This window comes from Pseudomonas sp. FW300-N1A1 (assembly GCF_058789115.1).
Genome location: NZ_JBYTBK010000015.1, coordinates 55,498 through 112,670 on the forward strand (window position 1 = coordinate 55,498; position 57,173 = coordinate 112,670).

General features: G+C 59.9%; 51 protein-coding genes and 2 pseudogenes (2 of these 53 only partly in view). 30 read left to right on the forward strand and 23 right to left on the reverse strand.

The window, feature by feature from the left end; translation table 11 throughout:
• The 9 genes from AC3WQN_RS12895 to yaaA all read right to left on the reverse strand — a co-directional run.
• Positions 1–751 carry the 5' portion of a mannuronate-specific alginate lyase gene (locus tag AC3WQN_RS12895; RefSeq protein WP_103399866.1) on the reverse strand. Its footprint begins 371 nt before the window's first position, so 751 of the gene's 1,122 nt are visible here — the first part of the coding sequence; it begins with the start codon at positions 749–751; the stop codon falls past the left edge of the window.
• An 8-nt stretch (positions 752–759) separates the two neighbouring features.
• Complete coding sequence (locus tag AC3WQN_RS12900) at positions 760–2,208, reverse strand: alginate O-acetyltransferase (protein ID WP_103399865.1); 1,449 nt, start codon at positions 2,206–2,208, stop codon at positions 760–762.
• An 11-nt stretch (positions 2,209–2,219) separates the two neighbouring features.
• On the reverse strand, positions 2,220–3,839 hold the full coding sequence (algG, locus tag AC3WQN_RS12905; protein WP_103399864.1) for a mannuronan 5-epimerase AlgG: 1,620 nt from the start codon (positions 3,837–3,839) through the stop codon (positions 2,220–2,222).
• On the reverse strand, positions 3,839–5,299 hold the full coding sequence (locus AC3WQN_RS12910) for an alginate export family protein (RefSeq protein WP_256587255.1): 1,461 nt from the start codon (positions 5,297–5,299) through the stop codon (positions 3,839–3,841). Before AC3WQN_RS12910 ends, algG begins: the two co-directional genes overlap by 1 nt.
• Positions 5,300–5,466: 167 nt before the next feature.
• The gene (algK, locus tag AC3WQN_RS12915) at positions 5,467–6,873 is read right to left on the reverse strand and encodes an alginate biosynthesis TPR repeat lipoprotein AlgK (RefSeq protein ID WP_103399862.1); all 1,407 of its coding nucleotides are present in this window, start codon (positions 6,871–6,873) and stop codon (positions 5,467–5,469) included.
• Positions 6,874–6,882: 9 nt separating this feature from the next.
• Positions 6,883–8,052, reverse strand: coding sequence for an alginate biosynthesis protein Alg44 (locus tag AC3WQN_RS12920; protein WP_103399861.1), 1,170 nt, complete (start codon positions 8,050–8,052; stop codon positions 6,883–6,885).
• Between the two features lie 34 nt (positions 8,053–8,086).
• Entirely contained in the window at positions 8,087–9,568 is a 1,482-nt protein-coding gene (gene alg8, locus AC3WQN_RS12925) for a mannuronan synthase (RefSeq protein ID WP_371918495.1), read from the reverse strand.
• A gap of 102 nt (positions 9,569–9,670) precedes the next feature.
• The gene (locus tag AC3WQN_RS12930; protein WP_103399859.1) at positions 9,671–10,987 is read right to left on the reverse strand and encodes a nucleotide sugar dehydrogenase; all 1,317 of its coding nucleotides are present in this window, start codon (positions 10,985–10,987) and stop codon (positions 9,671–9,673) included.
• 813 nt (positions 10,988–11,800) lie between these two features.
• On the reverse strand, positions 11,801–12,580 hold the full coding sequence (gene yaaA, locus AC3WQN_RS12935) for a peroxide stress protein YaaA (protein ID WP_103399858.1): 780 nt from the start codon (positions 12,578–12,580) through the stop codon (positions 11,801–11,803).
• A gap of 246 nt (positions 12,581–12,826) precedes the next feature.
• On the opposite strand from yaaA, the gene AC3WQN_RS12940 reads away from it, so the two are divergent.
• The 6 genes from AC3WQN_RS12940 (at position 12,827) to AC3WQN_RS12965 (ending at position 18,080) form a co-directional block, all read left to right on the forward strand.
• On the forward strand, positions 12,827–13,951 hold the full coding sequence (locus tag AC3WQN_RS12940; protein WP_103399857.1) for a polysaccharide deacetylase family protein: 1,125 nt from the start codon (positions 12,827–12,829) through the stop codon (positions 13,949–13,951).
• A 338-nt stretch (positions 13,952–14,289) separates the two neighbouring features.
• Positions 14,290–15,684: a PhoH family protein gene (locus AC3WQN_RS12945; RefSeq protein ID WP_095077673.1), complete on the forward strand. Its 1,395-nt coding sequence runs from the start codon at positions 14,290–14,292 to the stop codon at positions 15,682–15,684.
• Between the two features lie 232 nt (positions 15,685–15,916).
• Positions 15,917–16,390: a cyclic pyranopterin monophosphate synthase MoaC gene (gene moaC, locus AC3WQN_RS12950; protein WP_095077671.1), complete on the forward strand. Its 474-nt coding sequence runs from the start codon at positions 15,917–15,919 to the stop codon at positions 16,388–16,390.
• Entirely contained in the window at positions 16,387–16,629 is a 243-nt protein-coding gene (locus tag AC3WQN_RS12955; protein ID WP_095077670.1) for a MoaD/ThiS family protein, read from the forward strand. The genes moaC and AC3WQN_RS12955 overlap by 4 nt, the downstream gene beginning before the upstream one ends.
• Before the next feature lie 3 nt (positions 16,630–16,632).
• Positions 16,633–17,082, forward strand: a complete 450-nt coding sequence (gene moaE, locus AC3WQN_RS12960) for a molybdopterin synthase catalytic subunit MoaE (protein WP_095149012.1) — start codon at positions 16,633–16,635, stop codon at positions 17,080–17,082.
• Between the two features lie 221 nt (positions 17,083–17,303).
• On the forward strand, positions 17,304–18,080 hold the full coding sequence (locus AC3WQN_RS12965; protein WP_103399856.1) for an ABC transporter substrate-binding protein: 777 nt from the start codon (positions 17,304–17,306) through the stop codon (positions 18,078–18,080).
• 45 nt (positions 18,081–18,125) lie between these two features.
• On the opposite strand, the gene AC3WQN_RS12970 is transcribed toward AC3WQN_RS12965, so the two are convergent.
• A complete protein-coding gene (locus AC3WQN_RS12970) occupies positions 18,126–18,752 on the reverse strand; it encodes a helix-turn-helix transcriptional regulator (RefSeq protein ID WP_103399855.1) in 627 nt (208 codons plus the stop codon).
• A gap of 88 nt (positions 18,753–18,840) precedes the next feature.
• A complete protein-coding gene (locus AC3WQN_RS12975; RefSeq protein ID WP_103399854.1) occupies positions 18,841–19,968 on the reverse strand; it encodes an NAD(P)/FAD-dependent oxidoreductase in 1,128 nt (375 codons plus the stop codon).
• Between the two features lie 67 nt (positions 19,969–20,035).
• Here AC3WQN_RS12975 and AC3WQN_RS12980 point away from each other — a divergent pair.
• Positions 20,036–20,113, forward strand: a pseudogene (locus AC3WQN_RS12980) (outer membrane lipoprotein carrier protein LolA); the annotation flags it as partial.
• A gap of 13 nt (positions 20,114–20,126) precedes the next feature.
• On the opposite strand, the gene AC3WQN_RS12985 reads toward AC3WQN_RS12980, so the two are convergent.
• The 3 genes from AC3WQN_RS12985 to AC3WQN_RS12995 all read right to left on the reverse strand — a co-directional run bounded on the left by AC3WQN_RS12985 (position 20,127) and on the right by AC3WQN_RS12995 (position 23,434).
• Entirely contained in the window at positions 20,127–21,077 is a 951-nt protein-coding gene (locus tag AC3WQN_RS12985) for an ornithine cyclodeaminase family protein (RefSeq protein ID WP_103399853.1), read from the reverse strand.
• Positions 21,078–21,205: 128 nt separating this feature from the next.
• The gene (gene rhlB, locus AC3WQN_RS12990; protein WP_103399852.1) at positions 21,206–22,681 is read right to left on the reverse strand and encodes an ATP-dependent RNA helicase RhlB; all 1,476 of its coding nucleotides are present in this window, start codon (positions 22,679–22,681) and stop codon (positions 21,206–21,208) included.
• Positions 22,682–22,777: 96 nt separating this feature from the next.
• The gene (locus AC3WQN_RS12995) at positions 22,778–23,434 is read right to left on the reverse strand and encodes an alpha/beta hydrolase (protein ID WP_103399851.1); all 657 of its coding nucleotides are present in this window, start codon (positions 23,432–23,434) and stop codon (positions 22,778–22,780) included.
• A gap of 468 nt (positions 23,435–23,902) precedes the next feature.
• Here AC3WQN_RS12995 and AC3WQN_RS13000 point away from each other — a divergent pair, with 468 nt between their 5' ends.
• The 12 genes and pseudogenes from AC3WQN_RS13000 (at position 23,903) to AC3WQN_RS13055 (ending at position 33,968) form a co-directional block, all read left to right on the forward strand.
• Entirely contained in the window at positions 23,903–24,934 is a 1,032-nt protein-coding gene (locus AC3WQN_RS13000; protein ID WP_103399850.1) for an amino acid ABC transporter substrate-binding protein, read from the forward strand.
• Positions 24,935–24,999: 65 nt separating this feature from the next.
• The gene (locus AC3WQN_RS13005; RefSeq protein ID WP_103399849.1) at positions 25,000–26,181 is read left to right on the forward strand and encodes an amino acid ABC transporter permease; all 1,182 of its coding nucleotides are present in this window, start codon (positions 25,000–25,002) and stop codon (positions 26,179–26,181) included.
• Positions 26,182–26,191: 10 nt separating this feature from the next.
• Positions 26,192–27,289 carry an amino acid ABC transporter permease gene (locus tag AC3WQN_RS13010; RefSeq protein WP_103399848.1) on the forward strand — a complete coding sequence of 366 codons (1,098 nt, stop codon included), beginning with the start codon at positions 26,192–26,194 and terminating at the stop codon, positions 27,287–27,289.
• An 11-nt stretch (positions 27,290–27,300) separates the two neighbouring features.
• Entirely contained in the window at positions 27,301–28,065 is a 765-nt protein-coding gene (locus tag AC3WQN_RS13015; protein ID WP_095077659.1) for an amino acid ABC transporter ATP-binding protein, read from the forward strand.
• 154 nt (positions 28,066–28,219) lie between these two features.
• On the forward strand, positions 28,220–28,879 hold the full coding sequence (locus AC3WQN_RS13020; protein ID WP_103399847.1) for a FadR/GntR family transcriptional regulator: 660 nt from the start codon (positions 28,220–28,222) through the stop codon (positions 28,877–28,879).
• Entirely contained in the window at positions 28,869–30,185 is a 1,317-nt protein-coding gene (locus tag AC3WQN_RS13025) for a CynX/NimT family MFS transporter (protein WP_103399846.1), read from the forward strand. The genes AC3WQN_RS13020 and AC3WQN_RS13025 overlap by 11 nt, the downstream gene beginning before the upstream one ends.
• Before the next feature lie 99 nt (positions 30,186–30,284).
• Entirely contained in the window at positions 30,285–30,755 is a 471-nt protein-coding gene (locus AC3WQN_RS13030; protein WP_103399845.1) for a nuclear transport factor 2 family protein, read from the forward strand.
• A gap of 41 nt (positions 30,756–30,796) precedes the next feature.
• Entirely contained in the window at positions 30,797–31,117 is a 321-nt protein-coding gene (locus AC3WQN_RS13035) for a GIY-YIG nuclease family protein (RefSeq protein ID WP_103399844.1), read from the forward strand.
• Between the two features lie 357 nt (positions 31,118–31,474).
• Entirely contained in the window at positions 31,475–31,882 is a 408-nt protein-coding gene (locus AC3WQN_RS13040; protein WP_103399843.1) for an MbcA/ParS/Xre antitoxin family protein, read from the forward strand.
• Positions 31,882–32,559, forward strand: coding sequence for an RES family NAD+ phosphorylase (locus AC3WQN_RS13045; protein WP_103399842.1), 678 nt, complete (start codon positions 31,882–31,884; stop codon positions 32,557–32,559). Before AC3WQN_RS13040 ends, AC3WQN_RS13045 begins: the two co-directional genes overlap by 1 nt.
• A 163-nt stretch (positions 32,560–32,722) precedes the next feature.
• A pseudogene (locus AC3WQN_RS13050) lies at positions 32,723–32,980 on the forward strand (tyrosine-type recombinase/integrase); the annotation flags it as partial.
• A gap of 52 nt (positions 32,981–33,032) precedes the next feature.
• Complete coding sequence (locus AC3WQN_RS13055; RefSeq protein WP_103399841.1) at positions 33,033–33,968, forward strand: glutathione S-transferase family protein; 936 nt, start codon at positions 33,033–33,035, stop codon at positions 33,966–33,968.
• 218 nt (positions 33,969–34,186) lie between these two features.
• Here AC3WQN_RS13055 and AC3WQN_RS13060 read toward each other — a convergent pair whose 3' ends face one another.
• A complete protein-coding gene (locus AC3WQN_RS13060) occupies positions 34,187–34,537 on the reverse strand; it encodes a glutaredoxin family protein (RefSeq protein ID WP_103399840.1) in 351 nt (116 codons plus the stop codon).
• Positions 34,537–35,541, reverse strand: a complete 1,005-nt coding sequence (gene yejK / locus AC3WQN_RS13065; RefSeq protein ID WP_103399839.1) for a nucleoid-associated protein YejK — start codon at positions 35,539–35,541, stop codon at positions 34,537–34,539. Before yejK ends, AC3WQN_RS13060 begins: the two co-directional genes overlap by 1 nt.
• Before the next feature lie 396 nt (positions 35,542–35,937).
• Here yejK and AC3WQN_RS13070 point away from each other — a divergent pair, with 396 nt between their 5' ends.
• On the forward strand, positions 35,938–36,219 hold the full coding sequence (locus AC3WQN_RS13070) for an HU family DNA-binding protein (RefSeq protein ID WP_007905514.1): 282 nt from the start codon (positions 35,938–35,940) through the stop codon (positions 36,217–36,219).
• A gap of 99 nt (positions 36,220–36,318) precedes the next feature.
• Here AC3WQN_RS13070 and rlmF read toward each other — a convergent pair whose 3' ends face one another.
• From rlmF to AC3WQN_RS13085, 3 genes are all read right to left on the reverse strand, one after another.
• A complete protein-coding gene (gene rlmF / locus AC3WQN_RS13075; RefSeq protein WP_103399838.1) occupies positions 36,319–37,350 on the reverse strand; it encodes a 23S rRNA (adenine(1618)-N(6))-methyltransferase RlmF in 1,032 nt (343 codons plus the stop codon).
• 241 nt (positions 37,351–37,591) lie between these two features.
• The gene (locus tag AC3WQN_RS13080) at positions 37,592–38,071 is read right to left on the reverse strand and encodes a hypothetical protein (RefSeq protein WP_103399837.1); all 480 of its coding nucleotides are present in this window, start codon (positions 38,069–38,071) and stop codon (positions 37,592–37,594) included.
• 176 nt (positions 38,072–38,247) lie between these two features.
• Positions 38,248–41,094: a valine--tRNA ligase gene (locus tag AC3WQN_RS13085; protein WP_103399836.1), complete on the reverse strand. Its 2,847-nt coding sequence runs from the start codon at positions 41,092–41,094 to the stop codon at positions 38,248–38,250.
• Between the two features lie 372 nt (positions 41,095–41,466).
• Between AC3WQN_RS13085 and AC3WQN_RS13090 the strand changes: the two genes are divergently transcribed.
• Positions 41,467–41,904, forward strand: a complete 438-nt coding sequence (locus AC3WQN_RS13090; protein WP_103399835.1) for a DUF3757 domain-containing protein — start codon at positions 41,467–41,469, stop codon at positions 41,902–41,904.
• 191 nt (positions 41,905–42,095) lie between these two features.
• On the opposite strand, the gene AC3WQN_RS13095 is transcribed toward AC3WQN_RS13090, so the two are convergent.
• Genes AC3WQN_RS13095 through AC3WQN_RS13105 form a run of 3 tightly spaced genes read right to left on the reverse strand, consistent with a single transcriptional unit; the run spans position 42,096 to position 44,499 of the window.
• The gene (locus AC3WQN_RS13095; RefSeq protein WP_103399834.1) at positions 42,096–42,512 is read right to left on the reverse strand and encodes a DNA polymerase III subunit chi; all 417 of its coding nucleotides are present in this window, start codon (positions 42,510–42,512) and stop codon (positions 42,096–42,098) included.
• Positions 42,513–42,519: 7 nt separating this feature from the next.
• A complete protein-coding gene (locus AC3WQN_RS13100; protein ID WP_103399833.1) occupies positions 42,520–42,948 on the reverse strand; it encodes a DNA polymerase III subunit chi in 429 nt (142 codons plus the stop codon).
• Positions 42,949–43,008: 60 nt separating this feature from the next.
• A complete protein-coding gene (locus AC3WQN_RS13105) occupies positions 43,009–44,499 on the reverse strand; it encodes a leucyl aminopeptidase (protein WP_103399832.1) in 1,491 nt (496 codons plus the stop codon).
• A gap of 301 nt (positions 44,500–44,800) precedes the next feature.
• Here AC3WQN_RS13105 and lptF point away from each other — a divergent pair, with 301 nt between their 5' ends.
• The 8 genes from lptF to pdxJ all read left to right on the forward strand — a co-directional run bounded on the left by lptF (position 44,801) and on the right by pdxJ (position 53,301).
• Entirely contained in the window at positions 44,801–45,919 is a 1,119-nt protein-coding gene (gene lptF / locus AC3WQN_RS13110; RefSeq protein ID WP_103399831.1) for an LPS export ABC transporter permease LptF, read from the forward strand.
• Positions 45,912–46,973, forward strand: a complete 1,062-nt coding sequence (gene lptG, locus AC3WQN_RS13115; protein ID WP_095077632.1) for an LPS export ABC transporter permease LptG — start codon at positions 45,912–45,914, stop codon at positions 46,971–46,973. Before lptF ends, lptG begins: the two co-directional genes overlap by 8 nt.
• A 172-nt stretch (positions 46,974–47,145) precedes the next feature.
• Positions 47,146–48,945: a translation elongation factor 4 gene (gene lepA / locus AC3WQN_RS13120; RefSeq protein WP_103399830.1), complete on the forward strand. Its 1,800-nt coding sequence runs from the start codon at positions 47,146–47,148 to the stop codon at positions 48,943–48,945.
• A 5-nt stretch (positions 48,946–48,950) separates the two neighbouring features.
• Positions 48,951–49,805 (forward strand): signal peptidase I, encoded by an 855-nt coding sequence (gene lepB / locus AC3WQN_RS13125; protein ID WP_095077629.1) that lies wholly within the window; start codon positions 48,951–48,953, stop codon positions 49,803–49,805.
• A gap of 177 nt (positions 49,806–49,982) precedes the next feature.
• Positions 49,983–50,672: a ribonuclease III gene (gene rnc / locus AC3WQN_RS13130; protein ID WP_095077627.1), complete on the forward strand. Its 690-nt coding sequence runs from the start codon at positions 49,983–49,985 to the stop codon at positions 50,670–50,672.
• Positions 50,665–51,567, forward strand: a complete 903-nt coding sequence (era, locus tag AC3WQN_RS13135) for a GTPase Era (RefSeq protein ID WP_095077626.1) — start codon at positions 50,665–50,667, stop codon at positions 51,565–51,567. The genes rnc and era overlap by 8 nt, the downstream gene beginning before the upstream one ends.
• Positions 51,568–51,767: 200 nt before the next feature.
• The gene (gene recO / locus AC3WQN_RS13140) at positions 51,768–52,457 is read left to right on the forward strand and encodes a DNA repair protein RecO (RefSeq protein ID WP_103399829.1); all 690 of its coding nucleotides are present in this window, start codon (positions 51,768–51,770) and stop codon (positions 52,455–52,457) included.
• 97 nt (positions 52,458–52,554) lie between these two features.
• The gene (gene pdxJ / locus AC3WQN_RS13145; protein WP_103399828.1) at positions 52,555–53,301 is read left to right on the forward strand and encodes a pyridoxine 5'-phosphate synthase; all 747 of its coding nucleotides are present in this window, start codon (positions 52,555–52,557) and stop codon (positions 53,299–53,301) included.
• A gap of 120 nt (positions 53,302–53,421) precedes the next feature.
• On the opposite strand, the gene mltF is transcribed toward pdxJ, so the two are convergent.
• Positions 53,422–54,882: a membrane-bound lytic murein transglycosylase MltF gene (gene mltF, locus AC3WQN_RS13150; RefSeq protein WP_103399827.1), complete on the reverse strand. Its 1,461-nt coding sequence runs from the start codon at positions 54,880–54,882 to the stop codon at positions 53,422–53,424.
• A gap of 286 nt (positions 54,883–55,168) precedes the next feature.
• Here mltF and purL point away from each other — a divergent pair, with 286 nt between their 5' ends.
• Positions 55,169–57,173 carry the 5' portion of a phosphoribosylformylglycinamidine synthase gene (gene purL, locus AC3WQN_RS13155; protein ID WP_103399826.1) on the forward strand. 1,892 nt of this gene lie beyond the right edge of the window, so only the first 2,005 of its 3,897 coding nucleotides appear in the window; it begins with the start codon at positions 55,169–55,171; the stop codon falls past the right edge of the window.

A 57,173-nucleotide genomic window follows, 5' to 3' on the forward strand; every position in this document is an offset into this window, starting at 1 on the left:
GCTTGAGTTCGTTGGGCAAGAAACCCTGGGCGTCGACCTGGTTGGCGCCGACCTTGAACTCCTTGACCGCCCAGTCGAACAGGTCGCGGCGGTTGGTGGCGACCGAGGTCGCCATCACTGACCAGGCCGCCCAGTACGAGTGGTTGTTGGTTTTATCCAGCGGCAGGTTGTCCCAGTCGCTGACCACCTGGTCGGCCATCTTGCTGAACCAGGCTTCGATCAATTGCGCCTCTTGCGGGTGAGCCGCCAGTGGACGGGAGTCGGAGAACTTCAGACGGATGTAGGACGAGGCCATGCTGCCCAGCGCCCATTTGCGCATCGACTTGCCGGTGTGGTTGAAGTCCTTTGACATCAACGCATCGGCCTTGGCCCAGGCCGTCAACCAGCTGAGGGTGCAGTCGAGCTGTTCCGGGCGACCATCACGCATGAATTGCATCACTTGCTTGCTGGTGCCGCGCTCGATTGCGGTGATGTCGGCGGTGGCGTCGCGAAAGGCTTTTTCCGAGTCCCGGTTCAGGGTCGAACGGGCCTTGTCCGAGCCTTCGTACTTGCTGCGAAATTGCAGGGCTCCGGTGTACGGCGTCGGCACCGCGTCGCAGCCTTCGCCACTGTTGCCGGTCTTGAATTTATCCACAGGCGCAAAATAGCCCTGGGGTGGACGCAGTGCCTCGGCTGCCTGGGCGACCCCGGCGAACATCGCCAGGCTCAGGAGCGTTGGTGCCAACAAGTGTTTCAGCGTCGCAGTGTGCATGGCAGACCTCATTGCCCAAGCTGGGCGGTACGTTGCCCAGCGCTCGGGAATACGTTGCGTTTGCAGATTTTCGCTTCGATTTTTTGCCCCGCAGCGCCCGCTTCCGGGCCCTGGACTTCAAGGGCCAGCAGGTTCTGCGAGGCCCAGTCTTCATCGGTGCGCAATTCAAAGGCGAAGCGACCGTCGGTGTCGGCGGTTTCCGGCTTGTCGATCTTGATGTCCTCGTGGCGACCGTTCATGTACCAGAGGGTGGCTTGCAGGGTTTTCACCGACGGGTCGGCGAAACGAATGTCGACCTGGTGGCTGCTGTTGCGCAGGTCCATGTTCTGGCGGTTGACCATCAACTCGTTCTTGCCGGGCTTGAGCGTGGTGCTGCTGCTCATCAGCGCGTCCTTGCCTTCGCACCCGTTATCGAGCAGCGCCATCATCTGGCGGTAGATGGTTTCCTGGTCCAGGCGATACAACGGCGAGAACTCCCAGATGAGGATTTTCGGTGGGGTCTTCTGGAACTCGTCGCTGCCCAGGTACTGCAGCATCGAGCCTTCCAGGCCGCCACCGGGGAAGGCGACGTTGAGAATGTCGGCACCGATGGCCTCTTCCAGGAACCCGGAGAAGTTGTAGTTCTTGCCGCTGTGGCTGGTGCCGACCAGGGTGATCTGCGGGTTGCCGGCATCGCTGAACAGGTCGCCGTCCGCCGCCTCGCCCTTGGGCTCGGTGGTGAACTGGTCCATGTACTGGATGGCATAACTGGTGCCGCACAGTTGCCCGGCCATGTTGTGCAGGGTGCCGGTCTTGCCCATGCGTCCGGTCTTTTTGGTTTCGAACTCACGCTTGGGAATGTCGGCGAACCCTGGCAGTTGCTTGACCTTCTCAGCGACGATTTTTGCCGTACGTTGGGCGCCGTACGGGGTCCAGTGCTGGTCGCCACGGAAGTAGAAATCGTGGGCGGGCAGGGTCTCAGGCAGTGATTCGTTGGCCAGTGGCGAGAGGTCCGGCACCACGTAGCCCATCTCGGCAAACCGCCCGAGCATGGTCTGGTAGTTTTTCAGCGCCTTGTCGTAATCGAACGCGGCCTTTTCCTCGGGGTTGAGTTTGTTGCGGTTCACCAGGCCACGGGTCGGCTGGTAGACCACCACCAGTTCAATGCCTTTGCTCTTGAACGCATCGTGCAGTTGCTTGAGGCGGCGGTAGCCTTCGGCTGTGGTAGTGAATTCGGTGCGCAGGTCTTCCCGGGTACGGAACAACCAGTCGCCTTGCGCCTGCACCAGGGTGGTGAAGTTTTGCTGATAGCGGGTGGTGTAGTTTTTCGCGTCGTGGGCCTCGGGGCACAGGTTGCAGCACGGCTCGGCGGTAAAGGCCGGGGCCTTGCCATCGTCCGCGCTGGCCGCAAGGCTGGCAGTGAACATGGCCGCGGTCAGGCCAGTGAGGCTGAACAGTTTGATCAGATGTGGCTTCATGAATGTCATCCTCAGTCGCGCAGGTCGGTCTGGCGTTCGACGGGGTCGATCAGCACGGCTTTTTGCTGGCGCACCAACAGGTCGAGGATTTCGTCCTGGCGTTCGCCCAGGATCCCCGAGAAGCTGATGCCACTGGATTTGGTCGGGGCAAGCATCGACACCCGGTACAGCTCGACGCTCAACGGCGAATCGATGGACATCGGTCCGCTGCCGTTGGCCGCCAGTTCACCGCCGACCACGATCAGCGACACCTGGGCATCGAACGGGTCGAGCTTGATGTCACGGTCGGTGTCGCTCAGGTCCTTGATGTGGCCGTAGACGCCGGTCAGGCCGTTGGCCATGGCGACGTTTTCGTAGAGACGAATGTTCACGCTGTTACGAATACGAATGCCGTGGCGCTGGTTGCTGATCACCTTGTTGCCCCACAGCAGGTTATCGGCACTCTCGTAGAGGGTGATGCCGTCGGTGTGGTTGCGGTAGATCTCGTTGTAGGCGATCAGGTTGTTGACGCTGTTACGGTCGATCACCAGCCCTGACAACTTGTTGTCGTAGCTGCGGTTGTTGAAGATGAAGCTGTCATTCACTTCACGGGAAATGATGATGCCGTGCTTCTTCTTCGTGCCATGGACGGTGTTGTCCGCGATGATCAGGCCATGGGAACGGTCGTGGGGGTCGATGCCGTAGACGATGTTGTCGCGGTAGGTGTTGCCCTTGACCACGAAGTCCCGGGTCTCATAGCAGTAGAAGCCGTACCACATGTCCGAGAACTCGGAACCGATGATCCAGCCAGTCGGTTCCGGGCGCTTGAGCACCTTGGCCATGTTGGGCGTGTACTGGGAAATACTCACCCCGTAGGACTTACTGTTGGCGTAGCCGAAGCTGGCCATCTTGCTGTTGACGATGTACGTCTGGGTGCCACCCCAGGCCAGCAGGAACGGGCGGAACTCCTTGGGCGAGCGGAAGCTCGCCGGGCCGTTTTCCTTCTCGCGCCAGCCGGTGATTTTCGTGTCGCGCACGAACAACTGACCGTCGTTGACCAGGAACGAACCGGCCTCTTCGGACAGGCGCAACTCCTGGGTCTGCTGGTCGATGTCGAGGATGCCCTTGGCCCCGACCACGATCGGCAACCTGGCCAGGAACACGCCCGGTGCCGTTTCGCTGAAGTACTGCTTGGGCAGTGTCTTGGCCAGGTCCTTGAGGTTCAGGTAGCCGTCGTCGATAAAGATCGCCTGGGGGATGCCGTGTTGACGCACCACCCATTCGGCCATCTTGTTATCGCCGCCGATGAAGTCCTTCAGCGCGTCTTCCTGCATCATCCGCCGCACGCTGACCTTGCCGACCTTGCTGCGCACGATCTTCGCCTCGACCGCTTGCGCGGTATAGCCGGACAGGTCGGGCAAGGTCGGCGCCGCCAGTTCCAGTGGCGCGGTCGGTGCGCTGCTGACGGTGTAGGTCTTGGCCTGCTGCAGTTCCTTGGCCAGGGTCACCGGCTTGCCTTTCTGGACAGGCGCGGCAGGCTCGACGGCGGCGAATGCTGCGTGACTGGCCAGCAGCAACGCAGCAGCCAACAGGCCGAGCGAACGGTTGGTCGCTGGGATGTTCATCCGGGGCACTCCCTTGGCGGCTTGCATCAGAAGTGCCAGATCACGTCGACGAATGCGCGGTGCATGTACGAGTCGACCTGGTTGCCATAGGCGTCGCCCGGTTTGAACACGCCGCCGCGAACGCGCACCAGTGCTGCCGGTTCATCGATCGACTGGCTCAGATTCGCCGGCAGCAAGCCGTGCTTGAAGTACTTGGTGACCACCAGGTCGACTTCCTGGCCGAGGTCTTTATTGCCGTCTTCCAGTGGCAGCGAGGTGCTGGACAGCAGGGCGCCGGTGACGTCGTCGTAGTTGTTTTCCACGGCATTGATGCCGTTGCTGCCGACCGGCTTGTTGCCGTCGACACGCCAGAACTTGTGGTAGACCAGGCTGGCGTCGTAGTCGTCCTGGAGCATCCAGGAGCCGAACAGGGTGGCGCTCTGCATGTTGTTCATCTCGCCACGGAACGCCTCGCCAAAACGGTGAACCCGTGAGCGCGTGCCGGTGTAGTTGGAGCGGTTGCTTTGCAGGCCGTTCTGTTCGTAATCGCTGCTGGCGCGGGCATAGGCCGCACCGACTTGCCATTGCGGATCAAGGCGCAGACGCACCCCCAGGTCCGTGGCCCAGCCGTCGACGTCGCCGCTGCGCTTGGCATCGACCGGCTGGCTGCCATCGGCATTGAGCGGGTTGACGGTGTCACGATCGCCGGTCATGCCGGTGATGCTCGCCCAGTAGTTGACTGTGCTGGTGTTGCGCCAGTTATAGGCGTCGCTGTTGGCTTCCAGGCCGACCCAGCTCAGGTCGCCGTTCTGTTTCTTGTCGCTGGCATCAGGCACTTCGCCGGGTGTCGGGTAGTCGAGCTTGCCGTCGTCGTGGGTGTGGTGGGCACGCAGGCCGACCCATTGCCCCGGTGTCCATTGGGTCGCGATATCGCCGTACAGGTGCAGGCGATCCTTGTCCTCGGGTGCCAGCTCGGTCAGGTCGGTACGGTATTCGCTGAAGCGTTCGGCAACGCCGACGTTGGCTTTCAACAGGGTGGTGTCGAAGGTCCAGTTCAGCGCTTCGATATTGGTGTCGCGCCATTGGCCGTCGTCGTTGCGCAGACGCTGGCGACCGAACTTGAGGACCTCGCCGGGGTAGGGGGTCAGGCCGCCGTAGCCGACCCAGAACTCACGCATCGCCAGGTAGTTCTTTTTGCTCTCGCGACCATCGTCGTTGCTGCCCTGGGTGCCCTCAGTGTCGGACTGCTGCAGGGTGTCGGTCTCGATGATGTCGGTGGAGGTCACGGCCTGGCCCATGGCGAAGGCACTCCAGTTGCCGCTTTCGCCGTAGACCCACGGACGCACGTCCAGGCCCACGCCGTTGACGTCGCCGCCAGGCAGCGTGCCCAGGTCGCGGTCGTCCTCGGATTGGCCGGTGATCTTCACGTCCAGGCCGAAGTTCTTGGTGTCAGTCATCGCGGCCAGTGTCGGGCACGACCACAACAGGGCAAAGCTCAGGCCTACCAGACCAGGTGAAAACGTAGCGAGCGAAGGAAAGACAAGGCGAAAACTGGCGAGGACGGAGAGTTTACGTGTTGTAAATGAGCCGTCCGAGCCAGTTTTCAACGCAGTATTTCCGAGCGCAGTAGTTTTCACCTGGCCTGGTATGCCGGCTTTCACGAATGGATTCATATTCATAGGGATTCCTCGCCGTCTTCTGCTTGCAGGGCCTGCGCGGCCATCGGGTTGTGGCTCAAGGCGCCACGCATGGCCTGTTCTTGTCGCAACAGGCGTTGGGCCTCGGCCAGTTGCGCAGGGGGCAGTTGGGCTTCGAGTGTGTTGGCCAGTTCATTGGCTTGAGGGGTGTTCTGGGCCTTGGCCAGTTGGCTGAAGACATAGGCATTGAGCGGGTCGGGCCGGGTGCCCTTGCCTTGGGAGAACAACTGGGCAATGGCGAAGTCGGCACTGTTCTGGCCGTTGCGCGCAGCCGTCAGCAAGTGGTCCAGGGCTTTTTGCGGATAGACCTGGCCCAGGTAACCTCGGCGGTAGATCTGCCCCAGGTAGTAGTCGGCAGCGACTTCCTTGCCCACGGCCTTCTGGAAATGCGCTTCGGCGACCTTGGCGTCGGCCGGTACCCATTTGCCTTCGAAGTAGAGCTTGCCCAACAGCAATTCGGCCCGCGGCTGATCAGCGGCGCGCCCGTTGTCCAGGTAGTGCATCAGCGTGTCGACGTCACCCAGTTCGGGGAAGTCGTAGAGCAACTGTGCCAGGCTGACCCAGGATGCCGGGTAGCCTGGAGCGATCTGCTCCAGCATGGCTTGCGCGGTTTTTTCGTCCGGCTTGCCGAGGCTGGCATCGCTCAGGACCCGGGCGACGCTGTCCATGCGTTGAGCGGACACGGCGCCACGGGCAAACGCGGCGTGCAGTTGCTTGAGCAGTTCTGCCTGTTGCTCGGGCTGGGCACGTTTCTGATAGACCGTGGCCAACTCGACGTAGCAGATGTCGGTGGTGGTGAGTGCGGCTTTGCAGATGCGCTCGACGTCGTCCAGGTGTTGGTCGTACGTGCCCTGTGTGCGATACAGCAGCACCTGGGCCAGACCGGCTTCCGGGTAACCGGCGGTGCGCCACTGACTGATCTGTTGCTGAGCGTTGACCGCGGGGAAGCTGTGGGGATATTGCAGGTACAGCATGGCCAGCGGGATCAGGGTGTTGCCTTCGCCATTGGCGAAGGCCTTTTTCAACAGGCCTTCGGCCTCATGCCGCTCGGCGTCGGTCGACCCCGGCTTGGCCACCAGCAGGCGCCCCAGGCGAGCCTGGGCCCGTGGCGAGATGTCGGCGGCCGCGCGGTAGGTGGCTTCGGCCGCCGTGATCTGGGCCGGGTCACGGCTTTCCACTTGCAGATCGGCCAGGCCAACCTGGGCTTCGCTGTACCCCAGGTCCGCCAGTTGTTTGTAGTTCTGCTGCGCCAGCGCCGTGTCACCGCGTTTCAGGGCTTCATTGGCCAGGCGCTGGTCGGGCAGGCCGGCACAGCCAGCCAGGGCGATTGCCATGGCCAGGGTCAATGGCACCGGCAAGGTTCTGATAGGGCTAGTCACAGGCATGTCCTCTGCTTAAAGACCGGCGGCCATGGCTTTGTCGATCAGCCAGTTCACCGATGGGCCGCGGTCGCTGCTGACTTCCACCGGGCGACCGGCGAAGGTGCTGTTCAGTGGCTCGTCCGGCTTGATCTGCACGCGAATGTCGGACGACAGGTCGGCGCCGTTGAGGCTGGTGCTGCTGATGATCTTGCCGGTGCGCAGGCTGTCGTCGCCGGCCACCTGGAAGTTCACGGAGGTGCCGGGGCGCACGTCGGCGAACTGGCGATAGGAGAAACGGGCCTCGACATTGGCCTCGCTGTTACGCGGCACCAACTGGAAGATCACGTCACCCTTGCTGGCGTACTGACCGTCGGCAACCATCTGCCGGGCCACGGTGCAGTCGCAGGGCGAGGTGAGGGTGCCGGTCATTTGCTTGCCGAACAGTTCTTCAACCTTGGCCGGCTGCAACTGGTCCTGATCCAGATGGCCCTTGAGTACGTCGAGCATGCTGGTGCTGAACGTCGCCAGCGGCGCGCCCTTGGCGGCGACGCCATCGGTCTGGATCAGGCTCTGCACCGTGCCGTCGCGGGGCATGGTCACGTTCATGCCCGGCACATTCACCAGCCCGGCCTGGGCATGGCTGACGAAGTACATGCCATACACCGACTTGAGAATGAACCCGAAGGCTGCCAGGCCCACGACGAAGATCCCGGCGCTGAAGGTCACCGCGCGCAAGCGCCCGAGTGCGCTCATGCCACTGCCGCCGTCCTTGAGCTTGCGCGCCTTGGTGAAGTTGTCCCGTTGCAGGGTCGCCAGCACATCACCCATGGTCACGATGTCACCGGACAGGTGCGAGGTGATCAGGTGACGCAGGGTGGAGATATCCTGTGGCTCCAGGTTCTGGAACTGGCAGCCGGTGCGACCGCTCTGGCGATCGTACGAGCGGACCTGCAATTCGACGTCCATCGCCAGGCCGAGGTTGTCGATCAGGAACTGCAGCCGGGCCTTTTTCACTTCACCGATCTTGAACGGTATCTGCCCGGCGTTGAAGCTCAGGCCACCGGCGGACAAGTCGATCAGGCGTGTCTCCACAGGCGTACGGTCCGGGCCGAAGAAGCGCAGCCTGGCGGGGATTTTGACCCGGGCGTGCTGGCGCTGGGCTTCGGATTCATGCACTACGTTGACGTTCACGGCGGTATTCATAGGGGCGATTTCCTAGTTAATTCAGGCAAGGCGGTCAGACCATCATCAGCAGCACGGCGACGAAAATACTGCCGGCGGAGAAGGTCATGGTCCGAGACGACCAGGTGTTGAACCAACGTTGAAAGCTGGCGAGATCACGGGTCAGGGAAGTGGGCTGGCGAGTCCAGGACTGTTGGTCGAGGCGGAAGAACACGTAGATCTTCACCAGCGCGCCGACGATCTGGTTGTAATAGAGAATGGCCGGGTAGGCCGGGCCGATCCGGTGGCCGGAGCAGGACAGCAGCAGGGTCAGGATCAGGCGGGTGATGCCGATCCACAGCAGGTACACCAGGATGAACGCGGTGCCGTACTTGAAGCTGGCGATCAGCGCCACGGTCAGGCCCAGCAGGGAGGTCCACATCGACACGCGCTGATCGAACAGCACCACCGAGGTGAACGCACCGAGGCGTTTCACCCCAAGGCCGAGGGCCCGGGAGTTCTGCCGCAGGTTGTTGCCGTACCAGCGGAACATCAGCTTGCGACTGGCCTTGATGAAGCTCTTTTCCGGCGGATGCTCGACGGTGTTGATCGCGGCGTCGGGCACGTAGAAGGTGTCGTAGCCCAGGCGCATCAGGCTGAACCAGCTCGACTTGTCGTCGCCGGTGAGGAACTTGAAACGACCCAGGCGCCAGTGTTGCAGCGAGTCGCTTTCCACGTCGGCGATGAATTCCGGGTTGGTGACCACGGTGGCACGGAACACCGACATGCGCCCGGTCATGGTCAACACGCGCTTGGACAGGGCCATCGAGCACATGTTGATGTGACGCTGGGCGAAACGCAGCTTGTGCCATTCGCTCATGATGTAGCCGCCGCGCACTTCGCAGAACTCGTTGGTGGTCAGGCCGCCGACGTTGCCGAACAGCTGGAACCACGGCACGGTCTTGCGCACCGAGCCTTCGCCGAGCACGGTGTCGCCATCGATCACGGCGACCACGGCGCGGTCATCCGGCAGGTGGCGGGAGATGGCGCGGAAACCGTAGGCCAGGCCGTCGCGCTTGCCGGTGCCGGGAATGCGCACGAAGTCGAGCTTGACCCGGGCAGGCGGATTCATCCGGCTCCACAGGCTTTTGACCAGCAGTTCATCGGACATTTCGACGATGGAGCAGACCACGGTGGTCGGCAACTCGCAGTCGATCGCTTCGCGGATCACCGAGCTGTAGACCTGCGCGGTGGTCAGCGCATCGATACGGAAACTGGTGACCATCAGGTACACGTGTGACGGGTCTGCCGTCTTGCCGAGCTTGCGCACTTTGCGCCGCAGGTGCGGGTAGACCACGTAGAGAAACAGCATGCCGCGCACAAAGTGCGTGGCACCCATCGAGTAGCGCCAGATACCCACGGCGCCAATCAGGAAAATGAAGTCCTTCGATTCGGAGTCGAACGTGGACGCGGGTAACGCGAGGGCGAGCCCCATCAGCAAACATAAAAACAACAGCCAACCGGCGGCCTGAAGTAGGCCGTGCTTTAGCCTGTGCATAATCAACATCCGTCGGAGTGGAGGGGCCCCAAGCGGCAAGCCACAAGGCTCGAGTGAGGAGCTTTGAACTTGCCGCTTGCCGCTTGAAGCTTGAAGCTGCTCTTACCAACAGATGCCTTCAGTCCGGCCACTCGCGCTGGTGGCCTTGGACATGAAGCCGACCAGGTCGATGACCTGTTTACCGTCCGGCGCGGTCTCGGCCAGGGCGCGGAACTTCTCGTCGCGGTTGCCCAGGATGATCACGTCGCTGTTGTCGATCACCGAGTCGAAGTCGGCATTGAGCAGGGACGAGACGTGAGGGATCTTCGACTCGATGTAGTCCTTGTTCGCACCGTGCACACGGGCGTACTCGACGTTGCTGTCGTAGATGCTCAGGTCATACCCCTTGCCGATCAGCATTTCCGCCAGGTCCACCAGAGGGCTTTCGCGCAGGTCGTCGGTGCCGGCCTTGAAGCTCAGGCCGAGCAGGGCGACTTTGCGTTTGTCGTGGCTCTTGACGATGTCGAAGGCGTTCTGCACCTGGGACTCGTTACTGCGCATCAGCGAGTTGAGCAGCGGTGCTTCTACGTCCAGGGTGCCGGCACGGTAGGTCAGGGCGCGCACATCCTTGGGCAGGCAGGAGCCGCCGAAGGCAAAGCCTGGGCGCATGTAGTACTGGGACAGATTGAGGGTCTTGTCCTGGCAGACCACGTCCATCACTTCACGACCATCGACACCGACGGCCTTGGCGATGTTGCCGATCTCGTTGGCGAAGGTCACCTTGGCGGCGTGCCAGACGTTGCAGGTGTACTTGATCATCTCGGCCACGGCGATGTCCTTGCGGATGATCGGTGCATCGAGTTCTTCGTACAGCGATTGCAGGACGTCACCCGAGGCCTTGTCGAACTCGCCGATGACGGTCATTGGCGGCTGGTCGTAGTCGTTGATCGCGGTGCTTTCACGCAGGAACTCGGGGTTGACCGCCACGCCGAAGTCGACGCCGGCCTTTTTGCCGGAGCAGTCTTCGAGGATCGGGATCACCACATTGGCCACGGTGCCCGGCAACACGGTGCTGCGCACGACGATGGTGTGGCGGGTGGTCTTGTCGCGCAGGACAAAACCGATCTCGCGGCACACGGCCTCGATGTAGTTCAGTTCCAGATCGCCGTTCTTCTTGCTCGGCGTGCCGACGCAGATCATCGACAGGTCAGTGTCACGAATCGCCTCGGCGAAGTTGGTCGTGCCACGCAAGCGACCGGTCTGGATACCTTGTTCCAGAAGTTCACCCAGTCCCGGTTCAACGATCGGTGAACGACCGGCGTTGATCATGTCGATCTTGTCTTTGGCGACATCAACGCCAACCACGTCGTGGCCCCGTGCAGACAGGCAACCGGCACATACTGCACCGACGTAACCCAAACCAAATATGCTGATGCGCATCGCATTTACCTCTGTATATATCACGCCATTAAATGGCCGAAGTTAATAGTGTTCAGCGGTCAAAGTGCACTCGGAAGTTAGGCGAGCAGGCGCCACAATGCCGTGTGCTGGCATACTCAATGTCGAGTGTCTAAATAAGTGCACTCAAGTTGTGCGTAACTTGGCCGGATTATGTTGGCTTGCCCTGATATGCAGCCCGGCGTCCTCGGGACGTCGTGGTGCAGCAGAATGGTGGCGCTTGAATGTCGGCACAATGCCAGCAACATCAAGCACTTTGGTGCCCGGGTGAGCACGCTTTCAGGGGCAAGGCCTTGGCCTTAATGGGGATAGTGAGGTTAGGTTCTCTCCTGCGGTTCACTGTTATCCCGATTCAGTGGTCCCGATGCGCAAGTTGTGTAGCAACTTGGTTATAGGGTTATCACTGTTCGTAAGTTATCTCGTACAAGCGCTGCGAGAATCGTTACCGGTGGTATGAGCGGTGCATTTTCAGATAGTTCATGGCCGTTCATCCTGAAAACTGAAATTTCTTGAAATATTGCCAAAGATGGCACTGGCCTCATATTGATAGCACTTACCATTTCGCCCTTTATTGGCGGGGAGTTAATTGGCGGGGATAGTTTTATGCCACTACCGGTAAAAAAAACACGTGCCACTAGTGAAAAAAATCACCGTTGTCGAGTGAAATTAAAGTTAGCGAACAGGCGCGCTGTGTTTTTGGCGTCATGAAAATGACGATTTGGCGGGTGGCGGGGCAGGATCGGGCAGGTTGCAGGCGCACGTGCATCTCTCAATGCCGTGCGCCAGGAGGAGGGGTTACTCGGGGGCGTGATCGCGCAGGAACACCAGATTGTCGGGTTTCGATTGTTCGGCGCTGTAACGGTACCCCTGTGCGTCAAATTGCTTGAGTGCAGCGGGGTCGTCGATGCGTTCCTGGATCACGAAGCGGCTCATCATGCCGCGGGCTTTTTTCGCGTAGAAACTGATGATCTTGTACTGGCCGTTCTTCAGGTCCTTGAACTCGGTGTTGATGATCCGGGCGTTCAGGGCGCTGCGTTTGACCGCCGAGAAATACTCGTTGGAAGCCAGGTTCAGCAGTACGTCGTCACCTTGCTCGGCCAGCGCTTCATTCAGCCACTCACTGATGAGCGTGCCCCAGAAGGCGTACAGATCCTTGCCACGGGCGTTAGCCAGCTTGGTGCCCATCTCCAGCCGATACGGCTGCATCAGGTCCAGCGGGCGCAGCAGGCCGTAGAGGCCCGAGAGCATGCGCAGGTGCTGCTGGGCATAGTCGAAATCGGCTTCGCTGAAGGTCTGGGCATTCATGCCGGTGTACACGTCGCCCTTGAACGCCAGCAATGCCTGCTTGGCGTTTTCCGGGGTGAAGGCCGGGGTCCAGCTGCCGAAACGGGCGGCATTGAGGCCACCGATCTTGTCGGAAACGTGCATCAGTTCGCTAATGTGCGCCGGTGTCAGCTCGCGCAGCTGCAGGATCAGTTCCTGGGAGTGGTCCAGGTATTGCGGCTGAGTGAAGCGCTGGGTGGCCGGCGGTGTTTCGTAATCGAGAGTTTTGGCGGGGGAAATCACCATCAGCATGAAGTCGTCTCCTTTAATCGTGCGGCGATTCTAGGGGGTTGTCCTGCTTGACTCCAGCTATCGAGCTCATAGGTGATCGGTGGTGGAAACAGTCTGGGGCAGGAGCCCAATGCTGTTCAGTTAAGAAACGCTTGAAGCGAGTGAGAGGCCCGTGGCGAGCGAGCAAGCTCCCTCGCCACAGTAGCCGCAGGGATGGCGGCCAGATCGGCTATAGTGCCGCGCGGGTTTTGTAACGGAGACATCCCTTTGCGTATCGCTTTACTGTTTGTTGCCTGGCTGTCGGCTGCCGGAGCGTTTGCCGCGCCCAACGAACCGGCCTCGCTGGATCGCAGTACCTGGCCAGAACCACTGACCAGCCCGACCCTGTTCGATGTTGCCTCACGGGCGGAGATCCTCACATTTGCCCGCGCGCTGCTGGCCAGTGAATCGCTGGACGAAGCCGCATTAAAGCAGCGCCTGGGGCTGCGCATGATCAACCTCGATGCCATCAACACCCTGCGCGAGCGGATGTGGCAGCGCCTGCTCGTCAATTACAACTTCGCCCAGCAGAGCTGCGATCAGGATGCTTCTTTCTGCTTCCTGGTGGAGGACCGGGATACCCTGCGTCAGCAGGCCGCCAAGTTCGAGCTGGGCCCGGACTCCTATTACACCCGTTGGGTCGACCCGAGCCGGCAGTTTCATGAGCGCTACCTGGACGAGCAGTTGCGCAAGGCCGCGCTGCTGCCACAGGTCGGCAGCGAAGTAGCGCTGTTTGGCGACCACGAGCGCAATGGCGATGGTCTCAACGACCGGCTCTTTGCACTGAGTTTCGACAGCGGCGCCAACCTCGCACCGGATCACACGCCATGGCTGACCGAGTACCTGCGCAAGGCGAAGCTGAGCGGTACCTTCTTTGTGCTGGGCAGTGATATCCAGAACCGTCTGGCGCAACACTCGGTGGGCGAGTTGCAAGCGCTCTATTCAACGCAGTGCATCGGCGTGCAGGGCTGGGAGTTCCGTTCCCACAGTCACTGGCAGGACTGGCAGTACTCGGTGACGCGCAGCGTCGAGCTGGTGAAGAACAAGCTGCCAGAGAACTTCGTACCGCTGTTCCGTCCGCCCACCGGCCAGCGCCGCGCTGATGCGGCCGGTTTCTTCAGGGGCCAGGGGTTGCAGGTGGCGCTTTGGGACATTGATCCTGCGGACAGCAATCGTCAGTTGACCGGTGAACAGAGCGCACAGCGGGTGCTGACGCTGATGCTGTTGTGGCGCCATGGGGTGATCAATTTCAACGCAAAACAGGATGGGGTCAAAACGGCGATGCCCTGGCTGTTGACGCACACGGCGCAAAGCGGGATTGGCTGGGAGGATTGTCAGGATACGTTCCGCTGAAAAAAAACGCAGGGCCCGGAAATACTGGGCTTGGGGTGATTTCAGGAGGGATTTCGAGGCAGGCGGACTTTCGACTTTAACGGTGCGCGGACGATGCGCCAAGCGCTTTTTATCGCTCTGAAAAATAAACTTCAAAAAAGCGTCAAAGTACTTTTTTCTGTCACGGGTTTTGGAGTATTACGAAGGCAGACCGCCGAAACCTGCAACACAGGTGGCGTCTTCCAAGACCCGCTTGTGTGCAATTCACCTGGAGCCCCCACGGGTGAATTCGGTGGCCACTTCGAGGCGCAGCACTGTCATGGTATTGCGTCGACTGGCTCCCACAAAGGTGACCGAGTATGGATGATCACGGACGTAGCTCTTCTTCCAACCAGCCAATCCTTTATGTACTCGATACCAACGTATTGATTCACGATCCAAACGCGCTCCTGAACTTCGAAGAACACCACGTTGCCATCCCGATGACCGTCCTTGAGGAGCTGGACAAGCTCAAGAGCGGGCATCACAGCGTTGCGGCCGAATGTCGACAGGCCATTCGCCTGATCGACAAGACCCTGGGCGAGGCCTCTCCCGAAGACGTCGAGCAGGGTGTGCCGATCCAGCGCGGAAAAAGCGGCCCCAAGGGTTTGCTGTCAATTCTGATGAGCAAGCGCACCGAGCCGAACATTATTCTGCCCGAGCACCTGAACGACAACATCATCATCAACCAGTTGATCGACCTGCACGCTCGCGATCCGAAGCTGCCTGTGGTGCTGGTCACCAAAGACATCAACATGCGCCTCAAGGCGCGGGCCTGCGGGATTGCGGCCGAGGACTACAGCACCGACCAGTTGGTCGACGACGTATCGTTGCTGCCTAACGGCTATCACAACATGACCGGCTCGTTCTGGGACCGTGTGAGCAAGGTCGAAACCCGTCAGGACCATGGCCGCACCTGGCACCAGGTGCAGTTGATCGACAACCTGCCGGCGGTGCATATCAACGAGTTCATCATCGATGAGCAGGGATTTGTCGGCTGGATCAAGGAAATCGAGGAAGACAAGCTGCTGATTCTGGACCTGCACCAGGAACCGCTGTTGCACCAGGAAGCCTGGGGCCTGAAGCCGCGTGATATCTACCAGAGCCTGGCGCTGTATGCCTTGCTCGACCCGGATATCCACCTGGTCAACCTGTCCGGCGCAGCCGGTTCCGGTAAAACCATCCTGGCGCTGGCCGCAGCCATCGAGCAGACCATGGTCAGTAAGCGCTACCGGCGCATCATTGCCACCCGCAGCGTGCAGGGGCTGGACCAGGAGATCGGTTTCCTGCCGGGTACCGAAGCAGAAAAAATGGAACCTTGGCTGGGCGCCATTACCGACAACCTCGAAGCCTTGCACATGGATGATGAAAGTACCCATGGCAGCGTCGACTACATCCTCAGCAAAGTGCCGTTGCAGTTCAAATCCCTCAACTACATCCGTGGTCGCAGCTTCCAGCAAAGCCTGATCCTGATCGATGAATGCCAGAACCTCACCCCGCACCAGATGAAAACCATCATCACCCGTGCCGGTGCCGGTTCCAAAGTGGTGTGCCTGGGCAACCTGGCGCAGATCGACACCCCTTACCTGTCCGCGACCAGCTCCGGGCTGACCTACCTGACTGAACGCTTCAAGGATTTCCCCAACGGTGTACACATCACCCTGCAAGGGGTGCCACGTTCGATTCTGGCCGAATACGCCGAATCGCATTTGTAACCGTCAATCAGAACCGGGCGGCCGCAAAGCCGCCCGGTTTTTTTTACCCGACACCCATATCCCCTGTAGGAGCGAGCTTGCTCGCGAGAAACCTGAGGGCGCCGGGGTAAATCAGGTTTTACGCGTCATCATTGACCACCATCGCGAGCAAGCTCGTTCCTACGGCGTAATCAGGCGTGCGAAAAATTGACCCGCGGGTTTACAATCGACGCTCCTGATCAGGAGTAATCCCGTGCTGACTCATCTCGATTCCCAAGGTCGCGCCAATATGGTCGACGTCACTGAAAAAGCCGTGACGTCCCGTGAAGCCACGGCCGAAGCGCTTGTGCGTATGCTCCCTGAAACCCTGCAAATGATTGTCAGCGGCGGTCACCCCAAGGGCGATGTGTTCGCCGTGGCGCGTATTGCCGGGATTCAGGCGGCGAAGAAAACCAGCGATCTGATCCCCCTGTGTCATCCGCTGATGCTCACAGGCGTCAAGGTTGAACTCAGTGCCGAAGGGGTCGATGCCGTGCGGATTACCGCTCGCTGCAAACTGGCGGGGCAGACCGGGGTGGAAATGGAAGCGCTGACCGCCGCCAGTGTCGCCGCGCTGACGATCTATGACATGTGCAAGGCCGTGGACCGTGGCATGGTCATCGAAACCGTGCGCTTGCTGGAAAAGCTTGGCGGCAAGAGTGGGCATTACCAGGTGGCCGGGCAATGAAACTGACGGTGAAGTTTTTTGCCCGTTACCGCGAAGCGCTGGGCGTGGACTCGGTGAAGGTCGAAGGCGATTTCGCCACGGTCGACGATGTACGCGTGCTGTTGGCACAACGCGACGGTGCCCAGGTGCTGAGCGAACAGAACCTGATGTGTGCCCGCAATGAAGACCTGTGCCAGCTCGACGAGCCGGTGAGCGACGGTGATGAAGTGGCCTTTTTCCCTACCGTGACGGGAGGTTGAGCCATGGCGATTCGCGTGCAGCCCACGGCGTTCGACCCCGGTGCTGAAGTCAATGCGATGCATGCGGCGAATGTCGGCGTCGGCGCGGTGGTCAGTTTTGTCGGCTACGTGCGCGACTTCAATGACGGTCTCGATGTGGCCGGAATGTTCCTGGAACACTATCCGGGCATGACCGAAAAGGCGCTCGGCAAGATTGCCCTGGAGGCAGAGCAGCGCTGGCCGTTGCTCAAACTTGAAGTGCTGCATCGCATCGGCGCGCTGGAACCGGGCGAACCGATCGTCTTCGTCGGCGCGGCCAGCGCCCACCGCGAGGCGGCATTCGAGGCCTGCGCCTTTGTCATGGACTACCTGAAAACCCGCGCACCGTTCTGGAAGAAAGAACAGACCTCCGACGGCCCGCGTTGGGTGGAAGGGCGCGAAAGCGATCATGCGGCGGCGGATCGCTGGAAGTAGTGTTCAGCGCTGATTGTTCCCGCGCTCCCGCGTGGGAACGATTACCACGATCTCCAATCCCCTCAACTCACTCACTCGACCAATGGGCGAAATACCCCTGTTCGCCTGATTGACGTCAAATACATAAAAGTCCAGTATGGAATTATAAGTACAAAAAAGACGTTCCCTGTTTCTCATTCTTCACTCTTGCCAAACCAACAACAACTCGCGAGAAAACGAATATGAAGAAATTCCCCCTCATCAGTGGTCTGGCCCTCAGTCTGCTGGCGTCTACCAGCCTTTTCGCCACCGAGAAAACCCTGCGCCTGGGGATTGAAGCGGCGTATCCGCCGTTTGCCTCCAAGACCTCGGATGGAAAAATCACCGGTTTTGACTATGACATCGGCAATGCGCTGTGCGCGCAGATGAAGGTCAAGTGCGAGTGGGTCGAGGGTGAGTTCGATGGTTTGATTCCTTCCCTCAAAGTAAAGAAAATCGACGCCGCGCTGTCGTCCATGACCATTAACGAAGACCGCAAGAAGTCCGTGGACTTCAGCCACAAGTACTACTTCACCTCCTCGCGGCTGGTGATGAAGGACGGGGCCGTGGTGGATGACCAGTATGCCAGCCTCAAAGGCAAGACCATTGGTGTGCAACGGGCGACCACGACCGACCGCTATGCCTCTGAAGTCTTCGAGCCCAAGGGCATCAAGGTGGCGCGTTACAGCAACAATGAAGAGATCTACATGGACCTGGCGGCCGGGCGACTGGATGCCATTTTCGCCGATACCATTCCATTGAGCGACTTCCTGTCGATGCCACGCGGCAAGGGTTACGCCTTCGTCGGGCCGGAGCTCAAGGATCCGAAGTACGTGGGCGAGGGGGCGGGGATTGCGGTGCGCAAGGGCAACACCGAGTTGGTCACCCAGCTCAACAGCGCCATTGACGCGATTCGGGCCGATGGCCAATACCAGAAGATTTCCGAGCATTACTTCAAGTCGGACATCTACGGCGATTGATGACCGGTGGCGAGGGAGCGTGCTCCCTCGCCACAGCCGCAGATGTCAGCCCTTCAATTCCTTCAAATGCTTGTACACCGTCGCCCGGCCCATGTTCAGGACATTGGCCACATAGTTGGAGGCACTTTTGCCCTTGAAAGCACCTTCGGCGTGCAGTGCCAGCACCAGCTCGCGCTTATGCTCGCGGGTCAGTACGTTCAGGCCCAGTTGCCGCTCCCGCAGCCAGCTATGCAGGAAGGTGTTGATCCGTTCCTGCCAGTCATCGCGAAACAGTGCATCGGGTTGCGGAATCAGCTTGCTCGGCGACAGGAACAAGTCCAGCGCCGCCTTGGCGTTTTCAAGCAGCGAAATATTCAGGTTGATGCACAACACCGCCATCGGCTGACCTTCGCTGTCGCGTAGCACGCTGCTCAGGCTACGGATCTTCTGACCATCCCAATTGAGTTTTTCATAGGGGCCAATGTTGCGCTCGCTGATGTCGCCGCTGAGCATGTCTTCCAGCGCGGCATCGCCGCCGACTTCGCGTTTGGACAGGTTGTTGGCGATGTAGTCGATTTTCTGTGTGCGCAGGTCGTGCAGCACCACCTCGGCGTGGGGAAAAAACAGCGTGGCAATGGCGTCGGCGACCGCCCGGAAATTATCCAGGGCAGGATCTTGAAGAGGTGGGGTCATCGGTGTTGCTCCAGGCAATCAGCGCCCCTTGAGCCAGGGGCGCTGGAAGTTTGCCGCAATCGGGATCGGACGTCACCCCAAGGCGGGGTCAGCCGAGGCGGGAAGGGGACAGCATCTCGGCGCTCAGGCCAAAGCGGCGCAGGTGTTCCGGCAAGGCTTCACCGCGAGCCAGCGCGGCACTGGCCTGGCCCATGGCCGGCGAGGTCTGGATGCCATAACCCCCTTGGGCCGCGACCCAGAACAGCCCGGGCACCCGGGGGTCGAAGCCGCTGATCAGGTCGCCATCGCCGACAAAACTGCGCAGGCCAGCCCAGGTGCGGGTAGGGCGGCGAATGGTCAGGGTGGTGGCTTCTTCGATCTGGTAGATGCCCATGGCGATGTCCAGCTCTTCCGGCTGCACGTCGTGGGGTTCGACCGGGTCGGCATTGGCGGGCGAGCCGAGGAACATCCCGGCGTCCGGCTTCATGTAGAAGGACTCGTCGAGGCTGACCAGCATCGGCCAATTGTGGATGTCCACACCTTCGGGACCGGCGAAGATGAACGCGGCGCGGCGCTTGGGGACCAGCCCCAGGGGGTTGGCGCCGGCCATCTCACCGAGTCGGTCGGCCCAGGCGCCGGCGGCATTGATGATGACTGGTGCGCTGAAGGTCTGGTGGGCGGTGCTTACCTGCCAGAGGTCGTCGGCATCCCGGGATAGCTCCAGCACTTCACTGTCGGTGTGTACCTCGCCCTGATTGCGGCGGATGCCGCGCAGGTAGCCTTGGTGCAGGGCATCGGTGTCGATGTCGGTCGCGGTCGGATCGTAGATCGCACCAAAGACTTTTTCTCGACGCAGGATCGGCAGGCGCGCACAGGCTTCGTCGGCGCTGAGCAGTTGCATCTGCGGCACCGTGGCCTTGGCGCTCAGGTACTGGTTGTTCAACTCGTCCGGATCACCGGTGAAGTCGACGGTCATCTCGCCGCGCGGGGTCAGCAGCGGGTGTTCGCAGAAGCCGGTTGGTGGTGCGTCGAAGAAATCCCGGCTGGCCTGGGTCAACGCCCGCACTTGTGGCGTGCCGTAGGCCGCGGTGTACAACGCCGCAGAACGCCCGGTGGAGTGGTAGGCCGGATGGGATTCACGTTCCAGCACGATTACCCGAGCGTGCTGCGACAGCCAGAAACCGGTGGAAGCACCGGCGATACCACCGCCGATGATGATGAAGTCTGCCTGGGTCATGAACGTCTCCTGAAAGGCGTAAATACCAAAAGTATGGAGGTGGCCTGTAGGAGCGAGCTTGCTCGCGATGGTCGTGAACGATAACGCAGAGAACCTGATGCCCGACGGCGCCCTCAGGTTATTCGCAAGCAAGCTCGCTCCTACAGAGGGGGGGAGTGTCAGTTCAGTAATTGGTAAATGGCGTTGGCCAGCGCGATGTCTTCCAGGCCCAGCCCGATGGAGCGGAAAAACACAGGGCGATCATAGGCCGGGCGTGGCGCCTGTTCGCTCAGCAGTTCAGCCAGGTCGCCGATGATCGAGGACTTGTCCCAGCCATGCTGTTCGCTGGCGATCAGCATTTCGCCGGCCGAACCCGGTGTGGTCAGGCGATAGTCGCAATAGACCTGCATGTCGTTCAGGGAGTGTGGCGGCACTTCGTGAGCCCGCACGGCGTTGGTGCTGATGGAGGTGATCAGCGCCGGCTTGCTCAGGTTCCGTGGATCGATCACGGGACCTGCGGATGAGGTGCAGAGCATGATCACGTCGGCGTCCAGGATCGCCGCTTCAAGGCTGCGTTCTATTTGCAGACGTGGGTCGATGGCCATCCATTGAGCCTGTTTTTCGGCACTGCAACTCGCCAGGCTGGGCGAATGGAGACTGATGCTTTGCCACTCGCGCAGGTGCTTCACGTAGTGCAGGTGCGCTTGCGCTACCGGGCCGCTGCCAATGATTGCCAGGCGTGCCGCGTTTGGCCGGGCCAGGGTGTCAATGGCCACGGCCGTGGTGGCGGCGGTGCGAGCCGTGGTCAACTCGCCGGCATCACACAGCATCAAGGGCTGGCCGGTCTGCATCGACATCAACAACGTCCAGGCCGTGACCAGAGGCCCGCCGTCCTTGCGCACGATGTAGGGCGAGGTTTTCACCCCGTACACACCGTCTGCGGCCAACACCCCGAGGTAGTTGATGAAGTCGCCAGCGCCTTGCGGGAATTCCACCAGTTGCTGAGCCGGTTGCACGGCCTGGCCGGTGGCCAGGTCACGAAACAGCTTGCGCAGGATCTGCGGTACATCGACTTGATCAAGCAGTTCGCGGGCCTGGGGTTTGGCGATCACAAAAGGGGTGCTGGACATGCAGATGCTCCATGGAGTCGCAAGCAAACTAATTTGTCCATTGTGGACTTATTATTCTGATTGGCAATATCCAGGCGTAAAAAAAGCGCAGTCCGTTGCCGGCTGCGCTTCTCTGGTTGCTACTCGACCTACGGGCGCTTGCGCTCTACGGGGCGTAGCAGATGGGTCGGCGGGGTTTCGCAACTGATCTTGCGGCCCAGCAGCGTCTCGATGGACGGTAGTTGGTAGGAGTCGTCTTCACCGGCAAAGCTGATGGACACACCATCGGCGCCTGCACGACCGGTACGGCCGATGCGGTGCACATAATCGTCCGGCACTTCGGGCAGGGTGAAGTTGATCACGTGGCTGATGCCGTCGATGTGAATCCCGCGACCGGCGACATCGGTGGCCACCAGTACGCGGATCTTGCCTTCGCGGAAGCCTTCCAGGGTCTTGATGCGCTTGTGCTGCGGTACGTCGCCCGACAGTTGGGCGGCGTTGACACCGTCGCGCACCAGGCGTTCTTCGATGCGTCGCACTTCATCCTTGCGGTTGGCGAAGACCATGACCCGCTCCCAACCGTTGTCGTTGACCAGGTTGTAGAGCAGCTTGTACTTGTCGGCACCGGCCACGGCGTAGATGTGCTGCTCGACGTTTTCGCTGGCCACGTTCTCGGATTCGATTTCGACGATGGACGGATCAGTGGTCCATTGCTTGGCCAGGTTCATCACGTCTTCGGTGAAAGTCGCGGAGAACAGCAGGGTCTGGCGTTCGCTTTTGGGTGGGGTCTGGCGAATGATCTGACGTACTTGCGGGATGAAACCCATGTCGAGCATCCGGTCGGCTTCGTCCAGCACCATCACTTCCACCATGTCCAGGTGCACGTCGCCGCGCTGGTTGAAGTCCAGCAGGCGGCCTGGCGTGGCCACGAGGATGTCGCAGTGGCGGGCTTCGAGGTGCTTGAGCTGCTTGTCGAAGTCCATGCCGCCGACGAAGGTCATCACGTTGAGGCCGGTGTACTTGGTCAGGTTCTCCGCGTCCTTGGCGATCTGCACCACCAGTTCACGGGTGGGGGCGATGATCAGCGCCCGCGGCTCGCCCATGTAGCGCTCTTTCGGCGGCGGGGTCTGCAGCAGTTGGGTGATGATCGAGATCAGGAACGCGGCGGTTTTGCCGGTACCGGTCTGGGCGCGACCGATGGCGTCTTTGCCGGCCAGGGTGAAACCCAGTACTTGCGCCTGGATCGGCGTGCAGTACGGGAAACCCAGGTCCTGGATGGCGTGCATCAGTTCCGGGGCCAGTTTGAAATCGTGGAAGCGGGTTTTGCCTTCCTGGGGCTCGACGACGAAATCCTCGAGTTTCCAGGCGACGACCGGCGGCTTGGCGGCACGTTCGCGACGTGGCTTGGCAGGTTTTACCGGCTCGTCGTGCGGTTTTTGCGCGACCGCTTCGCTGGCAGGCGGGTTCACCTGCTCGTGTTGGGGAGCCGTAACGGCAGCGGCACGGCCAGGCTGATGACCGTCGGTACGGCTGCTGGTAGTCGGGGAAGGTGCGCTGGAGCTGGGCGCGAGCTGCTCAGCCTCGCTTTTACCGAACATTTTCTTGAGTGCTTTGAGCACGGTCATCTCATCAATTGGTTAAGGAATGTACGCCGGCCAGTGTAATGCAAGAATCGGGCGCGGCGTAGTGTGTTGGTCATACTGCTACACGAAGTTTGTGTGCTAGCGCAAACGTTCGCTGAGCCAGGCGCCAATATCGCGAATTTCTTCAGGTAACACTTCGTGACCCATTGGGTATTCCTGCCATGCCACGGTGACACCATGGGCCTTCAGGTGCTCGTAGGCCGTGCGGCCCATGGCGTTCTGCACGACATCGTCGTACTGGCCATGCAGGCACAGCACCGGAATCCGCTGTTGGCTGGCGGAAAGTTCCAGCTCGTCGCTGAAGGTTGGCGCATAGGTGGAGAGGGCAAGTACGCCACCAAGCGGTCCCTGCCATTTGAGGAACGTGCTGTGCAAGACCACCGCGCCACCTTGGGAAAAGCCGGCCAGGAAAATACGCGAGGCGTCTATTCCGCTGGTGCGCTGCTCTTCGATCAAATCGATGACCCGCTGTGCCGATTCATCCAGTTGTTCACGGTTGATTGCCCGCGCGGGGCTCATGGCCAATATGTCGTACCAGCTCGGCATCTCGTAACCACCGTTGATGGTCACGGCGCGGGTCGGCGCCTGGGGCAGCACGAAGCGGGTTGTCTGCAGTATTTCCTGTAACGCTTCGGCCACTGGCAGGAAGTCATAGCGGTCGGCGCCCAGGCCGTGAAGCCAGATGACACAAGCGTCTTCGGGCTTGGCGGGGTGAAGAATCAAGGGCTCGGTCATGGTTGCTCCATTGTTGTGCGCTCGCTCCCTTTGAGTGCGAGCTCAAAGTGCACGGCATGTCGATCAGTTAAGAAGATGTCGCAAGGTTGCAAGTTTTGCTCTTGACCTGTCACTGAACCGCTTAAGCGGCCGGTGTGGTACGGCGCTTGCTATGGAAAAACCTGTGCAAGCAATCCTGCGCCTGGCGGTAACACTATCAGTGTACGACTGGCTGTGGGAGAGCAAAAAATCCGGTGATGGACGTTCGCCATAGGCCGCTACGGGCTTGGCAGACTAGAAAGGGCTACAGCCCGTTCGGCCGATTGGTGAGAAGTGAGTTTTCCATTATGTGGATTTTCTCCTACTAGACTCATAGCTAAGGTCTGACGCCGCTTGACCCTATAAAAAGCCAACACGGGTCAACAGCGCCTCAAAAGGGTGCGGCAGGACTCAAGCTCCGACACAACAAGAGCAAAACTGGAGGTTTGAATGAAGATGTTGAAATCCACCCTGGCAGTCGTGACTGCGGCCGCAGTACTCGGCGTCAGTGGGTTTGCCCAGGCGGGTGCAACCCTGGATGCGGTCCAGAAAAAAGGTTTCGTACAGTGCGGTGTGAGTGACGGTCTGCCGGGCTTCTCGGTTCCGGACTCCACCGGCAAGATCGTCGGTATCGACGCCGACTACTGCCGTGCCGTGGCCGCTGCCGTATTCGGCGATGCGACCAAGGTCAAGTTCAGTCAGTTGAACGCCAAGGAGCGCTTCACCGCGCTGCAGTCGGGCGAAATCGACATCCTGTCGCGCAACACCACCATGACCAGCTCCCGTGACTCGGGCATGGGCCTCAAGTTTCCTGGCTTCATCACTTACTACGACGGTATCGGCTTCCTGGTAAACAACAAGCTGGGCGTCAAGAGCGCCAAAGAGCTGGATGGCGCGACCATCTGTATCCAGGCCGGTACCACCACCGAGCTGAACGTTTCCGACTACTTCCGCGGCAACGGTCTGAAATACACCCCGATCACTTTCGACACCTCCGATGAAAGCGCCAAGTCGCTGGAGTCCGGCCGTTGCGACGTACTGACCTCCGACAAATCCCAGCTGTTCGCCCAGCGCAGCAAGCTGGCAAAGCCTGCGGACTACGTGGTTCTGCCGGAAACCATTTCCAAGGAGCCGCTGGGCCCGGTCGTGCGTAACGGCGACGACGAGTGGCTGGCCATCGTGCGCTGGACTGGCTACGCCATGCTCAACGCCGAAGAAGCAGGCATCACGTCGAAGAACGTCGAAGCCGAAGCCAAGGCCACCAAGAACCCGGACGTTGCCCGTCTGCTGGGTACCGACGGTGAATACGGTAAAGACCTGAAAGTGAAAAAAGACTGGGTCGTGCAGATCGTCAAGCAAGTCGGCAACTATGGCGAAGTGTTCGAGAAGAACCTCGGCAAGAGCACTCCGCTGGAAATCGACCGCGGGCTGAACGCTCTGTGGAACAACGGCGGCATTCAATACGCACCACCAGTGCGCTGATGGATCTATCACCCGGTGGGCCAACCGCCGGGTGATGTTCTGTTCCATTATTTGCGGGGCACTTCATGCAAAATTCAATCGGCGCACCAAAGCAGAGGCTCAGCCTCAGCGATCCACGAGTGCGTGCCTGGGTATTTCAGATCATCACGATTGTCGCGGTGGTCTCGCTGGGCTGGTTTCTGTTCGATAACACTCAAACCAACCTGGAGCACCGGGGTATTACCTCCGGTTTCAGCTTTCTGGAGCGCAGTGCCGGATTCGGCATCGCTCAACACCTGATCGACTACACCGAATCGGACAGCTATGCCCGGGTGTTTGTCATCGGCCTGCTCAACACTTTGCTGGTGACCTTCATCGGCGTGATTCTGGCGACGATCCTCGGATTCATCGTCGGTGTGGCACGGTTGTCGTCGAACTGGATCATCGCCAAGCTGGCCACGGTTTACGTGGAAGTCTTCCGTAACATCCCGCCACTGCTGCAGATCCTGTTCTGGTACTTTGCGGTGTTCCTGACCATGCCAGGGCCACGCAACAGCCACAACTTCGGTGACACCTTCTATGTCAGCAGCCGCGGCCTGAACATGCCGGCAGCGCTGGCAGCGGACGGCTTCTGGGCATTTATGTCGAGCATCGTCGTGGCCATTGTCGCCATCGTGCTGATGTGCCGCTGGGCCAACAAGCGTTTCGAAGCCACCGGCGTCCCGTTCCACAAATTCTGGGTGGGGCTGGCGATGTTCCTGGTGATCCCTGCACTGTGCGCGCTGATCTTCGGTGCACCGCTGCATTGGGAAATGCCTGAGCTCAAGGGTTTCAACTTCGTCGGCGGCTGGGTACTGATTCCTGAACTGCTGGCGCTGACGTTGGCCCTGACGGTGTACACCGCGGCGTTCATCGCCGAGATCGTGCGCTCCGGGATCAAGTCGGTCAGTCACGGGCAGACCGAAGCGGCCCGCTCGCTGGGGCTGCGCAACGGTCCGACCCTGCGCAAGGTGATCATCCCGCAAGCCCTGCGAGTGATCATTCCACCGCTGACCAGCCAATACCTGAACCTGGCGAAGAACTCCTCGCTGGCCGCCGGTATCGGATATCCGGAAATGGTCTCGTTGTTTGCCGGCACGGTGCTCAACCAGACCGGGCAGGCAATCGAAGTCATTGCCATCACCATGAGCGTGTACCTGGCGATCAGTATCAGCATTTCCCTGCTGATGAACTGGTACAACAAGCGCATTGCGCTGATCGAGCGGTGAGGAAACGCGCATGAGCATTCATATTTTCAAACCTGACATGCCAGCCCCTAACCGCAGTATCGGTGTGGTGGCGTGGATGCGGGAGCACATGTTCTCCAGTTGGCTCAACACCCTGCTGACCCTGCTGGCGTTCTACCTGATTTACCTGGTGGTACCGCCGATCCTGCAGTGGGCGGTCCTTGACGCCAACTGGGTCGGCACCAGCCAGGCCGACTGCACAAAGGAGGGCGCCTGCTGGGTGTTCATCCAGCAGCGCTTTGGCCAGTTCATGTACGGCTACTACCCGACGGATCTGCGCTGGCGCGTTGACCTGACCGTGTGGCTGGCGGTACTCGGCGTGGCGCCGCTGTTCATCTCGCGCTTCCACCACAAGGCGGTGTACGGCCTGGGCTTCCTGGTGCTGTACCCGATCTTTGCCTACTTCCTGCTGAATGGCGGCATCTTCGGCCTGACCACCGTGGCAACCAGCCAATGGGGCGGCCTGATGCTGACCCTGGTGATCGCCACGGTCGGGATCGCCGGAGCCTTGCCGCTGGGGATCATGCTGGCGTTGGGGCGGCGTTCGAACATGCCGGCGATTCGCGTGGTCTGCGTGACCTTCATCGAGTTCTGGCGCGGTGTGCCATTGATCACGGTGCTATTCATGTCGTCGGTGATGCTGCCGTTGTTCCTGCCCGAAGGCATGAACTTCGACAAGCTGCTGCGGGCCTTGATCGGGGTCATCCTGTTCCAGTCGGCCTACGTTGCCGAGGTGGTGCGGGGCGGCCTGCAAGCGATCCCCAAGGGTCAGTACGAAGCGGCCGCGGCGATGGGCCTTGGTTACTGGCGCAGCATGGGCCTGGTGATTCTGCCGCAAGCCCTGAAGCTGGTGATTCCCGGCATCGTCAATACCTTCATTGCGCTGTTCAAGGACACGAGCCTGGTGATCATCATCGGCCTGTTCGACTTGCTCAACAGCGTCAAGCAAGCCGCCGCCGACCCGAAATGGCTGGGCATGGCCACTGAAGGCTACGTGTTCGCGGCCCTGGTGTTCTGGATTTTCTGTTTTGGTATGTCCCGCTATTCCATGCATTTGGAACGCAAGCTGGACACAGGCCACAAGCGTTAGGAGCGTAGTTTATGAGTGAAGCGATCAAACAGCCTGTGAGCCCTGAAGGCATTATTCAGATGCAGGGCGTCAACAAGTGGTACGGCCAGTTCCACGTGTTGAAAGACATCAACCTCAACGTCAAGCAGGGCGAGCGTATCGTCCTGTGCGGCCCGTCGGGTTCCGGCAAGTCCACCACCATCCGTTGCCTCAATCGCCTGGAAGAACACCAGCAGGGCCGCATCGTGGTGGATGGCGTGGAACTGACCAACGACCTCAAGCAGATCGAAGCGATTCGCCGTGAAGTCGGCATGGTGTTCCAGCACTTCAACCTGTTCCCGCACCTGACCATTTTGCAGAACTGCACCCTGGCGCCGATGTGGGTGCGCAAGATGCCCAAGCGCAAGGCCGAGGAAATTGCCATGCATTACCTGGAGCGCGTACGCATTCCAGAGCAGGCGCTCAAGTACCCGGGGCAACTGTCCGGCGGTCAGCAACAGCGTGTGGCGATTGCCCGTGCCCTGTGCATGAAGCCGAAAATCATGCTGTTCGACGAACCGACTTCGGCACTCGACCCCGAGATGGTGAAGGAAGTACTCGATACCATGATCGGCCTGGCTGAAGACGGCATGACCATGCTCTGCGTGACCCACGAGATGGGCTTTGCCCGCACCGTGGCCAACCGCGTGATCTTCATGGACAAGGGCGAAATCGTCGAACAGGCCGCGCCGAACGACTTCTTCGACAACCCGCAGAACGAGCGCACCAAGCTGTTCCTGAGCCAGATCCTGCATTGATCCAGGCTTGGTAATGAAATAAACCCGGACAGTGTTCCGGGTTTATTTTTGCCCTCGATTTTTGATCATCCCCCGGTAACCCGTTGCTCTGTCGGATTAACCTGACTAACATGCCAGAAAATTCATCCTATGATTGGATGAAAGGGCGAATTTCATGACAGACACCTCCCCGCTGGTTAAGCGTTCCCTGGTCGATCAGGCCCTTGAACAGCTGCGCCTGCGTATCAACACCGGCACCTGGACCGTCGGCCAGCGCCTGCCCACGGAGCCGGAGCTGGCGAGTGAGTTGGGCATCAGCCGTAACACGGTGCGCGAAGCCATGCGCGTGTTGGCGTTTTCCGGGCTGATCGAAATCCGTCAGGGCGACGGCAGTTACCTGCGGGCGGTGATTGACCCGCTTGATACGATGAAAGCCTTGTCCCGCTGCTCCCACGAGCAGGCGCGGGAGACCCGGCACATTCTGGAAGTCGAGGCCATAGGCCTGGCGGCGTTGCGCCGCACCGATGAAGACCTGGTTGCACTGCGTGCAGCGCTGGGTGTCAGCGGCAGTCACTACCATGGTGATCTGGACAGCTACATCGCGTGCGACATGGTGTTCCACCGCCTCCTGGTGGACGCCGCACACAACCCGACCCTCAGCGAGTTGTATCGCTATTTCTCCAGCATCGTCGGCGCGCAACTGCGCGAGACCCTGAACATCACCCCCAGGCGTCAAGCCGTGTTCGATCTGCATATCGATCTGCTTGATGCCGTCGAGCAGCGCGACCCGCAGCGGGCCAAAGCCATTTGCCGGCAGTTGATCAATGAACCGTGAGACACAGAACCCCATGTCCAGCCAGCAGGCGACCCCCAACAGCACGGCCCAGGCCAAACGTTCGACGGAGCTCGAAGAGCTGCTGATCGATGCCGAGGCCGATGACGAACAGGTCCAGCAAAGCCATCCGGTGTTGCGTCGCCCGTGGCTGTTGTTGCTGGGGCTGGTGCTGGTGGCACTGAACCTGCGCCCGGCGCTGTCGAGCATGGCGCCATTGCTCAGCGATGTGTCGAAGAACCTCGGGTTGTCGGCGGCCCAGGCCGGTTTGCTCACCACGTTGCCAGTGTTGTGCCTGGGCCTGTTTGCCCCGCTGGCGCCGGTGCTGGCACGGCGTTTTGGTGCCGAACGGGTGGTCCTGGGGATTCTGCTGACCCTGGCGGGGGGGATAGTCCTGCGCAGTTCTTTCGGTGAGATCGGCCTGTTTGCCGGCAGCATTCTGGCGGGCGCCAGCATTGGCGTGATCGGCGTGTTGTTGCCGGGCATCGTCAAGCGCGATTTCGCCAGGCACGCTGGCACCATGACCGGCGTGTACACCATGGCCTTGTGCCTGGGCGCCGCCATGGCCGCCGGTGCGACGGTGCCCTTGAGCGAGCATTTCGGCGACCGCTGGGCGCTGGGGCTTGGCTTCTGGATGATCCCGGCGCTGGTCGCCGTGATCTTCTGGCTGCCGCAAGTCGGCAGCCGACAGGGCGCGCACAACGTGGCGTATCGGGTGCGCGGCTTGCTGCGCGATCCACTGGCCTGGCAAGTGACCCTGTACATGGGCCTGCAATCGTCGCTGGCCTACATCGTGTTCGGCTGGCTGCCGTCGATCCTGATTGGCCGTGGCCTGACGCCGACCCAGGCCGGGCTGGTGCTGTCCGGCTCGGTGATCGTGCAGTTGGCCAGTTCACTGGCAGCTCCCTGGCTGGCCACGCGTGGCAAGGATCAGCGCCTGGCGATTGTGCTGGTGATGTTGATGACCCTCGGCGGGCTGTTTGGTTGTCTGTATGCACCGATCGAAGGCTTGTGGGGCTGGGCGATTCTGTTGGGACTGGGGCAGGGCGCTACGTTCGCCCTGGCCCTGACCTTGATTGTGCTGCGTTCGCGTGATGCCCATGTAGCGGCCAACCTGTCGAGCATGGCCCAGGGTTTCGGTTACACCCTGGCCTCCATGGGGCCGTTTGCGGTCGGTATCGTGCATGACTGGACGGGTGGCTGGACCGCGGTGGGCTGGATTTTCGGGGTCATAGGCCTCGGTGCGATCATCGCCGGGCTAGGTGCCGGTCGGTCGCGGTATGTGCAGGTTGAAAGCGAAAGGCTGTGAGATCGACACACTGCCGGTATTTGCCTGGCGAATACCGGTAGTTTTCCCGACGTTTGCAGACTATCGTCCAGGTACCTTTCGATTGCCCGGAGCCTGCCCATGAATGACGCCAACCGCGCCTTGATCACTGAGTTCTATCAAGCCTTCCAGCGGCTGGATGCCGAGGCCATGAGCGCCTGCTACACCGAGGACGTGGTGTTCAGTGATCCGGCCTTTGGCGAGTTGCGCGGGCGCGATGCCGGCGACATGTGGCGGATGCTCACCACCCGGGCCAAGGACTTCTCCCTGACCTTCGACAGCGTGCGTGCCGACGAACGCACGGGCAATGCTCACTGGGTGGCTACGTACCTGTTCAGCCAGACCGGTAACACGGTGGTCAACGATATCCAGGCGCGTTTTGTGTTCCGTGACGGCAAGATCTGCGAGCACCACGATCATTTCGACCTGTGGCGCTGGTCGCGTCAGGCCCTGGGCTTCAAAGGGCTGTTGCTGGGCTGGACGCCGCTGGTGCGCAACGCCGTTCGGGCCCAGGCCTTGAAGGGTTTGAAGGCGTTCCAGGCTGGTCGCTGATAAGATCGCAGCCTTGTCTTCTTTTTAGTCTTGAGCGTCACGTGAGCACCCTGAGCGATACCTCCCCCCTTTCTGAAAAGCCTGCAATTGCGCTCGGCAAACCCTGGTTCGTCTACCTTGTTCGCGCGGCCAACGGTTCGTTGTACTGCGGCATCAGCGATGATCCGGTCAAGCGTTTCGCCAAGCACCAGAGCGGCAAGGGGGCGCGGTTTTTTCTCTCAAGCCCGGCGGTGGAGTTGGTCTATACCGAAATCTGCCGCGACAAAAGCGAAGCGCTGCGTCAGGAGCGCCTGATCAAGAAACTCAGGAAAAGCGCCAAGGAATGCCTGGTGGCGAGCGCCGCTGCCGGCTTATCAACCTGACTGATAAGTGCCCATCGGGCGGATGGGTAGGCTGCTATCCGATTGCGCGTTAAGCTGCCAATTCCTCACACAAGCGGCGGAACCAGCATGTCCGAGTTGATTCTTCATCAACTAGCAACCCCATCACCCCCTGATCAAACTCCGTATTAACCGGCCTTTACGGGATGTTTTCTACAATTTTCAGAAAGCTTTACCGCGCAACGTGGACAAAACGTGGACACAGTCCGCTCCGTCAGACCGCCCCCAAGCACAGGCTTTGACATGAGCGAATCAATTCGAATGCGAATAAAATATTTAATTTTTTCCGCATCTGTACTAACCTGAGTCCAGCACTCAATGAGTCGGAGACCAATCCACATGCCTACGCCATCGACCACCCAACGCGTCATCCACCGCCCTGACACTCCCGAGGCTGGTCGTGTGGCGCTGACGTTTTTCTTCAATCTCATGGAGCACTGGGGCTGTACACCGGAAGAACAACGTGCGCTTTTGGGGGCAATCAGTAACACGACATTTTATAAGTACAAAACGCTTCCAAACGTACGCTTGCCCCATGACATGCTGGAGCGTATTTCGTACTTGATGGGCATCCATAAGGCGCTCAGCATCATTTTCAGTAACCATCGAGAACGGGCCTACGGCTGGGTAAATAGCCCAAACACGGCTGCGCCCTTCAATGGAAAAACCGCTCTCAGTTACATGCTGGTGGGTCGCGTCATCGATATTGCGGATGTTCGCCGGTACCTGGATGGAGTTCGAGGTTAATGGAGCCACAGCTGGCAACACCTCAATGGGATCGGGCGTACCGCATGATCAACAGCTCGTTTCCCCCGATAACGCTGTTCGAAGACGTCCTGGCCCCAGCAGATCTGGATATAGCCTATATGCTGGAGGGCCTGACTAATGACCGGCTTGTAGAGGAAGCCGGAGTGCTGTCCAGAGTACGCCCTGAGGATCGAGTCTCAGGGCCCGGGGCGACACCGGTCATGGCTGCATTCACCCACATTGGAAAAGTCAGCCGGTTCACCAATGGCACCTATGGTGTTTATTACGCGGCCAATAGCCAAGCTGCTGCTATTGCGGAAACGAGTTATCACCAAGAAAGATTTCTGGCCGCGACCAATGAGCCAGACATTGAGTTGACCATGCGTACTTACGTCAACCAAGTTGTGAAGCCGATGCACGATATTCGCGTTAACTTTCCACATCTTCACGATGTGGACCCTGCTTGTTATAGCCCTGCACAAGCTTTCGCGATGCAGTTACGGGAACGGCTTTCATGGGGGCTGCTTTACAACAGTGTTCGATTAAACGGCCATGAATGCATCGCTGCCTTCCGCCCACCGGCCATCTCGATCCCCAATCAAGGGAAGCATCTCCGCTACGTTTGGGATGCGAGTATCCAAAAAATCTCCTTTGTATTCGAGGTCAATCCGGTTTGATCGGTCGACTTATCAGGGAGATTTCCTGTTTAGTTTTTTGAAAAATAACAACGCCAACCAAAATAGGCTGTGGGCACCGAAACGTAAGGCTTACAGTCCGCCGCGCTCCGTTCCTTTATTTCCTAGATCGCACATCGATTCGGTGGCTGCGGTTGAGCTTGAATTGCATCTTCCCAAGGGACAGATGACTCACGTTCTGCGACACACGTTCGCCAGTCACTACATGATGAGCGGTGGCGACATCCTCACGTTACAGCGAGTTTTGGGCCATTCGTCGTTGGATATGACCATACGCTATGCGCATTTTAGTCCGGGGCATTTGGCCGAGGTCGTTAAATTGAACCCCATTGCTGATCGATGTGGACACTTTGTGGGCATTGCGAGAAATTCTGAAAGACAGGAAACAACTCAAGAAGTATAGATTTCCCTTGTTCTATAAGGGCTTTAATGAAATGTCGACCGAGGATTGCTCAATGTTGGATCTGATTCTTCATCATTACCCGGCTTCCCCATTCGCGGAAAAGGCCCGCCTGTTGCTGGGCTTCAAGGGCCTGTCCTGGCGCTCGGTCAATATTTCGCCGGTGATGCCCAAGCCTGACCTCACCGCGCTGACCGGCGGTTATCGCAGGACCCCGGTATTGCAGGTCGGCGCGGATATCTATTGCGATACGGCGCTGATTGCGCGGCGTCTTGAGCAGGAAAAGGCCCTGCCGGCGTTCTTCCCGGAAGGCCGGGAAATGATCACCGCCAGCTTCGCGGCCTGGGCTGACTCGGTGGTGTTCCAGCATGCGGTGAGCCTGGTGTTCCAGCCGGAATCGATCGCGGTGCGCTTCGGCAAGTTGCCACCGCACGCGGTCAAGGCGTTTGTCGCCGACCGTGCCGGGTTGTTCAGCGGTGGCAGTGCCACTCGCTTGTCGGCCGAGCAGGCCAAGCATCAGTGGCCGACGATCATGGCGCGCCTTGAGCAGCAATTGCAGCGCGAGGAGGGTGACTACCTGTTCGGCGAGCCTTCGATTGCCGACTTCGCCATGGCTCACCCGCTGTGGTTCCTCAAGGGCACGCCGGTGACCTCGCCCTTGGTCGATGCCTATCCGGCGGTGTCGGCCTGGCTGGGGCGGGTGCTGGGTTTCGGGCACGGCGCGTTCAGCGAGATGACGGCCGAAGAGGCGCTGCAGGTAGCTCGGGACTCACAACCGGCGGCCTTGCCGGATGAACCTTTCAATGAGCCAAACGGCTTCAGGGCGGGTCAGCAGGTGGTGATTGCCGCCACTGACTATGGGGTTGATCCGGTTGAAGGTCAGCTGCTGTTTGCCGGCAGCGAAGAATTGATTGTGCGTCGCGAAGACGAGCGGGCTGGCTTGGTGCATGTGCACTTCCCGCGTTTTGGGTTCCGTATCGAAGCCTGCTGACAGTCGTTGAGTCGGGCGCGGGCCTTTGTAGCGAGGGAGCTTGCTCCCGCCGGCCGGCCCGCGCTCGGGCGAAGCCATCGTAGAAACGGTGTTCGCGTTTTGCCTGAGGTAACCGGTTTACCTGTTTGCGAGCGCTGCGCACTCGAGCGGGAGCAAGCTCCCTCGCCACAGGGGTACCCATGTCCCCGGTCCAAACAGGGTTGTGCAAGCCTGATGGTTTATTTCAGCGCCGCCAGGATCGCCTCGGGTTCATACCCGCGAATCAAGGTGCCGTTCACATCCAGCATTGGAATGCCCCGGCCGCCCAATGCTTCATAGGCCTTGCGCGCATCAACGTCTTTCTCGATATCGAATTCCTGGTACGGAATACCTTTCTGGTCGAGAAAGCGCCGGATCAGCTTGCAGTAGCCACACCACTCGGTGGCATAGAGCGTGACCCTGGCATTGGCCTGGATCTGCGCGGACACCCCTTGCGAGGGATTGAATACCCGCTCGATCTTGCCCCAGTTCTGGTAGGCCACTACCACCAGCAGGATCAGCAGGAACTTCTTCAGGACGCCTGCGAGCATCAGTTGCGACGCTTGAGCTGGTCGGTCAGGGAGGTCGGCAGGCCTTTGATGATCAGAGTGCCGGCCTCTTCGTCGTATTCAATTTTCGAGCCCAGCAGGTGCGCTTCGAAACTGATGGACAGGCCTTCGGCGCGGCCGGTGAAGCGGCGGAACTGGTTCAGGGTGCGCTTGTCTGCCGGAATCTCCGGCGACAGGCCGTAGTCCTTGTTGCGGATGTGGTCGTAGAAGGCTTTCGGACGTTCTTCGTCGATCAGTTCGGACAGTTCCTCCAGGCCCATCGGCTCGCCGAGCTTGGCCTGGCTGCTGGCGTAGTCGACCAGGGTCTTGGTCTTCTCGCGGGCGTCGTCTTCGGGCAGGTCTTCGCTTTCGACGAAGTCACTGAAGGCCTTGAGCAGGGTACGGGTCTCGCCCGGGCCGTCGACGCCTTCCTGGCAGCCGATGAAGTCGCGGAAATACTCCGACACCTTTTTCCCGTTCTTGCCCTTGATGAACGAGATGTACTGCCTGGACTGCTTGTTGTTCTGCCACTCGGAGACATTGATCCGCGCCGCCAGGTGCAACTGGCCCAGGTCGAGATGGCGGGACGGGGTCACGTCGAGCTGGTCGGTCACGGCCACGCCTTCGCTGTGGTGCAGCAGGGCAATGGCCAGGTAGTCGGTCATGCCCTGTTGATAGTGGGCGAACAGCACGTGGCCACCGGTCGACAGGTTGGACTCTTCCATCAGCTTCTGCAGGTGTTCCACCGCAATGCGGCTGAATGCGGTGAAGTCCTTGCCGCCCTCGAGGTATTCCTTCAGCCAGCCGCTGAACGGGTGCGCACCGGATTCGGCGTGGAAAAATCCCCAGGCCTTGCCCTGTTTGGCGTTGTAGCTCTCGTTGAGGTCGGCGAGCATGTTCTCGATGGCGGTGGACTCTGCCAGTTCCGAGTCGCGGGCGTGGAGAACTGCAGGGGTGCCGTCGGGTTTTTTGTCGATCAGGTGGACGATGCAATGACGGATCGGCATGGGCTTCTCGGCTCAATGAATGGAGGAGGGCGTGCTCCCCCGAAAAAGTGCCCAGTGTACCGCACCTGCCGGTTTTGGCGGTGCTTGAACGGCCGTTGAGGCCAGTCGGGCCGGGCTTATGCGGTTTTTTCCCGATTTAGAGCAATAAAGCTGACCAAATGGGTAGGTAGAGGCGGATATTTCCCCGTCTCTGTGCTAGTTTTGCCCCGTCTTACGCGAAGTCACTGCGTTAAGCGTGCATTCAGCATTTGTCAGGTCGAACCAAACCCTGATTTCGGCATCTATAACCCCGACCCGTCGGTGTTGTAGCCGAGGGTGCCAGATCCAGAAGATCGGGCTCGATGGCTGACACTGCACTCTGCAATCCATATGAATTTGATAGGGAAGGAACACTACATGGCTCTTACTAAAGACCAACTGATCGCCGATATCGCTGAAGCTATCGACGCGCCAAAAACCACCGCGCGTAACGCACTGGACCAACTGGGCCAAATCGTTGCTGATCAACTGGAAAACGGCGGCGAAATCACCCTGCCAGGTATCGGTAAGCTGAAAGTGACCGAGCGTCCTGCCCGTACCGGCCGCAACCCTTCGACCGGCGCAGCCATCGAAATCGCTGCCAAGAAAGTTATCAAGCTGGTTGTGGCTAAAGGCCTGACCGACGCTGTTAACAAGTAAGACGCATAAAAGAAAGCCGTGCCGCGGAGCGATCCGGGCACGGCTTTTTTGTGTCCGTTACAACGATTTACGCAAGGTAAATCGCCGCAACACGTCTATTTACTCCGCTGAGGCCTTGACCCACCGCGCCTGACGCCAGGCCTGTTGCTGCACCTTGCTCTGGAATGTCCAGGCAACGAAGCGGCTTTGCTTCTGCCCCTGGGACATTTCCACGACCTGGCTTTCCAGCACACCGGCTTTTTTCAGTGCGGTTTGAATGGCTGGCAGGTTCGAGGCTTTGGACACCAGTGTGCTGAACCACAGCACCTGCTGGGCAACTTGAGCGCTTTCGCTGATCAGTTGTGTCACGAAGCGTGCTTCACCACCCTCACACCACAGCTCTGCTGCCTGGCCACCGAAGTTCAATACTGGCAGTTTGCGTTTTGGGTCAGCCTTGCCCAATGCTCGCCATTTCCGGGTGCTGCCCCGTGTCGCTTCGTCCAGGGAGGCATGGAACGGAGGGTTGCACATGGTCAGGTCAAAGCGCTCGGCGCTCTCAAGCAGGCCCAGGAGGATCTGCTTGGGGTTGGCCTGCTGGCGCAACTGGATCGATTTGTTCAGGCCGTTGGACTGCACAATGGCCTTGGCGGCGGCGATGGCGGTCGAATCGATTTCCGAACCGAGAAACTGCCAGCGGTAATCGCTGTGGCCGATCAGTGGATAGACGCAGTTGGCGCCCATGCCGATGTCCAGTACCCGTACCGCCGCACCGCGCGGGATCACGCCGTCGTTGCCGTTGGCCAGCAGGTCGGCGAGGAAGTGCACGTAATCGGCGCGCCCCGGAACCGGTGGGCACAGGTAATCGGCGGGAATGTCCCAATGGGCGATGCCATAGAACGACTTGAGCAACGCCCGGTTGAACACCCGCACCGCCTCGGGGCTGGCGAAGTCGATACTCTCTTTGCCATAGGGGTTGATGATCACGAACTTCGCCAGTTCTGGCGTGGTTTTGATCAACGCCGGGAAGTCGTAGCGACCCTGGTGGCGATTGCGCGGGTGCAGGCTGGCCTTCTCGCGTGGGGGCGCGGCTTTGGCGGGAGTTGACGCGTGGGGCTTCTTGCGCGGGGCTTTGGGTTTGCTGGGGGCTGTCATGGGAAGTCGATTCAGGGAGAGGTTCAATGTGCTGGGTATTGTCCCACAGATGAGATAGTCGCGTGTCTGAATGGATTCTGAAGCACCTGTCTTTGACGGACTTGCTTTTTGTTACCAGCATCTCTGTCCCGTCAGTGATGTGCTTGTTTCGATGTGCGGATTAACTCTGCGTTTGCAGGCGTTAACCCCTGTGTGTCAGGGGCTAACCGAAGTATTGGGATTAAGCGGGTAGGACGGGACTTCAAACTTCGTCTGGGTTACTCAAGTAAGGTGCGTTGCGCTCAAGAATGTTCAGGTCGAAAGTTATATTCACCTGTCCGTCGGCTATTATTCTTTGTGGTTCGTCGCCGAACACATACTCGGCATTGATTCGCAGGCCACTTCGAGTTAACAGGTATATGTTTTCATTGTCGGTTTTAAGGTCGTCCAGTGTCAGTGTTTTCCGTTCCTTGCTTACGATCTTGAATGTGGTGGTGTCAGGTGTTGTACTGCAAGTGAAAAAGCTGCCGATCCTGTCTATGGTCTTGCCGTAGTGGTCTCCCTCGGACCGAATGTAAAGTGTGTACCAGTCATCTGTACATCGAAAGTACAGCATGTCTGCTGTCCCCGTATTTTTTTGCCCCCAGACGGGAGCGGTATTGCCGCGATGCAAACTGATGCCTACTGGCTTGCCGTAAAAGCTCAGTGTGGCGAGGAATGATTTTTGTCGATTGCTACTCATACTGAAATTCCTTTCTCAGTGTTGTTTGTTTGAAGTGTGTTGTTGGTCTATCTACTTTGGAGGGCTGATGTTATCGAGTTGTTTAGTGGGGGAGGTTATATTTATATATTTCGTCGCCATCAATAAAAATGCCCCGATGATCGGGGCATTTTTATACTTGAGCGGCAAGCAGTCAGTTACAGACTGGCAATCCGCGCATGTTGCTCGGCCAGCTTGCCCAGAGCCTGTTCGGCTTCGGCCAGTTTGGCGCGTTCCTTCTCGATGACTTCGGCCGGGGCCTTGTCCACGAAGCCGGCATTGGACAGCTTGCCGCCAACGCGTTGCACTTCGCCTTGCAGGCGCTGGATTTCCTTGTCCAGGCGCGCAAGCTCCGCACCCTTGTCGATCAGGCCGGCCATCGGCACCAGCACTTCCATCTCGCCAACCAGGGCGGTGGCGGACAGCGGCGCTTCTTCGCCAGCCGCCAGGACGGTGATCGACTCGAGGCGGGCCAGCTTCTTGAGCAAGGCTTCGTTCTCGGTGAGGCGACGCTGGTCTTCGGCGGATACGTTCTTCAGGAACAAGGGCAGCGGCTTGCCCGGGCCAATGTTCATCTCGCCACGGATGTTACGCGTGCCGAGCATCAGGCCCTTGAGCCATTCGATGTCGTCTTCGGCGGCTTGATCGATGCGTGTTTCAACGGCCACCGGCCAAGGCTGCAGCATGATGGTCTTGCCTTCGATGCCGGCCAGCGGCGCCAGGCGCTGCCAGATTTCTTCGGTGATGAACGGCATGAATGGGTGAGCCAGGCGCAGGGCCACTTCCAGTACGCGAACCAGGGTGCGACGGGTGCCACGCTGACGTTCGACCGGTGCGTTTTCGTCCCACAGCACAGGCTTGGACAGCTCCAGGTACCAGTCGCAATACTGGTTCCAGATGAACTCGTACAAGGCTTGTGCGGCCAGGTCGAAACGGAACTGGTCGAGCTGGCGGGTCACTTCGGCTTCGGTGCGTTGCAGCTGCGAAATGATCCAGCGGTCGGCCAGGGACAGTTCATAGGCTTCGCCGTTCTGGCCGCAGTCTTCGCCCTTGTCCAAAACGTAGCGCGCGGCGTTCCAGATCTTGTTGCAGAAGTTGCGATAGCCTTCGACGCGGCCCATGTCGAACTTGATGTCGCGACCGGTGGATGCCAGCGAGCAGAACGTGAAGCGCAGGGCATCGGTGCCGTAGCTGGCGATGCCGTCGGCGAACTCGTCGCGGGTCTGCTTCTCGATCTTCTTCGCCAGTTTCGGCTGCATCATGCCGGAGGTGCGTTTCTGCACCAGGGCTTCGAGCTCAATACCGTCGATGATGTCCAGCGGGTCAAGGACGTTGCCCTTGGACTTGGACATCTTCTGGCCCAGGCCATCCCGCACCAGACCATGCACATACACGGTCTTGAACGGAACCTGCGGTGTGCCGTCTTCGTTCTTCACCAGGTGCATGGTGAGCATGATCATCCGGGCAACCCAGAAGAAAATGATGTCGAAGCCGGTCACCAGGACGTCGGTGGAGTGGAACTTTTTCAGGAACTCAGTCTGCTGCGGCCAGCCGAGGGTGGAGAAGGTCCACAGGCCCGAGCTGAACCAGGTGTCGAGTACGTCGTTGTCCTGCTGCAGCGCAACGTCGGCGCCCAGGTTGTGCTTGGCACGCACTTCGGCTTCGTCGCGGCCGACATAGACCTTGCCCGACTCGTCGTACCAGGCCGGAATCCGGTGGCCCCACCACAGCTGACGGCTGATGCACCAGTCCTGGATGTCACGCATCCACGAGAAGTACATGTTTTCGTACTGCTTTGGCACGAACTGGATGCGACCGTCTTCAACGGCAGCAATGGCAGGCTCGGCCAATGGCTTGGTGGACACGTACCATTGGTCGGTCAACCACGGTTCGATGATGGTGCCGGAACGGTCGCCTTTCGGTACCTTCAGGGCGTGATCGTCGACACTGACCAGCAGGCCGGCAGCGTCGAAGGCGGCAACAATTTCCTTGCGCGCCTGGAAGCGGTTGAGGCCGGCGTATTCGGCGGGCAGTGTGCCGTCGATCTCTTCGTTGACGCTGCCATCGAGGTTGAACACCTGGGCGGCCGCCAGCACTTCGGCGTTTTTGTCGAAGATGTTCAGCAGCGGCAGGTTGTGGCGCTTGCCGACTTCGTAGTCGTTGAAATCGTGGGCCGGGGTGATTTTCACGCAGCCGGTGCCGAATTCAGGATCACAGTAATCATCAGCGATGATCGGGATGCGGCGGCCAACCAGCGGCAGCTCGACAAACTTGCCGATCAGGGCTTTGTAGCGCTCATCATTCGGGTTCACGGCCACGGCGGAGTCGCCGAGCATGGTTTCCGGACGGGTGGTCGCGACGATCAGGAAGTCGTTGCCTTCGGCGGTCTTGGCGCCGTCAGCCAGCGGGTACTTCAGGTTCCACAGGAAACCTTTCTCGTCGTGGTTTTCCACTTCGAGGTCGGAAATCGCCGTGTGCAGCTTGGTGTCCCAGTTGACCAGGCGCTTGCCGCGGTAGATCAGGCCGTCTTCGTGCAGGCGCACGAACGCCTCTTTAACTGCTTCCGACAGACCGTCGTCCATGGTGAAGCGCTCGCGGCTCCAGTCCACGGACGAGCCGAGGCGGCGGATCTGACGGCTGATGTTGCCGCCGGACTCGTCTTTCCATTCCCAGACTTTATCGAGGAACTTCTCACGGCCCAGGTCGTGGCGGTTCTGGCCCTTGGCTTCGAGCTGGCGTTCCACCAGCATTTGCGTGGCGATACCGGCATGGTCGGTGCCCGGCTGCCACAGGGTGTTGCGACCCTGCATGCGGCGGAAACGGATCAGGGCGTCCATGATCGCGTTGTTGAACCCATGGCCCATGTGCAAGCTGCCGGTGACGTTCGGCGGCGGGATCATGATGGTGTAGGAATCGCCCGCGCCTTGCGGGGCGAAGTAGTTCTCGGACTCCCAGGTGTTGTACCAGGAAGTTTCAATGGCGTGCGGCTGGTAGGTCTTATCCATGCGCGGCGGGACCCTATTGGCATTTATTCAGGAAAAGCCGGCAAGTATAGCGGGGATGTTGCCTGGGGCGTAGAGCGAGCTGATGGCAGGAGGGATAAAAATCGGCGTTTTGCCTGCGCGTCGGCCTTTGTGCCGCATGACCGTGTCGAGGTGGGCGTTTTTGCGCGATGGCGCTCTTGCGTCCGAAGTGAGTCGTGGAAGGGGGGGCTGCTGATGCTTTTTCATTTATATGTAAGGACTTTCCCTACAGGTTTGCAGGTTTTAGCAAGGGGTATGTGTGAGTAGTATTCAAGGGGCGCTAGAGCGTAGTTATTTGTTGTTCGCCGTGTCTGAACATCACATATGAAGTTTCGAATATTACAGGGAGTGTTTATGGCTATTAAGAAAGTAGCACTGTTGATTCCTTTCCTTATATCGGCCAATGCCTGGGCCGGAACAATGGAGCACTGTCCGAAAATAGCGGATATCAAGGAGGTGGCGACGGCCAGCTATATCGCTCCAACGGTGAGCGGCAAGGGGCAGTGGTACGGCACCTCGCAAAGCGGTCGTGGGCTGGTCGGGGGGTTCGAAGAGGCGATATTCAAGGCGCATGGGGATGCCGTCGAGGGAGCCGTTGTAGGTGAGCTCCTGCATTGTGGTTACGCCTTGCGCGACGGCGGAAAGCTGGATCTGCGATTCAAGCAGGAAGGGACGGTTGTCAGCATTCAGAGCGGCGGCGTGTGGGAACAGTGGTATAGCCAGTACTATTGTGAGGATAAAACGGAAGGCGCCTGCATCTTCAAGGAGTTGAAGCGTCCGAGTAAAGGCTAGTTGTACAGGTGGCGGCTACTCAAAAGAACGGTCGCTGCCGAATATGTTGAGATCAATATTTATACATTGCGATAAAAGTGTGTAGTGACTCACTTCACTGATCCGCCTCTCTCACCCTTTGCGGGTGCCAGGTGAGTCAGCGGGCATTAAGGCTCAAGGGTGGGAGCGAGGGTGCTCGCTCCCATGGGGGGTCAGTTGTCGTATTGACTCAACAGCCGTTCCATTCGCGCATCGAGGCGACGTTTGATTTCTGTCTCGATGTGCGGGGCAAAGTCATCAATGACGTCTTGCATGATCAATTGCGCGGCGGCGCGCAGTTCGCTGTCCAGGTGCAGCATGATGTCGGCGGCTTGTCGGGCTGTCGTCGCAGGAGCGGGTTCGGCCATTGGCGCAGGGGCAGGTGGCGGGGCGGGTTGCTCGATGGTGGCAGCAGGCGGTTTGCCGCTGATCTGATCGAACAGCAAGGGAATCTGGCCTTCATCACCTTCCGGCGTGACGGTTTCGGTCAGCAGGGGCGGTTGCAGGTTGTCATCGCCGAGCAGTTGGCGGATCGACTCGAGGTCATCCAGCAGGTGCGCAGACTTTTGCAGCGGATTTGGCGTGTCCATCGTGTACTCAGAGTCGCTGTAGACGGTGATCTTGCAGAGGATAGCCCTGTTCGCGGTAGAAGCGGAAACTCTCCCGCGCGGCCAGACGAATAGTCGGGTCTTCTACCACTACTTCAGCCACACGGGCAAAGCGCTGGGCAAAGGAGGGGACCTTGAGGTCAAGGTTGACCAGCAGGTCCTGATGCTGCGCTGGATCGTCTCCTACACCCAACACAATCAAACCGTCTGGTTCGCTTTCGGCATGGCCGTGGGGTACGAAGCTTTCGCCTTTGAAGGCCCACAGTCGCGCATCGAGATCGTCGCGCTGAGCGGCATCGCTGCAATGCAGGTAGATGCGGTGGCCCATTCGCCAGGCTTTGTCGGTGAGTTTGCAGGCAAAATCCAGTCGTGCAGATGGATCGGCACTGGGCAGAATATAGAAGTCGACTTTGGTCATTGCGGTTCCTGAGCCTTGAGCGGCGTCACCCATGAGCGACGCCGCGCAAGGTCATCGGTTTCAGGCTTTGGCGCGGTCCAGCAGGTATTGGGTCAGCAACGGAACCGGGCGGCCGGTGGCGCCCTTGTCCTTGCCGCCGCTGGTCCATGCAGTGCCCGCGATATCCAGGTGCGCCCAGTTCAGGTTCTTGGTGAAGCGCGAGAGGAAGCACGCGGCCGTGATGGTGCCGGCTTTCGGGCCGCCAATGTTGGCGATGTCGGCGAACGGGCTGTCCAGCTGTTCCTGGTACTCGTCGAACAGCGGCAATTGCCAGGCGCGGTCGTCGGCGGCCTGGCCGGCGCTCAGCAACTGGCCGATCAGTTCGTCATTGTTGCCCAGCAGGCCCGAGGTGTGGGAGCCCAGGGCAACGACGCACGCGCCCGTCAGGGTGGCGATGTCGATCACGGCCTGTGGCTTGAAGCGCTCGGCGTAGGTTAGGGCGTCGCACAGCACCAGGCGGCCTTCGGCGTCGGTGTTGAGGATTTCCACGGTCTGGCCGCTCATGGTCGTGACGATATCGCCTGGACGCGAGGCGTTGCCGCTCGGCATGTTCTCGGCGCAGGCCAGGATGCACACCAGGTTGATCGGCAGTTTCAATTCGAGCACGGCGCGCAGGGTGCCGAACACGCTGGCCGCACCGCCCATGTCGTATTTCATTTCGTCCATGCCGGCGCCAGGCTTGAGGCTGATGCCGCCGGTGTCGAAGGTGATGCCCTTGCCGACCAGCGCGTACGGCTTCTCGGATTTCTTGCCGCCGTTGTATTGCATGACGATCAGGCGCGGCGGTTGGGCGCTGCCCTGGCCAACGGCGTAGAACGAGCCCATGCCCAGTTCCTTGATTTTCTTCTCGTCAAGGATCTCGACCTTCAGGCCTTTGAACGTCTTGCCCAGGCCTTTGGCCTGTTCGGCGAGGAAGCTCGGGTGGCAGATGTTCGGTGGCAGGTTACCCAGGTCCCGGGTGAAGGACATGCCATGGGCAATCGCGGTGGCGTGGGTCACGGCGCGTTCCACTTCGGCTTGGGCGGCCTTGATAGTCAGCAGGGTGATTTTTTTCAGGGGGCGGGGGTCGGTCTTCTGGCTCTTGAACTGCTCGAAGCTGTACTCGCCGTCTACCAGGGTTTCGGCCAGCAACCGGGTCTTGCCGTAGCTGTCACGACCTTTGACGACCACTTCGTCCAGTGCCAGTGCGGCTTCGCTGCCGCCCAGGGCCTTGAGGGTGTTCAGTACGCCGGCGATGATTTTGCGGAACGGGCGGTCACCCAGCTCGGCATCCTTGCCCATGCCCACCAGCAGTACGCGTTCGGCCTTGAGGTTCGGCAGGCTGTGCAGCAACAGGCTCTGGCCTACTTTTCCGGCCAGGTCGCCGCGCTTGAGAATGGCGCTGATGGCGCCGCCAGTGAGGTCATCGATCTGCTTGGCAACGTTGTCGAGTTTGCGGTCTTCGCCGACGGCGACCACCAGCGTGGCGGTTTTCAACGTTTCTGGGCTAACGCTTTTTACAACCAGTTCCATGTCCGGGTCCCTGAATAAATGGTCAAATGGCAGCGTGTCGCACGGTGTGCGCACACGTTTGCCTTTCTATTTGGAAAGACGCTGGTACAGCTTGCGACAAAGGCCGCAGTTTGAACCTCGCGCCCGAGCCAGACAACCCTCGCCAAGCTGATCTTTAATGCATTGCATGCCTGCTTGAGCGTGCGAAGTGACAGGCGCGACCAATCACAGGATAATGCGGCATCTTTTCGAGTGGCCCAGCCTTGCTGGCCGCTGTTTGCTTGTTTGGCCGCCTTAGCCTGACAATCCTGGAGTGTCTGGTTTGATCGTCTTCCGTTATCTGTCCCGCGAAGTCCTGGTGACCCTGAGCGCTGTCAGCGCCGTGCTGTTGGTCATCATCATGAGCGGACGCTTCATCAAATACCTTGCCCAGGCTGCCGCGGGGCTTCTGGATCCGGGTTCGCTGTTCCTGATCATGGGCTTCCGCCTGCCGGGTTTCCTGCAACTGATCCTGCCACTGGGGTTGTTCCTGGGGATTCTGCTGGCCTACGGCCGTCTCTATCTGGAAAGCGAGATGACCGTGCTCTCGGCCACTGGCATGAGCCAGCAGCGCCTGTTTGCCTATACCTTGTTTCCGGCCACGCTGGTTGCCTTGCTGGTGGCGTGGTTGAGCCTGAGCCTGGCCCCGCAAGGTGCCAACCAGTTTCAACTGCTGCTGAACTCTCAGGACGCGCTGACCGAATTCGATACGTTGGAGCCAGGTCGTTTCCAGGCACTGCGCGACGGCACCCGGGTGACCTACACCGAGAAACTGTCGGATGACCGGGTCAACCTGTCGGGCGTGTTCATGTCGCAAAAGAACCTCTCATCCGATAAAAAGGATCGTGGCATCTCGGTCCTGGTGGCTGAAAGCGGTCGTCAGGAAATCATGCCGGACGGCAATCGCTACCTGATCCTGGAAAACGGCTATCGCTACGACGGCAGCCCGGGGCAGGCCGATTACCGGGTCATCAAGTACGACACCCATGGCATGCTGCTGCCAAAGCCGGACGTCAGTGACGAAGTGACCGATCGTGATGCAATCAGCACCCGCACGCTGATGGGCAACGATGACGTGCGCTCCCATGCCGAGTTGCAATGGCGCCTGTCGTTGCCGTTGCTGGTCTTCATCGTGACCCTGATGGCGGTGCCGTTGTCGCGGGTCAATCCGCGCCAGGGCCGTTTCCTCAAGCTGCTGCCGGCGATTCTTCTCTACATGGCCTACCTGACGATCCTGATTGCCGCGCGCGGCGCCCTGGAAAAAGGCAAGCTGCCGCCTGCGTTGGGCCTGTGGTGGGTTCACGGGATCTTCCTGGCCATTGGCCTGGGCTTGCTGTACTGGGAGCCATTGCGCTTGAAGATGGCGAGTCGCCGCAGCGCGCTGGAGGTGGCTCGTGGTTAAGCTCGATCGCTACATTGGTAGCAGTGTGTTCCTGGCGATCCTGGCGGTACTGGGGATCATCCTCGGTCTGGCGACGCTGTTCGCGTTCATTGATGAAATGGGTGATGCCAGCGACACCTACACCGTCATGGATGTCCTGAGCTACGTGCTGCTGACGGCGCCACGTCGCCTGTACGACATGTTGCCGATGGCGGCGCTGATCGGTTGCCTGATCGGGCTAGGCGGCCTGGCCAGCAACAGCGAGCTGACCATCATGCGTGCGGCGGGCGTGTCGATCGGGCGGATCGTCTGGGCCGTGATGAAGCCGATGCTGGTGCTGATGGTGGCCGGCCTGCTGATTGGTGAGTACGTGGCGCCGGCGACGGAAACCATCGCTCAGGCCAATCGTTCGCTGGCTCAGGGCAGTGGCGATTCGCAAAGTGCCAAGCACGGCCTGTGGCACCGTCAGGGCGACGAGTTCATTCATGTCAACGCCGTGCAACCTAACGGCCTGTTGTATGGGGTGACCCGCTATCGTTTCGACAACGAGCGGCATTTGCTGTCGTCGAGCTTCGCCAGGCGTGCCGAGTTCGACACGGATCACTGGACGCTGAGCGACGTCACCACCACGCTGTTCCACGACAAGCGCAGTGAAGTGGTGAATACGCCGTCGGAGCGCTGGAATGTCACCTTGAACCCGCAATTGCTCAGCACTGTGGTCATGGCGCCGGATTCTCTGTCGATCACCGGTTTGTGGGGTTATATCCACTATCTGGCGGAACAGGGGCTGAACAACGGTCGTTACTGGCTGGCATTTTGGGTCAAGGTGTTGCAGCCATTGGTCACCGCGGCACTGGTGCTGATGGCGATTTCCTTCATCTTCGGCCCGTTGCGTTCGGTGACCCTGGGTCAGCGGGTGTTCACTGGGGTACTGGTGGGCTTTACCTTCCGTATCGTCCAGGATTTGCTGGGGCCCTCGAGCCTGGTGTTCGGTTTTCCACCGCTTTTAGCGGTGCTGCTGCCGGCCGGAGTCTGCGCGCTGGCAGGCTACTGGCTGCTGCGCCGAGCGGGTTGAGCGCAGTATTTTCAGTCTTTGCTGAGCCTATTGGACGCCCCGTTCGCAAGAGCGGGGCGTTTTTGCATTCGACGCCATTGACCTGCAAGCGTGACGCTTGCGTCGTGTATCAGGTACAATTCCCGGCTATTTTTCGGCGGGCTATGCCTGCAGCCTTTTTGAGTGTTGATCCGTGAGTGATTTGAGTCATATCCGCAATTTCTCCATCATCGCCCACATTGACCATGGCAAGTCGACGCTGGCCGATCGCTTCATCCAGATGTGCGGCGGCTTGGCCGAGCGCGAAATGGAAGCCCAGGTACTGGACTCCATGGACCTTGAGCGTGAACGCGGGATCACCATCAAGGCGCATAGCGTTACCCTGTATTACACCGCTAGAGACGGCATCAAGTATCAGCTGAACTTCATTGACACCCCGGGCCACGTCGACTTCACCTATGAGGTCAGTCGTTCGCTGGCGGCCTGTGAAGGTGCGCTGCTGGTGGTCGATGCCGGTCAAGGCGTCGAGGCTCAATCGGTTGCCAACTGCTACACAGCGATCGAGCAGGGCCTGGAAGTGATGCCGGTGCTGAACAAGATCGACCTGCCACAGGCTGATCCGGACCGCGTCAAAGAAGAAATCGAAAAAATCATCGGCATCGATGCCACTGACGCAGTGACCTGCAGTGCCAAGACCGGCCTGGGCGTCGATGAAGTGCTCGAGCGCCTGGTACACACCATTCCAGCGCCGACCGGGAATATCGAAGATCCGCTGCAAGCGTTAATCATCGACTCCTGGTTCGACAACTACCTGGGCGTTGTCTCCCTGGTTCGCGTGCGCCACGGCCGCGTGAAAAAGGGCGACAAGATCCTGGTGAAATCCACCGGCAAGATCCACCTGGTGGACAGCGTCGGTGTCTTCAACCCGAAACACACCGCCACCGTTGACCTGAAAGCCGGTGAAGTAGGCTTCATCATTGCCGGTATCAAGGACATTCACGGTGCGCCAGTGGGCGACACCCTGACCTTGAGTTCGACGCCGGACGTCGATGTGCTGCCAGGTTTCAAGCGCATTCAGCCGCAGGTGTACGCCGGTCTGTTCCCGGTCAGCTCCGACGACTTCGAAGACTTCCGTGAAGCGCTGCAAAAGCTCACCCTGAACGACTCGTCGCTGCAATACACCCCGGAAAGCTCCGACGCGCTGGGCTTCGGCTTCCGTTGCGGGTTCCTCGGCATGCTGCACATGGAGATCATCCAGGAGCGCCTGGAGCGCGAGTACGACCTGGACCTGATCACCACCGCGCCGACGGTAATCTTCGAGCTGCTGCTCAAGAGCGGTGAGACGATCTACGTCGACAACCCGTCCAAGCTGCCGGACCTGTCGGCCATCGAAGACATGCGCGAACCGATCGTTCGGGCCAACATCCTTGTGCCGCAAGAGCACCTGGGCAACGTCATTACCCTGTGCATCGAGAAGCGTGGCGTCCAGCACGACATGCTGTTCCTCGGCACGCAGGTTCAGGTGACCTACGATTTGCCGATGAACGAAGTGGTCCTGGACTTCTTCGACCGTCTGAAATCCACCAGTCGCGGCTATGCTTCGCTGGATTACCACTTCGACCGTTATCAATCAGCTAATCTGGTCAAGCTGGATGTGCTGATCAATGGTGACAAGGTCGACGCCCTGGCGCTGATCGTGCACAAGGATAATGCGCACTACAAAGGTCGCCAGTTGACCGAGAAGATGAAAGAACTGATTCCGCGCCAGATGTTCGACGTCGCAATCCAGGCCGCCATTGGCGGGCAGATTATTGCGCGGACCTCCGTCAAGGCACTCAGAAAGAACGTATTGGCCAAATGCTACGGCGGCGACGTCAGCCGTAAGCGCAAGCTGTTGGAAAAGCAAAAGGCCGGTAAAAAACGCATGAAGCAGGTCGGTAACGTGGAAATTCCACAAGAAGCCTTCCTTGCTGTGCTCAGGTTGGATAGTTAGGTCCTATGTCACTAAATTTCCCGCTGTTGCTGGTCATCGCTGTCTTCGTCTGCGGTCTGTTGGCGTTGCTCGATCTGGTGTTTCTGGCACCGCGTCGGCGTTCTGCCATTGCCTCTTATCAGGGCAGTGTCAGCCAACCCGATATGGTGGTGGTCGAGAAGCTGAACAAAGAACCTTTGCTGGTTGAATACGGCAAATCGTTCTTCCCGGTGCTGTTCATCGTGCTGGTGCTGCGTTCGTTTCTGGTCGAGCCGTTCCAGATTCCGTCCGGTTCGATGAAACCGACCCTGGATGTGGGTGACTTCATTCTGGTGAACAAGTTCTCTTACGGGATCCGCTTGCCGGTACTCGACAAGAAAGTCATCGAAGTCGGCGAGCCACAGCGTGGGGATGTGATGGTGTTTCGCTATCCAAGCGACCCTAACGTCAACTACATCAAGCGTGTAGTGGGCCTTCCGGGCGACCAGATTCGCTACACCGCCGACAAGCGCCTGTTCGTCAATGGCCAGTCGATCGCCGAGCAACTGGTCGGCTCCGAGCCGGGTACGCTGGGCAGTGCCGAGCTCTACAAGGAAAAACTGGGCGTCGCCGAGCACATGATCCGCAAGGAAATGAGCCGCTACCGCGCAACGCCTGATCGTTCCTGGACCGTGCCTGCCGGGCACTACTTCATGATGGGCGACAACCGCGACAACTCCAACGACAGTCGCTACTGGGATGACCCGAGCATTCCCAAGAACCTGCTCGGCATGGTTCCCGACCAGAACATCGTCGGCAAGGCTTTCGCGGTCTGGATGAGCTGGCCGGAACCCAAACTCGGTCATCTGCCGAATTTTTCGCGGGTTGGCCTGATCAAGTAATCACACACGGCGCTGTTGAACACAGCGCCGAATGCATTTCTGGCACCGACAGAACGTCGCCGCCAGCGTGCTGACAACGATACTCAGGATGTAATTTTTGAACACAGCGTTAATTGTCCCAGGCCTTCGCAGCTACGCTTTGAAGGAAGTCGACCACGAACTCAGCGTGGGTAAACCGTGAGCGTCTCTTTAAGTCGTCTCGAGCGTCAGCTCGGTTATACCTTCAAGGATCAGGAGCTGATGATCCTGGCCCTCACTCACCGCAGCTTTGCCGGGCGTAACAACGAACGCCTGGAATTTCTCGGCGACGCCATCCTCAACTTCGTCGCCGGTGAAGCGCTGTTCGACCGCTTCCCGTTGGCCCGTGAAGGCCAGTTGTCGCGTTTGCGCGCGCGCCTGGTGAAGGGTGAGACGCTGGCGGTGCTGGCGCGCGGTTTCGACCTGGGCGAGTACCTGCGCCTGGGTTCCGGCGAGTTGAAGAGCGGTGGTTTCCGCCGCGAATCGATCCTCGCCGATGCCCTTGAGGCGCTGATCGGTGCGATCTACCTGGACGCCGGCATGGATATGGCGCGAGAACGCGTGCTGGCCTGGCTGACGTCCGAGTTCGAGAGCCTGACACTGGTCGACACCAACAAAGATCCAAAGACCCGCCTGCAAGAGTTCTTGCAGTCGCGTGCCTGTGAGCTGCCGCGTTACGAAGTGGTGGATATCCAGGGTGAGCCGCATTGCCGGACGTTCTTCGTCGAATGTGAAATCACCTTACTGAATGAAAAAAGCCGAGGTCAGGGTGTGAGTCGTCGTATTGCCGAACAGGTAGCGGCCGCCGCAGCACTGATAGCCCTGGGCGTGGAGAATGGCCATGACTGATTCAACTGCAACTCGCTGTGGCTATGTCGCCATCGTCGGCCGCCCGAACGTGGGCAAGTCCACGCTGCTGAACCACATTCTGGGCCAGAAGCTGGCCATCACCTCGCGCAAGCCGCAAACCACTCGCCACAACATGCTCGGGATCAAGACCGAAGGCGCCGTCCAGGCGATCTACGTCGACACACCCGGCATGCACAAAGGCGGCGAGAAAGCCCTGAACCGCTACATGAACAAGACCGCTTCGGCGGCGTTGAAAGACGTCGACGTGGTGATCTTCGTGGTGGATCGCACCAAGTGGACTGAAGAAGACCAGATGGTTCTCGAGCGTGTCCAGTATGTGACCGGTCCCTTGATCGTGGCACTGAACAAGACCGACCGCATCGAAGACAAGGCCGAGTTGATGCCGCACCTGAGTTGGTTGCAGGAGCAACTGCCGAATGCGCAGATCATCCCGATTTCGGCCCAGCACGGGCATAACCTCGATGCGCTGGAGCGGGTCATTTCCGGGCACTTGCCGGAAAACGACCACTTCTTCCCGGAAGACCAGATCACCGACCGCAGCAGTCGTTTCCTTGCCGCCGAACTGGTGCGCGAGAAAATCATGCGCCAGATGGGCGCCGAGCTGCCGTACCAGATCACCGTGGAAATCGAAGAGTTCAAGCAGCAGGGCAAAACCCTGCATATCCATGCCTTGATCCTCGTTGAGCGTGACGGGCAGAAGAAAATCATCATTGGCGACAAGGGCGAGCGCATCAAGCGCATCGGCACCGAAGCGCGCAAGGACATGGAGCTGCTGTTTGACTCCAAGATCATGCTCAACCTGTGGGTCAAGGTGAAGGGCGGCTGGTCCGACGACGAGCGCGCCCTGCGTTCGCTGGGTTATGGCGACCTGTAATCAGGCATGGCGCAAGGCTTTGGATCTTGCGCCGACCTTTGTGGCGAGGGAGCTTGCTCCCGCTGGGTCGCATAGCGACCCCAAAACCATTCGCCACAATGTGCCTGATTCTCTGCGGCTGCTGATGTAGGGGCTGCTTCGCAGCCCAGCGGGAGCAAGCTCCCTCGCCACAATTGATCTCTCCAGAGATTCGAGCACTGATGTCAACCAACCCACCCCCCAGCCAACCCGCCTACGTCCTGCACTCTCGCGCCTATCGCGAAAGCAGCGCGCTGGTGGACTTCCTCACGCCGCAAGGCCGGCTGCGGGCGGTGTTGCGCAGTGCGCGGGGCAAGGCGGGGACCCTGGCGCGACCGTTCGTGCCGCTGGAGGTCGAGTTCCGGGGACGGGGCGAGCTGAAGAACGTTGGCCGTATGGAAAGCGCAGGCGTTTCCACCTGGCTCAATGGCGAGGCGCTGTTCAGTGGCCTGTACCTCAACGAACTATTGATTCGCCTGCTGCCCTCCGAAGATCCCCATCCCGCGGTATTCGATCACTACGCGGCGACCGTGCTGGCCCTCGCCGAAGGGCGTCCGCTGGAACCCTTGCTGCGGTCCTTCGAATGGCGGCTGCTGGATGACCTGGGATACGGCTTTGCGCTGAACCGGGATATCCACCAGGCTCCCATCGAAGCCGATGGCATGTACCGTCTGCAGGTCGACGCCGGGCTTGAGCGGGTCTATTTGCTGCAGCCCGGTCTGTTCAATGGCGCCGAGTTGCTGGCCATGGCCGAGGCTGACTGGAGTGCGCCGGGCGCATTGCCTGCCGCCAAGCGTCTGATGCGCCAGGCACTGGCGGTCCATCTGGGCGGTCGGCCGCTGGTCAGTCGCGAGCTGTTTCGCAAGCCGTAGGGGTGGTTGTTGCCCAGAGGCCTTCACCTGGCGTCAACAGACCCGGTATCCCCGTGTATGCTGTGCACCGAACTTTCTCTTCTTCTGGAGCGCTTCCGTGACCACCAGCACCCGCATTCTTCTTGGCGTGAACATCGACCACGTTGCCACCCTGCGTCAGGCCCGGGGTACTCGCTACCCTGATCCCGTGAAGGCGGCGCTGGATGCGGAAGAGGCGGGGGCTGACGGTATCACCGTGCATTTGCGCGAAGATCGCCGGCACATCCAGGAGCGCGACGTGCTGCTGCTCAAGGACGTGCTGCAAACCCGCATGAACTTCGAAATGGGCGTCACCGAGGAAATGATGGCGTTCGCCGAGCACATTCGTCCGGCGCACATTTGCCTGGTCCCGGAAACCCGCCAGGAACTGACCACCGAAGGCGGCCTGGATGTCGCAGGGCAGGAAGCCCGGATCAAGGCGGCGGTGGAGCGCCTGGCGAAAATCGGCTGTGAAGTGTCGCTGTTCATTGACGCCGATGAGCGTCAGATCGAGGCATCGAAACGCATTGGCGCCCCGGCCATCGAGTTGCACACCGGTCGCTATGCCGATGCGCAGACGCCCACCGAAGTCGCTGAAGAGTTGCAGCGCGTCGCCGACGGTGTGGCCTGCGGCCTGGCTCAGGGCCTGATCGTCAATGCTGGCCACGGTTTGCATTATCACAACGTTGAAGCGGTCGCCGCCATCAAGGGCATCAATGAGCTGAACATCGGCCACGCGCTGGTGGCGCATGCCCTGTTCGTCGGGTTCAAGTCGGCGGTATCGGAAATGAAAGCGTTGATTCTGGCAGCCGCGGCAAAAGCCTGAGGTAGATCGTACCCACGCTCTGCGTGGGAATGCCGCCCGTGACGCTCTGCGTCACATCCAGAGGCGGACGCTGAGCGTCCATTGAGGCATTCCCACGCGGGAGCGTGGGAATGATCAGTGTCAAAGCGGCGAGTTGTCTTGCGGCGGCTTGGTCTTGTCGATGCCCGGCACATGCAGGTTGCCTTCGGCAATCTGGTCGCCTTCGAGCTGCGGCTGCGTGACCCACGTCAGGATGTCGTAGTAGCGGCGGATGTTCGCCACGAAATGCACCGGTTCGCCGCCACGGGCGTAGCCATACCGCGTCTTGCTATACCACTGTTTCTGCGACAGGCGCGGCAGGATCTTTTTAACGTCCAGCCACTTGTTGGGGTTCAACCCTTCCTTGGCCGCCAGCTTGCGCGCGTCATCCAGGTGGCCGCTGCCCACGTTGTACGCGGCCAGGGCAAACCAGGTGCGGTCCGGCTCCTTGATCGAGTCGCTCAGCTGATCCTTCATATAGGCCAGGTACTTGGCGCCGCCCATGATGCTTTGCCTGGCGTCCAGTCGATTGGACACGCCCATGGCCTGCGCAGTGTTCTGGGTCAGCATCATCAGGCCGCGCACCCCGGTCTTGGAGGTGACGGTCGGTTGCCACAGCGATTCCTGATAACCGATCGCCGCCAGCAGGCGCCAGTCGACTTTCTCTTTCTTGGCGTACATCTTGAAGTGCTGTTCGTACTTGGGCAGCCGTTGTTGCAGGTGCTGGGCGAAGGTGGTGGCGCCCATGTAGCCGAGTACGTCGACATGCCCGTAATAGCGATCCTTGAGGCGTTGCAGGGTGCCGTTCTTCTGCACCTTGTCGAGGTAGGTGTTGATCTCGTTGAGCAGGCTGTTGTCGTCGCCGGCGGCCACGGCCCAGCTCTGGTTGCTGGCGTCGCCCAGGTCGAAGGCTACCCGGACGTTAGGGAAGTAAACCTGGTTCATGGCCACTTCGTTGGAGTCGACCAGTGTCAGATCGATCTGACCTTCGTCCACCATGCGCAGTAGGTCAACGACCTCAACGGCGTCAGACTCTTCGTATTCAATTCTGGGATTTTTCTGTTTCAGCGCTGCCAATTGCTCGGCGTGGGTGCTGCCCTTGAGCACCATGATCTTCTTGCCCACCAGATCCGCCGGATTGGTGGGGCGTGACTGGCCGTTGCGATAGATGATCTGTGGGGTGACTTCCAGATACGAGTGGGAAAACCTGACCTGTGCCTTGCGTTTCTCGCTGCTGACCAGACCGGCAGCAGCGAGCACCGGGCCGTTGGGCTTGCCCACCTGATCAAACAGATCGTCAAGGTTGTCGGCGGTTTCGATCTTCAGCTCGACCCCCAGATCGTCGGCGAAGCGCTTCACCAGCTCGTATTCGAAGCCGGTTTCACCGTTGCGATCCTGGAAGTAGGTGGCCGGGCTGTTACGCGTCACCACGCGCAGCACGCCATCCTCCTTTACGCGCTCCAGGGTGTTGGGTTTATCAACACAGCCGCCGAGCACCAGGAAGAGTCCGGTTGCGATGAGCCATTTGGCGTATCGCGGACGTAAGACCATTGGGGAAAACATCTGCGCAGTATACGCAAAGGACCACGGCCGCCATATCTCGACAGCACAGGGCTTGTCTGCTAGAGGCCAGAAAACTCGTGAAAAGCCCTCAAGAACGGGCGTTCAGGGCCTATCAGGGGGGCTGAAATAACCCTTTGAACGTGGGCCGATGAGCATTGGTTACAGGCCTCAAGCCCCTGGCCGACGTTCGGACGATATCGGGCGTAGCGTTTCGGGTGCTGTCGCGGACGGTTTAGGCTAGAATGCACGGCCTCAAAGCACACCCCTTCCCGAGGCTGTCCCGAAGATGTTGATCCTGCGCGGCGCTCCTGCCCTTTCTGCCTTTCGCCACAGCAAACTCCTTGAGCAACTGAGCCAGAAGGTCCCGGCTGTCAGTGGCCTGTATGCTGAATTCGCTCACTTCGCCGAGGTTACCGGCGTCCTGACCGGCGACGAACAGCAGGTGCTTGCGCGCCTTCTGAAGTATGGCCCCAGCGTTCCAGTACAAGAGCCGACCGGTCGCCTGTTCCTGGTGTTGCCACGTTTCGGCACCATCTCGCCATGGTCGAGCAAGGCCAGCGACATTGCCCGCAACTGTGGCCTGGGGAAAATCCAGCGCCTGGAGCGCGGCATCGCTTTCTACGTCACCGGTGAGTTCACCGACGTACAGGCCCAGCTTGTTGCTGGTGCACTGCACGACCGCATGACCCAGATCGTCCTGGAAAACCTGGAGCAGGCTGCCGGCCTGTTCAGTCACGCCGAACCCAAGCCGTTGACGGCGATCGACGTACTGGGTGGCGGTCGCGCTGCGCTGGAAACCGCCAACGTCGAACTGGGCCTGGCCTTGGCCGAAGACGAGATCGACTATCTGGTCAACGCCTTCGTCGGCTTGAAGCGCAACCCGCACGACATCGAACTGATGATGTTTGCCCAGGCGAACTCCGAGCATTGCCGTCACAAGATCTTCAACGCCAGTTGGGATATCGACGGCGAGAGCCAGGAAAAAAGCCTGTTCGGCATGATCAAGAACACCTACGTGATGCATAGCGAAGGTGTTCTGTCGGCTTACAAGGACAACGCTTCGGTCATCGTCGGCAGCGTTGCCGGGCGTTTCTTCCCGGACCCTGAAACCCGCCAGTACGGTGCGGTGCAGGAGCCGGTGCACATCCTGATGAAGGTCGAGACCCACAACCACCCGACCGCGATTGCTCCGTTCCCAGGCGCGTCCACCGGTTCCGGCGGCGAGATCCGCGACGAAGGCGCTACCGGTCGTGGCGCCAAGCCGAAGGCTGGCCTGACCGGTTTCACCGTGTCCAACCTGCAGATCCCGGGCTTCGAACAGCCATGGGAAGTGCCGTATGGCAAGCCCGAGCGCATCGTCACCGCGCTGGACATCATGATCGAAGGCCCATTGGGCGGCGCTGCATTCAACAACGAATTCGGCCGTCCGGCGCTGACCGGCTACTTCCGTACCTTCGAACAATCCATCACCACTCCGCACGGTGATGAAGTTCGCGGTTACCACAAGCCGATCATGCTGGCCGGCGGTATGGGTAACATCCGTGAAGGGCACGTCCAGAAAGGCGAAATCCTCGTTGGTTCCAAGCTGATCGTGCTGGGCGGCCCGGCGATGCTCATCGGCCTGGGCGGCGGCGCAGCTTCCTCCATGGCCACCGGCACCAGCTCGGCTGACCTGGACTTCGCTTCGGTACAGCGTGAAAACCCGGAAATGGAACGCCGTTGCCAGGAAGTCATCGACCGTTGCTGGCAGTTGGGTGAACACAACCCGATCAGCTTCATTCACGACGTGGGCGCGGGCGGCCTGTCCAACGCCTTCCCGGAACTGGTCAACGACGGCGACCGTGGTGGCCGTTTCGAACTGCGCAACATTCCAAACGACGAGCCGGGCATGGCCCCGCACGAGATCTGGAGTAACGAATCCCAGGAACGCTACGTTCTGGCGGTGGGACCTGCCGACTTCGAACGCTTCAAGGCGATCTGCGAACGCGAGCGTTGCCCGTTCGCCGTGGTCGGCGAAGCCACGGCCGAACCGCAGCTTACAGTCACGGATAGCCACTTCGGCAACAGCCCGGTGGACATGCCGCTCGAAGTACTGCTGGGTAAAGCCCCGCGCATGCACCGTTCGGTGGTTCGTGAAAACGAACTGGGCGACGACTTCGATCCGTCGACCCTGAACATCGCCGACTGTGTCGAGCGTGTTCTGCATCATCCGGCCGTGGCCAGCAAGAGCTTCCTGATCACCATCGGCGACCGCACCATCACCGGCCTCGTGGCCCGTGACCAGATGGTCG

What these genes read in the sequence shown, in the direction of transcription:
- AC3WQN_RS12995 (WP_103399851.1), bottom strand. Translation starts at nt 23,434, where the DNA reads ATGACCGAGCCCTTGATTCTTCACCCCGCCAAGCCCGAAGACGCTTGT.
- yaaA (WP_103399858.1), bottom strand. Translation starts at nt 12,580, where the DNA reads ATGCTGATGGTGATTTCCCCCGCCAAAACTCTCGATTACGAAACACCG.
- AC3WQN_RS12970 (WP_103399855.1), bottom strand. Translation starts at nt 18,752, where the DNA reads ATGACCCCACCTCTTCAAGATCCTGCCCTGGATAATTTCCGGGCGGTC.
- AC3WQN_RS13100 (WP_103399833.1), bottom strand. Translation starts at nt 42,948, where the DNA reads ATGACCAAAGTCGACTTCTATATTCTGCCCAGTGCCGATCCATCTGCA.
- lepB (WP_095077629.1), top strand. Translation starts at nt 48,951, where the DNA reads ATGTCACTAAATTTCCCGCTGTTGCTGGTCATCGCTGTCTTCGTCTGC.
- AC3WQN_RS13015 (WP_095077659.1), top strand. Translation starts at nt 27,301, where the DNA reads ATGAGTGAAGCGATCAAACAGCCTGTGAGCCCTGAAGGCATTATTCAG.
- AC3WQN_RS13080 (WP_103399837.1), bottom strand. Translation starts at nt 38,071, where the DNA reads ATGAGTAGCAATCGACAAAAATCATTCCTCGCCACACTGAGCTTTTAC.
- AC3WQN_RS13060 (WP_103399840.1), bottom strand. Translation starts at nt 34,537, where the DNA reads ATGCTCGCAGGCGTCCTGAAGAAGTTCCTGCTGATCCTGCTGGTGGTA.
- AC3WQN_RS13090 (WP_103399835.1), top strand. Translation starts at nt 41,467, where the DNA reads ATGGCTATTAAGAAAGTAGCACTGTTGATTCCTTTCCTTATATCGGCC.
- AC3WQN_RS13020 (WP_103399847.1), top strand. Translation starts at nt 28,220, where the DNA reads ATGACAGACACCTCCCCGCTGGTTAAGCGTTCCCTGGTCGATCAGGCC.
- AC3WQN_RS13095 (WP_103399834.1), bottom strand. Translation starts at nt 42,512, where the DNA reads ATGGACACGCCAAATCCGCTGCAAAAGTCTGCGCACCTGCTGGATGAC.
- AC3WQN_RS12955 (WP_095077670.1), top strand. Translation starts at nt 16,387, where the DNA reads ATGAAACTGACGGTGAAGTTTTTTGCCCGTTACCGCGAAGCGCTGGGC.
- AC3WQN_RS13040 (WP_103399843.1), top strand. Translation starts at nt 31,475, where the DNA reads ATGCCTACGCCATCGACCACCCAACGCGTCATCCACCGCCCTGACACT.
- AC3WQN_RS13010 (WP_103399848.1), top strand. Translation starts at nt 26,192, where the DNA reads ATGAGCATTCATATTTTCAAACCTGACATGCCAGCCCCTAACCGCAGT.
- AC3WQN_RS13070 (WP_007905514.1), top strand. Translation starts at nt 35,938, where the DNA reads ATGGCTCTTACTAAAGACCAACTGATCGCCGATATCGCTGAAGCTATC.
- AC3WQN_RS13085 (WP_103399836.1), bottom strand. Translation starts at nt 41,094, where the DNA reads ATGGATAAGACCTACCAGCCGCACGCCATTGAAACTTCCTGGTACAAC.
- algK (WP_103399862.1), bottom strand. Translation starts at nt 6,873, where the DNA reads ATGCCTGTGACTAGCCCTATCAGAACCTTGCCGGTGCCATTGACCCTG.
- AC3WQN_RS13025 (WP_103399846.1), top strand. Translation starts at nt 28,869, where the DNA reads ATGAACCGTGAGACACAGAACCCCATGTCCAGCCAGCAGGCGACCCCC.
- AC3WQN_RS13045 (WP_103399842.1), top strand. Translation starts at nt 31,882, where the DNA reads ATGGAGCCACAGCTGGCAACACCTCAATGGGATCGGGCGTACCGCATG.
- AC3WQN_RS12975 (WP_103399854.1), bottom strand. Translation starts at nt 19,968, where the DNA reads ATGACCCAGGCAGACTTCATCATCATCGGCGGTGGTATCGCCGGTGCT.
- recO (WP_103399829.1), top strand. Translation starts at nt 51,768, where the DNA reads ATGTCAACCAACCCACCCCCCAGCCAACCCGCCTACGTCCTGCACTCT.
- AC3WQN_RS12900 (WP_103399865.1), bottom strand. Translation starts at nt 2,208, where the DNA reads ATGAAGCCACATCTGATCAAACTGTTCAGCCTCACTGGCCTGACCGCG.
- AC3WQN_RS12930 (WP_103399859.1), bottom strand. Translation starts at nt 10,987, where the DNA reads ATGCGCATCAGCATATTTGGTTTGGGTTACGTCGGTGCAGTATGTGCC.
- mltF (WP_103399827.1), bottom strand. Translation starts at nt 54,882, where the DNA reads ATGTTTTCCCCAATGGTCTTACGTCCGCGATACGCCAAATGGCTCATC.
- AC3WQN_RS12920 (WP_103399861.1), bottom strand. Translation starts at nt 8,052, where the DNA reads ATGAATACCGCCGTGAACGTCAACGTAGTGCATGAATCCGAAGCCCAG.
- alg8 (WP_371918495.1), bottom strand. Translation starts at nt 9,568, where the DNA reads ATGCACAGGCTAAAGCACGGCCTACTTCAGGCCGCCGGTTGGCTGTTG.
- AC3WQN_RS13105 (WP_103399832.1), bottom strand. Translation starts at nt 44,499, where the DNA reads ATGGAACTGGTTGTAAAAAGCGTTAGCCCAGAAACGTTGAAAACCGCC.
- rhlB (WP_103399852.1), bottom strand. Translation starts at nt 22,681, where the DNA reads ATGACCGTGCTCAAAGCACTCAAGAAAATGTTCGGTAAAAGCGAGGCT.
- AC3WQN_RS13005 (WP_103399849.1), top strand. Translation starts at nt 25,000, where the DNA reads ATGCAAAATTCAATCGGCGCACCAAAGCAGAGGCTCAGCCTCAGCGAT.
- yejK (WP_103399839.1), bottom strand. Translation starts at nt 35,541, where the DNA reads ATGCCGATCCGTCATTGCATCGTCCACCTGATCGACAAAAAACCCGAC.
- AC3WQN_RS13055 (WP_103399841.1), top strand. Translation starts at nt 33,033, where the DNA reads ATGTTGGATCTGATTCTTCATCATTACCCGGCTTCCCCATTCGCGGAA.
- AC3WQN_RS12945 (WP_095077673.1), top strand. Translation starts at nt 14,290, where the DNA reads ATGGATGATCACGGACGTAGCTCTTCTTCCAACCAGCCAATCCTTTAT.
- AC3WQN_RS12965 (WP_103399856.1), top strand. Translation starts at nt 17,304, where the DNA reads ATGAAGAAATTCCCCCTCATCAGTGGTCTGGCCCTCAGTCTGCTGGCG.
- algG (WP_103399864.1), bottom strand. Translation starts at nt 3,839, where the DNA reads ATGCAAGCCGCCAAGGGAGTGCCCCGGATGAACATCCCAGCGACCAAC.
- AC3WQN_RS12985 (WP_103399853.1), bottom strand. Translation starts at nt 21,077, where the DNA reads ATGTCCAGCACCCCTTTTGTGATCGCCAAACCCCAGGCCCGCGAACTG.
- moaE (WP_095149012.1), top strand. Translation starts at nt 16,633, where the DNA reads ATGGCGATTCGCGTGCAGCCCACGGCGTTCGACCCCGGTGCTGAAGTC.
- AC3WQN_RS13000 (WP_103399850.1), top strand. Translation starts at nt 23,903, where the DNA reads ATGAAGATGTTGAAATCCACCCTGGCAGTCGTGACTGCGGCCGCAGTA.
- rlmF (WP_103399838.1), bottom strand. Translation starts at nt 37,350, where the DNA reads ATGACAGCCCCCAGCAAACCCAAAGCCCCGCGCAAGAAGCCCCACGCG.
- era (WP_095077626.1), top strand. Translation starts at nt 50,665, where the DNA reads ATGACTGATTCAACTGCAACTCGCTGTGGCTATGTCGCCATCGTCGGC.
- AC3WQN_RS13030 (WP_103399845.1), top strand. Translation starts at nt 30,285, where the DNA reads ATGAATGACGCCAACCGCGCCTTGATCACTGAGTTCTATCAAGCCTTC.